This is a genomic window from Streptomyces sp. NPDC096046, from assembly GCF_040303285.1.
In the GTDB taxonomy this organism is placed as follows: Bacteria; Actinomycetota; Actinomycetes; order Streptomycetales; family Streptomycetaceae; genus Streptomyces.
The window spans coordinates 1-55630 of record NZ_JBEOSZ010000037.1 but is presented as its reverse complement, the minus strand read 5'-3'; the positions used below and the strand labels follow the sequence as shown (position 1 = coordinate 55630).

The following is a 55630-nucleotide window of genomic DNA, read 5'->3' as shown; positions in this document are numbered from 1 at the left end:
ATGGGCCGCTCCCCGCAGCTCGCGCCGACGGTGACGAACTGCGCGGCGCCCGACACCGGGAACATGGAGGTGCTCACCCAGTTCGGCGACGAGCGGCAGCGCAAGCAGTGGCTGGAGCCGCTGCTGGCCGGTGAGATCCGCTCGGCGTTCGCGATGACCGAGCCGGAGGTGGCCTCCTCGGACGCCACCAACATCACCACGCACATCGAGCGGGACGGCGACGAGTACGTCATCACCGGCCGCAAGTGGTACATCTCCGGGGCGATGCACCCCGACTGCACCCTCTTCATCGTGATGGGCAAGACCGACCCGGACGGCGAGGACATCCGCCGTCAGCAGTCGATGGTGCTGGTGCCGCGCGACACCTCGGGCGTCACCGTCGAGCGCGCCATGCGGGTGTTCGGGTACGAGGACCACTACCACGGCGGTCACGCCGAAGTGATCTTCGACCACGCGCGCGTGCCGGTCTCCAACCTGGTCGGCGAGGAGGGCGGCGGCTTCGCCATCGCTCAGGCGCGACTGGGTCCCGGACGGATCCACCACTGCATGCGGCTCATCGGCATGGCGGAGCGGGCCATCGAGCTGATGTGCGAGCGGGCCGTGGCCCGGACCGCGTTCGGGAAGGCACTGGCGCAGCAGGGTGTGGTGCACAACTGGATCGCCGACGCGCGGGTGACGGTGGAGCAGTTGCGGCTGCTGGTGCTGAAGACCGCGTGGCTGATGGACACGGTCGGGAACCGGGGCGCGCACACCGAGATCCAGTCCATCAAGATCGCCACGCCTCGGGCGGTGGTGGACATCCTCGACCGGGCCATCCAGTTGCACGGCGCGGGTGGCGTGAGCCAGGACTTCCCGCTGGCGGAGCTGTACGCCGGTGCGCGGACGCTGATGATCGCGGACGGACCTGACGAGGTGCATCAGCGGTCGCTGGCCCGGCGGGAGCTGAAGCGGTACATGTGACGCGGCGGGGCGGTGGGGGCTCTCCCCGCCGCCCCTTGCCCTACGGATCCTCGCCGCCGGGCGCGCCGCGCTCGTCTCCTTGCCCGCCCCTACGGACGCAGCGCGCGAAGCAGCAGGTCGGCCAGGTGGTCCGCGACCTCCTGGGGGCTGAGCGGGCCGTCCGGGCGGTACCAGGTCGACAGGTGGTGGACCGAGCCGAAGTGGTAGTCGACCACCAGGTCCGCCGGGGTCGCCCGGGAGAAGACGCCCGCTTCCTGGCCCTCCTCCACGAGCGCGCGGAAGCGCTCGTGGTAGCGGCGGCGCTCGGCGCGGACCTGCTTGTTCTTCTCGGGGCCGAGGTGGTGCATCGAGCGCCAGAAGATCATCGCGTCGTCGAGGTTGTCGATGGTGGTCACCACGACGTCCGCGGCGGCGGCCCGCAGCCGCTTCTCGACCGGCTCGTCGGAGCCCGCCACGGCGTCCAGCCGCTCCTGCTGGATGCGCAGCACACGCGCGTACACCTCGTGCAGCAGGTCGTCCTTGGAACCGAAGTAGTGGTACAGCGCCCCCTTGGTGACGCCGGCCGCCTCGACGATCTCCTGCACCGAGGTGCGGTCGTAGCCCTGCTCGGCGAAGAGCCGGGTGGCGGCGGCCAGGAGCCGCTGAGGCACGGGCGTGCCGTCCGAGTCCGTGGTCCTGGGCACTGCCGCCACCTGCCTTTCCGTTCTGCTGTCAATTGCCTCGCGTACGGGAACGAAGTTCCCGACGGAGGATCTTCCCACTGGCCGTCTTGGGCAAGTCCGGCAGGATCTCCACCTGGCGCGGATACTTGTAGGCGGCCAGTCTCTCCTTGCAGTAGGCGGCGAGTGCATCGGGGTCCGTGTCGGCGTCCGGACGCAGGCTGATGTAGGCCTTGACGGTCTCGCCGCGGTACCCGTCGGGCACTCCGACGACGGCGGCCTCGCGCACGGCCGGGTGGGTGTAGAGGACGTCCTCGACCTCGCGGGGCCACACCTTGAAGCCGGACGCGTTGATCATGTCCTTCTTGCGGTCGACGACGTAGAGCCAGCCCTCCTCGTCCATGAAGCCGATGTCGCCGGTGCGCAGTTCGGCGCCGGGGAAGGTCTCGGCGGTGGCGTCGGGGCGGCGCCAGTAGCCGGGCACGACCTGCGGGCCGCGGACGACGATCTCGCCCTGCTCGCCGAACGGCACCTCCCGGCCGGCGTCGTCGACGATCCGTACGACCGTGTCGGGGCCGGGCAGTCCCACGGCGAGGGTCCCGGACACCGGGTCGACCGGGGCCTCCAGGCCCGGTGGCACGGAGGCGCAGGGGGCGGTGCACTCCGTCAGTCCGTAGCCGTTGCGAAGGTACGGTCCGAAGCCGGCCCGGAATTTCTCCACCAGGGCGGGCGGCAGGGGGGCGCCGCCGGAGGAGATCACCCGGAAGGAGGAGAAGTGGTCGCGGGTGACGGAGGGGTGGGCGGCCAGCGCCATGAAGGCCGTGGACGGGCCGACCGTGTAGTGCGGGCGGTGCTCGGCGCACGCGTCCAGCACCACGCCCGGCTCGAAACGGTAGGCCAGCACGAGTGTGCCGCCGCTGTTCAGGCAGGCGCCGAGCTGGCACACCATGCCGGTGATGTGGAAGAGCGGCGCCAGCGCGAAGTAGACCGGCCGCTCGGGCAGCCCGAGTCCGGTCCGCTGCCGCTCGGCGTTGTACATGATGTTGCCGTGCGTGTTGGTGGCGCCCTTGGGGGTGCCGCTCGTGCCCGAGGTGTAGCTGATCAGCGCGATCCCGGAGGCGTCGGGGTCCCGGTCGGCGGGCGGCTCGTGCCCGGCCCGGGCCACGGTCACCAGGTCGTCGGCGTCCGGGGCCTTCGCGAGCCGCTCGAAGCCGAGCACCCGCGCGTCGCCGCGGCTCTGGAAGTCCAGCTCGCATCCGGTGAGCACGATCCGCACCGGCGAGTCCGCCGCCGTCTCGCGCAGGTACGACTCCCAGGCCCGGTCCGAGCAGATCAGCGCGGCGACCTCGCCGTCCCGCAGGACGTGGGACACCTCGCCCGACTTGTACATCGGGTTGACGGGCACGACGACCGCGCCCGCCTTCCACGCGCCCAGCACGGCGAGGACGAAGTGCGGGGAGTTCTGCAGCAGCACCGCCACCCGGTCGCCGTGCCGCAGACCGCGCGCGGCGAGATGCCCGGCGACGGAGTCGCTGAGCTCGTCGACCTCGCGGTAGGTCAGCCGGCCGTCGAAGTAGGCCAGGAAGTCGCCGTCGGGTGTCTCGGCCACGGCCCGGCGCAGGGCGTGCACGAGGGAGGCGGCCGGGTTGATCGCGCCCTTCTGGGCGTCGCTGAGCAGGTCGAGCCAGGGCTGGGCCGCGTAGCGGGACTCGGTCACCGGCTCCCCTCCCACTGCTGCTGGACGCGGTTCATGCCGGACAGCCATCGGTCGGGGTCACCGGCCCGGGCCTGGTGGTAGGCGGCGACCTCGGGGTGCGGCAGGATCAGGAAGCGGTCCTGTTCGATGCCCTCGATCAGGGCGTCCGCCACGGCCTCCGGCTCGATCGCGGTCGGCTGGAGCACCAGGTCGCCCGCGCTGCCGGTGGCGGCCAGCATGTCGGTGCGCACGCCCTGGGGGCAGATGGCGTGGACCTTCACGCCCCGGTGCCGGTACGTCAGCGACAGCCACTCGGCGAAGGCGAGCGCGCCGTGCTTGGTGACGGCGTAGGGGGCGGCCCCGATCATGGTGAGCAGCCCGGCGGCGGACACGGTGGAGACGAAGCGCCCGCTGCCGCGCTCCAGCCAGCCGGGCAGCAGTTCCTGCGCGGCCCGCACATGAGCCATGACGTTGACGTCCCAGGACAGGGCCCACGCCTGCTCGTCCAGCGGCTGCCCGGGCTCGATGCCGTCGGCGGCGACACCGGCGTTGGCGCAGTAGACGTCGACGGTCCCGCCGAGTGCGTCGCGGGCGTCGCGGGCGATCTCCGAGGCGTCGCCGGGCACGGCGATGCCGCCGATGTCGTCCGCGACCTGCTTGGCCCGCTCGGCGTCGAGGTCGTTGACGACGACCCGGGCCCCTTCGGCGGCGAACCGTCGGGCCAGCGCGGCCCCGATTCCGCCGCCGGCCCCCGTGACAACGACTCCGGCCTCTTGAAAGGCTCCCACCATCGGTCTCCTCATTCGCGGCTCTGCAATGGCGTCAGACTAACCGGTCGGTATGTGCGGCGGAAGAGGTGCGAAACGCCCCTTGGGGGCGCGGGGAACCGCGCAACAAGCCACAGGCCACAGGCCACAGGCCCGGCAGCCTCCCCACGGCCCGCGCGAGCGCATACCGTGCCCATGCCGACGTCCCCGCTCAAGGAGGTCACCGCATGCGCCCTTCCAGACGAGCCGTCATCACCACCGCCACGGCGGCAGCCGTGTCGGCCGTGTCCACCGCGGACGCCGCCCAGCGCCACAGACACCTCCGCACCGGCTTCGAACGACTCGCTCACGCAGGTTACGCGCCACTCGAAGGTCAGAAGGTCGGCATCGTCACCAACCCCACCGGCATCACGCGCGACGCCCGCCACATCGTCGACGTCATGCACGCGGACACCCGAGTGGATCTCAGGGCCGTCTTCGGCCCCGAGCACGGCTTCCGCGGCACCGCCCAGGCCGGCGGCTCCGAGGGCCGCTACGACGACCCGGCGACCGGTCTGCCCGTCTACGACACGTACCTCAAGAGCGGCCGGCCGCTCGCCGACGTCTTCACCGCGTCCGGGGTCGACGCGGTCGTCTTCGACATCCAGGACGTCGGCGCGCGCTTCTACACGTACATCTGGACCCTGTACGACTGCATGGAGGCCGCCGGGCTCGCGGGCAAGCGGTTCGTGGTGCTGGACCGGCCGAACCCGGTGACCGGCCGGGCGGCCCTCGGGCCGGTGCTGCACAAGGAGTTCGCCACGTTCGTCGGGCGGCAGCCCATCGCCCAGGCCCACGGGATGACCGTCGCCGAGTTGGCGCGGCTGTTCAACGCGGAGTTCCTCACCGAGCCCGTGCCACTGGAGACCGTGACGATGTCGGGCTGGAAGCGGTCGGACTTCCACGACGCCTCCGGGCTGCCCTGGGTGCCCCCGAGCCCGAACATGCCGACGCCCGAGACGGCCCTGGTCTACTCGGGGACGTGCCTGTTCGAGGGCACGAACCTGTCGGAGGGACGCGGCACGACCCGCCCGTTCGAGTTGCTGGGCGCGGAGGGCATCGACCGGCGCTGGGCGGCGGCGGCGAACGAACTGGCCCTGCCCGGAGTGCGCTTCAGGGAGGCGTACTTCGCGCCCACCTTCTCGAAGTACCAGGGCAGGACGATCGGCGGTGTCCAGCTCCATGTGCACGACCGGGCCGCCTTCGACCCCGTCCGCACGGGGATCGCCCTGCTCGTGACCGCCCAGCGGGTCTGGAGCGGCTTCGCCTGGCGCCCGGACCACTGGATCGACAAGCTCACCGGCTCCACGCGCGTGCGCACGATGATCGACGCGGGTGCGGACACCGACGAGGTGGTGGCCGGATGGCAGGAGGATCTGGCGGCGTTCCGCAGGACGCGGCGGAAGTACCTCCTCTACCGCTGAGCACCGATGCGCCCGTGACGTATGGCCAAGCTCCCCCGTTGGCAGGACGATGCGCCCACATCGTGGCGTCACCCGGGGACCAGGGGGCTTGTCATGGCGGATCCGGCGATGAGTGTGACTCCGTACTGGGAGCTGGCCTTCGACGCGGACGGGGACGCGGCGGGCCGCCGGCGCGACCGGCTGCTCACCGGCGTGACCGAGCGGGGCGTGCGCGATCTGATCGTCTTCGCGCACGGCTGGAACAACGACCGCTCGGGCGCGACCCGCCTGTACGACCGCTTCTTCGCGCCCGTCCCGCGGCTGGCCCCGGCCGCCCGGATCGGATACGTCGGAGTGCTGTGGCCCTCCATGCGGTTCTCCGACGAGCCGGTCCCGGACTTCCCGCGGGCCGTGACGGCCGATCCGCCCAGACGCCCGGTGCTGGACAAGGACACGCGGCACGCGCTGCTGGAGACCTTCCCGGGCCGCGCGATCCTGGTCGACCAGATCGCCCGGCTGCTGGAGCGGCAGCCGCCCGAGGAGGCCGAACTGGAGGAGTTCGGGCGGCTGGTGGCGACGCTGGTGGAGGTGGCGGCGCCCGGGCCGCAGGCGCTGTTCGCGGCGGACACGGTGGCGGAGGGCGTGCCGCAGAGCGCCCCGCGGATGTTCGCCGGGTCGTCGGCGGCGGTCTGCGAGGAGTTCGCGCGGGCACTGGCGGAACCGGAGGCGCCCGGGGCGCAGCAGGGGTTCAGGATCCCCAACCCCTGGGACGGTGCCCACGAACTGCTGCGGCAGGCGACGTACTACGCGATGAAGCGGCGCGCGGGGACCGTCGGCGAGCGGGGTCTGGGCCGGGTCGTCGGTCTGCTCGCGAAGGCGGCGCCGGGAGTGCGCGTGCACCTCGTCGGGCACAGCTTCGGAGCGCGGCTGGTGTCGTTCGCGCTGCGGGGCCTCCCCGACGGCGTGCGCACGGTGAAGTCGGTGACGCTGCTCCAAGGGGCGTTCTCGCACTACGCGTTCGCGACCCGGCTGCCGCACGACGCGCGGGCCGGAGGGGTACTCCAGGGTCAGCAGAACCGCGTCGACGGGCCCCTGGTGTGCTGCCACTCCCGGCACGACGCGGCCCTCGGCACGATGTATCCGCTGGCGTCCCGGATGGCGGGCGACAGCCGGTCGGCCGCCGAGCTGGACCTGGGGCGGGCCCTGGGCGCCAAGTGGGGCGCGATGGGCTACGGCGGGGTGCGCGCGGTGCCGGGCACGCGCGCGTACCCCCTCGCCGAGGCCCTGGAGGCGACACTGCCCGCTTCGGGGTGCGTGAACGTCGACGCGGCGGCGGTGGTCAGACGCGGTGGCCCACCGGCCGGTGCGCACAGCGACATCCTGCACCCGGAGCTGGCCCGGCTGGTGCTGGCGGCGGGCCGCGTCCGCTGACCCGCCGCCGCGTGGTGCGTCACCGGTGTGAGGTGAACTCCACGACCTGCTGGTAGGTCGGCCGGTTCTGCCAGCCGATCTTGCCGTGCTTGATGCCGCCGAGGGTACGGTGGTTGATCGAGTCGGCACACCACTGGTCGCCCGCCGCGCACACGTCGTCGCCGGGGTAGACCTGGGCGGCGGTCTTGCCGGCCGCCTCCTTGAGGGTGCCGATCAGGGTGTCCCGGCAGGCCTCGAGGTCTCCGCCGCCGCAGTACTTCCGGGCCAGGGGGCCCTTGACCTGCTCACCGAGCACCGCGCGGAGGTCCTTGTCGACGTAGCTCCACCAGCCGTACTGGAAGGAGCTTCCCGCGTGCGAGCCGGTCGGGCCGTGCGCGGCCGACGGGGACTCGTCGACGGGGAGGTTGGCGGTGAAGGCCGTGTACAGCTCGCTGCCCAGGCCCGGTTCGAACTCGGCCTCGACCAGCAGCGGCCACCAGGCGTCCAGGATGCGGATCGCGTCGGCGTCGGCGTACTTCTTGGAGCCGGCGGCGGTCTCCGTGCGTTGGGCACCGTTCGCCAGCCACGCCTGGAGCCTGGTCACGGCGGCCGCCGCGGCGGGGTCGGTGACCGGCGAGCTGTTGACCACCTTCAGCAGTCTGGGCAGGACGTCCTCCGCCCGTAGATCGGCGAGGCCCGCGTCGGCCATGGCCCGCACCAGGGCGGCCCGGGTCACCCCGCCCTGCTGGACCAGCTTCTTCACCCGGTCCTCCAGGAGGTTGCCGCGGTGCACGGAGCCGTTGCCCCAGGGCGCGGTCGTGTAGTCGCGGGCCTGCTTGTTGTTCCAGGAGATGTAGTAGTCCTGGTCGGTGGACTGGGGGTGGGCGGAGGCCGGGGTGTAGTCGGCCGTGTTGGTCTCCGGCTGCCAGCCGCGCCACTCGTACGCGGGTCGCGCCCACGCGGGGAACTCGGCGTCGACGCCGGTCGCCCGCACGGGGTTGTCGCCGCTGTTGTAGTACGCGGTGTGCTCGGAGTCGGCGTAGAACCAGTTGAAGGTGTAGTTGATGTGCCGCACGGCCTTCTGGAAGGAGTCCGGGCCCGTGACGTAGTCCGGGTCGTTCAGCATCTGGAAGCCGATGATGGAGTCCGCCTCGTGCATGAAGGACGAGCGCAGGGTGGTGTAGGCGACGCGCTTGCCGCCGACCGTCGCGCGGTACTCGACGGGGCCGTACTTCGTGCGCCAGACGCGCATGGTGTACGAGCCGGCCGGGGTGCCGTCGGCGACCGTGGGCTTCCAGGCGTTCTTCTGCTCGATCTTCTCCATCGGCGTGCAGGTGCCGCGGTACAGGTAGTGGTAGTCGTCCCGGCACAGCTCGACGGCGTAGGAGTCGATGATGTCCTGGCCGGACGTCGTGGCGCTCCACGCGTAGTCCTGGCCGCGGCCGAGCTCGACGTACATGCTCAGGCCCGCGAAGGAAGCGCCGCGAGCGCTGATGCCGGGACCCTGGATCTCCTGGAGCAGGAGCAGTTGGGGGGCGAAGTAGCCGGTCTGCGGGCCGAACACGGCGACGGGGTGGCCGCTCGCGGTGTGCTCGCCGCTGACCACGAGGGCGTTGGACATGCCCCGCCTGGCCGAGGAGAGGGCGGCCTTCGCCGCTTCGCCGGAGGCGCCGGTCGCACGGGCCGTGGTGGCGCTGCCGGTGCGGTCGTACACGAGCGGTTCCGCCGTCACCGAGCCGGCGTCGGGCAGGGCGGCGCCCTGTGCCCGGTCGGGCTTGCCGCCGTACGGGAAGCTGCCGTCGTGCTGGGTGAGGACGGCCTCCGGGTCGTTGCGCATCCGGAAGGACTCCCAGACCTTGGTGCCCTCGGTGACGCCGTACTTCTCCTGGGCGGCCAGCAGCGAGAGGGCGTTGTTCACCTCGCCACCACCGCCGGAGCCGAACAGCGCGCCGATGACGGAGGCCAGCGCGACCAGGTCGGTGATCTTGAAGTGCTCGATGGTCCCGGCGTTGGTGACTGAGTCCTTGTGCCCGGTGAGCACGTACTCACCGGGGAAGTAGCGCCCACGGTCGGAGGCGTCGATGTAGGAGTTGATGCCGTCGAGGTAGGCCTTGACGTCGGCGAGGGCCTGCTGTCCGCGCTCGCCGTTGGTGGCGACGGCGTTGTCGATCTGCGCCTGCAGATCGGCCTCGCTGTACGGGGCGTGCCTCCAGAACTGCTGTTCCAGGCCCTGGTTGGAGGGCGCACCGCCCGCGAAGGAGGTCAGCTGACCACGCCCGACGTGCCGGAAGACGTCCATCAGCCACAGCCGGTCCTGGGCCGCCGCGTAGCCGGCGCCGAACTCCGTGCCGTACCGGGTGGTGCCGGTGATGTGCGGCACACCGGTCTTCTTGTCCCGGACGATCGTCACATCGTCGCGTCCGGCGGGCCGGACGGTGGAGGCGACCTGGTCGGCGGGGACCCCGAAGGAGGCGTCGTTGAAGAAGGTGTTGATCTTGTCGTTGGTGAGGCCGGGGTAGCCCTTGGCCAGGCCCGCGTAGGGCCCGAGCTGGTCCTCGGCGTGTTCGGGCTGAGTGCCGAAGGCCTGGTTCAGGAGGATCTGGGCGAGGGTGGCGTTGCCGTTCTGGCCGGGCGGGAGGATGTCCGAACACTGATGGCCGCAGTGGTCGTTCGCCGCAGCCGTGACCTGCGCGGCAGCTGTTTCCGAGGCGGCAGCCGGGGCAAGCGGCGACAAAAGACCTGCGATCAGGGCGCATACCGATGCTGTCTTCAGGAACCCGGGGATTCCGCTGGGAGTTCTCATTCTGTCGAGAACGGTGCGTGGGGCGTGCCGTGGCATGGGGGGCTCCTCCCGACGGGATGGGCCGGATGTTACCGCCGGTATCCCCCGGCTTGAAGATGAACAGGCGTCACTTTTCGGAGACAGCACAACAGGCGCACGGAGCACGGCAGTCGACACGCGAGCCCCTCCGGGCGGCTTATGGAGGCCATTTGAAATCGGATGGAGCCGATTCGCTTGTCGATACGTCTATTCGGCGACGTCCTTACGACGACGCCGAAGTGACCGGATTTACAGGTGCAGGTGTGACGGAGGTGCAGGACGATGGCCGGTTTCCGGAGTCTGGCGAGACAGGTCCGCGATCCGCGGTGCGATCTGGCCTTGCGGCGCTATTCGCTGCGCAAGTGCCTTGAGCGGTTCGCCCCTTACGGACACAGGGCGACCTGGGACCATCTGTGCTCCCGGGCGGGGTTCGGGCCCGAGGACCGCTCCCCCGATCCGGTGCGGCTCGTGGCCGCACTGGACGAACTGGAGGAGGCGCGGGCGGTCTGGCTGGCCTACGAGGTCGGGTTCGCCGAGCGCCGCAAGAAGGAGAAGCACGACGGACTGCGCAGGCCGGGCAGTGTGGACGACTGGCACCGGCTGACCTGGGGCGGTTTCGGCGTGGCGTGGTGCGACGATCCGGCGGTCCATCCCCGTGAACCGCTGGCCGAGGTGCTGCGCCGGCTCATCGCCGCGCTGGAGCGCGAGCCCGGCTCGCAATGCCCGGTGTGCGGTGGGGAGCAACTCGTCTGGAGGTACGACCTGGACCACGAACCCTCGTCCGGACCGGTCTGCACGGACTGCGGAATCCTGGTGCCGCGCCCCGTGCTCACGCCCGAGTCCCTGGCGTACGCCCGGCGGGCGAGGCTGTTGGTGTCGGCTTGACGGATGCGGGTGCGCGGGGGGTGCGCCGGGGATGCCGCACCCCCACTGTCGGTGGCGACTGGCACCATCGACGACATGATGCAGGTGTGCCTGAACGGTTCGCGGACGGCCGCCGACGGTGTGGCCGTGCCGCTGACACCCGAGTCGATGGCCGACTCGGCTGCCGAGGCCGTCGCCGCCGGGGCGACGGACATCCACGTCCACCCCAAGACGCCTTGCGGGAGTGACACGTTGTCGCCGCGGGTGCTCGCGCCGACGCTGTCGGCGATCCGGGCGCGGGTACCGGTGCCGGTCGGCGTGACCACGGGCGCGTGGGCGGAGCCCGACCCCGCCGCCCGGCTGGAGCGGATACGCGCGTGGACGGTGCTGCCCGACCACGCCTCGGTCAACTGGCACGAGCCGGGGGCGGAGGAGACGGCCGCCCTGCTCATGGAGCGCGGGGTGGGCGTGGAGGCCGGCATCTGGTCCGGGACCGACGGGGCGGAGCGGTTCGCGGCCTCACCGCTCGGGCCGAGGGTGCTGAGGGTTCTGGCGGAGGTGACGGACACGGACCCGCTGGGCGCCGTCTCCCGCGCGCGGGCACTGCTGTCCGCGATCGGGGCCGCGCACGGACGTCCAATCCTGCTGCACGGGGAGGACGGGGGCGCCTGGCCGGTGCTGCGGCTCGCGGGCCGGCTGGGCCTGGCCACGCGGGTGGGACTGGAGGACGTCCTGTATCTGCCGGGTGGTGAACGGGCGCGGTCCAACGCGTGGCTGGTCGCGGCCGGGCTGGCGGAGTACCGGGCGGGCCGGGCGGACGCTACCCGCGACCGCTCCGGTCGACCATCAGGCGGGACCCGGTGAGGCGTTCGCCGAAGACGTCGTCCGGGTTGGACAGGACGCAGGTGTCGAGGGAGAGACAGCCGCAGCCGATGCAGTCGGCGAGATGGTCCCGCAGGCGGTTCAGCTGCTTGATGCGCTCCTCCAGTTCGGCGCGCCAGGTCTCGGACAGGTGGGCCCAGTCCTCCCGGGTGGGCGTGCGCTCCTCGGGGAGTTCCGCGAGCGCGTCGCGGATCGTCGCCAGCGGAATGCCGACGCGTTGCGCGGCCCGGATGAAGGCGACCCGGCGCAGCGTGTCCCGGGAGTAGCGGCGCTGGTTGCCGGCGGTCCGGCGGCTGCCGATCAGGCCCTTGGACTCGTAGAAGTGCAGGGCGGACACGGCGGCGCCGCTCCGCGCCGCGAGCTGGCCGACCGTGAGCTCATGGATCTTCTCTGGAATCTGAGGCACCCGTCGAACCCTACCGAGTCCGTTGACACAGCCCCCACGGCCGACCATGCTAAGCAGTCGCTTAGACATATGGGCACGCAGACCCCCTGCACACGAGAGGCCTGGAAGACATGGCAGAGCCGAGGATCTTCACGTCCGTCGACGACTTGAAGTCGGCGGTGGGCGAACAACTGGGGTACACGGACTGGCTGGAGATCGACCAGAAGCGGATCGACCTGTTCGCGGAGGCCACCGGCGACCACCAGTGGATCCACGTCGACCCGGAGAAGGCCGCCGCGGGCCCCTTCGGCACCACCATCGCGCACGGCTATCTGACCCTGTCGCTGCTGCCCCTCTTCGGACCGCAGCTGATCGCCGTCGAGGGCGTGAAGATGGGCGTCAACTACGGCATGAACAAGGTCCGTTTCCCCGCCCCGGTCCCGGTCGGCTCCCGACTGCGCGCCACCGCGGCGATCAGCGCGGTCGAGGAGGTGTCCGGCGGCGTCCAGGTGGCCGTCGCCTTCAGCGTCGAACGCGAGGGCGGCGACAAGCCGGTCTGCGTCGCCGAGTCCGTGGCGCGCTACTACCTCTGAGGCCCGGCCTCCGGTCCCTGGCCGCGGGCGCCGACCATGCGCAGCACGAGATCGGCGTACAGTGCGCCGACCTCGTCCGGCGTCCGGGGCCCGTCGACGTTGAACCACCGTGCCACGTCGATGCAGAGCGACAGCACGGCCAGCGTCGTGCCGTGCACGTCGACGACCTCGAACTCGCCGGACCGCGCGCCCTCCTCGATGATCCCGCGCACCTCGCCGTCGACCTGGCGCCGCAGCGCGAGGATCTCGGCCCGGGCATCGGCGCCGAGCGAGTCGAGTTCGTACTGCACGACCCGCGCGGTGGTACGGCCGCCCGCGTGCCAGCGCACGAAGGAGCTCACCGCGTCGGCGAGCCGCTCGGTGGGACTGCCCTCGCGCCGGGCCGCCGTCCGCAGGATCTCCAGGGCCTTCTCGTGCCCGATCCTGCTGATGCGGTGCAGCAGCTCTTCCTTGGTCTTGTAGTGGATGTAGAGCGCGGCCGGGCTCATACCCGCCCGGCCCGCGATGTCACGGGTCGTCGTGGCGTGGTAACCACGCTCGGCGAAGGCCTCCACCGCGGCGACCAGCAGCCGCCGCGCCGCGTCGGGCGTGACCTCGCCCCACGCCTGCGCCTCGCCGTCGGCCGTCTCCTCCGCCGTACTCATCACTCGCCCCTCTCCACTGGCAGGAGCAACACCATACCGCCGAAGGTGAGCGGGCGCTTAGTGCGGCTGCTCAGTGCTCTCGGCGGCTGCTCAGTGCTTTCGAGGCTCAGTGTTTTTCGAAGGGGGCGTACGAGGGGGTCGCCCCCTCCTGCCGGTCCCGGATCACCTTGGCCAGGGTGAAGGACGAGGTGACCAGGTACAGGACGGCGATGGCGAGGAAGCCCCGCACCCAGGCGTCGGCGCTCAGCTGGTAGATACCGACGGCGGTGGCCGCCATGGCGACGGCGAAGGAGGCGACGGCCTGGCCGTAGAAGGCGGCCGTGTTCTGCTGCTTGCCCGGTGTCTCACTCATGGGGGAAAGCATCGGCGGACGTGGCCCGCGCCACATCCGCCGAAGTACTCAGACGCGTACTCAGAACGCGGAGACCCCCGTGAGCGCCCGCCCGATGACCAGCTTCTGGATCTGGCTCGTGCCCTCGTAGAGGGTCATGACGCGGGCGTCCCGCAGCAGCTTGCCCGCCGGGTACTCGTCGATGTAGCCGTAGCCGCCGAAGACCTGGAGCGCGTTGTTCGCGGCGCGGACGGCGGCCTCCGAGGCGAACAGCTTGGCCTTGGACGACTCGAGGGCGAACGGCCGCCCCCGGTCGATCAGATCGGCGACCCGCCAGGTCAGCAGCCGGGCGGCGTCGACGTCCAGGGCGATGTCGCTGAGCAGTTCCTGGACGAGCTGGTGGTGGGCGATGGTCTTGCCGAACTGCTCGCGCTCCCCCGCGTACTGCACGGCGGCGTCGAGGGCGGCCTGGGCTATGCCGACGCAGCCCGCGGCGACCGACATCCGGCCCTTGGCGAGAGCCGACATCGCGATGGAGAAGCCCTTGCCCTCCTCCCCGACCAGCGCGGAGGCCGGTACCCGCACGTCCTCCAGGGCGAGTTCGGCGGTGGCCTGGCCGCGCAGCCCGAGCTTGCCGTGGACGGCGCGGCGGGTCAGGCCCGGCGTGGCGGTGGGGACGAGGAAGGCGGACACGCCCTTGTGGCCGGGGGCGTCCGTGGAGCGGGCGAAGAGCAGGACGACGTCGGCCCAGGTGCCGTTGGTGATGAACATCTTGCTGCCGTTGATGACGTAGTCGTCCCCGTCCCGTACCGCCCGGGTCGTGAGGCTGCCCGCGTCCGAGCCCGTGCCCGGCTCGGTCAGGCCGAAGCAGCCGACCGACGCGCCGGAGGTCAGCCCCGGCAGCCAGCGCCGCTTCTGCTCCTCGCTCCCCCAGGCGGCGACGGTCTTGGCGACGAGCCCGAGGGAGACCGAGACGATGCCGCGCACGGACGAGTCGCCCCGGCCCAGCTCCTCCGTGACCAGGCAGTACGCGAGGTGGTCACCGCCGGAGCCGCCGTACTCCTCGTCGATCGTCAGGCCCAGGAAGCCGACCTGGCCGAGCTTCTTGACGATCGCCCGGTCGACCTCCTCGGCGCGGTCCCAGGCGACGACGTGCGGGGTGATCTCGCGCTCCACGAAGTCCCGCGCGAGCTGCCGGACCGCGCTCTGCTCCTCGCTGAGCTCCAGATTCACCACAGGTCACCCCATTGAAAGCCGTACATTTAAATTAGCACTGCTAGTTTCTCTGCGCAGCCCTACTATGTGCGCCATGGCCCGACCGCGCAAGCCCTTGCTCAGCACCGACCGGATCGTCGAGACGGCCCGCGCGCTCGTCGACGCGGAGGGCCTGGCCGCCGTCTCCACGCGGCGGCTCGCCGCCGAACTCGGGGTCAGCGGACCGTCGCTGTACAACCACTTCCGCACCAAGGACGAGATCCTGGAGGCGGTCGCCGACTCGGTGAGCGGCCAGGTGGACCTGTCGATGTTCGAGGACGGCCGGGACTGGCGGGCCGCCCTGCACGACTGGGCCGTCTCCTACCGGGCCGCGCTGCGCGACCACCCGAACATCGTCCCGGTGCTGGCCCGCGGCCCCGGCCGCCGCCCGGCCGGACTGCGCCTCGCGGACGCCGTCTACGGCGCGATGGTCGCCGCGGGCTGGCCGCCGGCGCAGGCCACCTCCATCGGCGCGCTGATGCGGTACTTCGTGATGGGCTCCGCGCTCGGCTCCTTCGCCGGCGGATTCGTCGACGACGCGAGTGCCTACGACCCCGCCGACTATCCCCACCTCCAGCAGGCCCACCTCCTGGCCGAGCAGCAGGAGAAAATCGACGAGCGCGCCTTCGAGACGGGGCTGAGGGCCCTGCTGGACGGGCTGGCGCGGCAGTACGAGCAGGTACGGCGGACCGCTTAGGGCCCCGGACGGGACAGTTCGGCGAGGGCCGAAGAGTCCGTGTTCCATGCTGGTGGCATGACGACGAGGGACCCGCAGGCCACCGCCCTGGCACGGCTCGCCGCGCTGTTCGCGGACGAGACCCGGGCCGCGTGCCTGCTGGCGCTGCTGGACGGGCGGGCCTGGACCGCGAGCGAGCTGGCGCGGCACGCGGGTGTCGCCGCCTCGACCCTGAGCGAGCACCTGGGCAGGCTCGTCGCGGGCGGACTGCTCGCCGAGGAACGGCAGGGCCGGCACCGATACGTCCGGCTGGCCGATGCCCGCGTCGCCCACCTGGTGGAGGACCTGGCCGCCCAGGTCGCGCCGTCCGCGGCCGTACGGCCGCGGAACCTGCGGGAGTCGAGCGCCGGCTCGGCGATGGCCCGGGGCCGGACCTGCTACGACCATCTCGCCGGGCGGCTCGGCATCGCCGTCACCGACGCGCTGACGGCGCGCGGGCTGCTGGAGCAGGAGACCGGCTTCGCGCTCACCGACGCGGGGCTGGCATGGTTCGCGGCGGCCGGCATCGGCCTGGAAGGGCGGGGCCGACGCCCCCTGGCGCGGGCCTGCCTCGACTGGACCGAACGCCGCCCGCATCTCGCCGGCGTCGCGGGCGCGGCCCTGTGCCGGCACGCCCTGGACACGGGGTGGTGCGTGCGCATCGGCTCGGAGCGGGCCGTGAAGGTCACGGCGGCCGGTGAACGCGCCCTCTTCGATCTGCTGGGGGTACGAGCGGCGGCCCTGCGGTAGCCGCACCCGACTCCCACCCGACTCGGCACGGCACCCGGCCCGGCCGGGGCACGGCACCCTGTCGGACTCGGCACGGTGCCCCGTCGGACTTGACACAGTGCCCCGCCGGAAGCGGCTACGGCGCCGCGTCCACCTCGCCCGGCACACCGTCCGACCCCGCACGGCGCCCCATCCGAAGTCCGCGAGCCTTCCAGCCGCCGCACACCGTCCGCCCGCACGGCACCCCGCCGGAACCAGCACGGCACCGCGCCGAACCCGCATGACGCCCCGTCCGACCCGCACGACGCCCCGCCTGAACAGCACCCCGCCCAACCCGCACAGCACCCCATCCGGCCCCGCACGGCGGCGTCCGACCCGCACGGCGCCCCATCCGAAGTCCGCGAGCCTTCCAGCCGTCGCACACCGTCCGACCCGCACGGCACCCCGCCGGAACCAGCACGGCACCGCGCCCAACCCGCATGACGCCCCGTCCGACCCGCACGACGCCCCGCCTGAACAGCACCCCGCCCAACCCGCACAGCACCCCATCCGGCCCCGCACGGCACGGCGTCCAACCCGCACGACACCCCGCCCGAACCGGCACGACGCCCCGTCCAACCCGCACGACACCCCGCCCGACCCGGCACCCGGCTCGACCCGCACAGCACCTGGCCCGGCCCGCACAGCACTCCGCCCGAACCGGCACGACACCCCGCCCGAACCGGCACGACACCCCGCCCGACCCGCACGGCACCCCGCCCGACCCGGCACCCGGCTCGACCCGCACAGCACCTGGCCCGGCCCGCACGGCACTCCGGCCGAACCGGCACGACGCCCCGTCCAACCCGCACGACACCCGCCCGACCCGCACGGCACCCCGTCCGAAATGCGCGAGCCGTCCGGTCCGCCTCCTCCTAGCCTCTGGAGCATGATGTCGAACCTCTCCCCGCCTCGTCCCGACCGCCGGGCGGAGCTGTTGGCCGCCGCCGCGGCCGGGGTCACCGTCGTGCTGTGGGCGTCCGCCTTCGTCTCGATCCGCAGCGCCGGTGACGCCTACTCGCCGGGCGCGCTGGCGCTCGGGCGGCTGCTGGCAGGTGCCCTGACGCTGGGGGTGATCTGCCTGCTGCGGAGGGAGACGTGGCCGCCGCGCTCGGCCTGGCGCGGGATCGCGATATCGGGCGTGCTGTGGTTCGGCTTCTACATGGTCGCCCTGAACTGGGGCGAGCAGCAGGTCGACGCCGGCACGGCTGCGCTGGTCGTGAACACCGGGCCGATCCTGATCGCGCTGCTCGGGGCCCGGCTGCTCGGCGACCCGATGCCGCCGCGGCTGCCGGCGGGGATGGCGGTGTCGTTCGCCGGTGCGGTGACCGTGGGGCTGTCGATGTCCGGTGAGGGCGGTTCCTCGGTGCTCGGGGTGGTCCTGTGCCTGCTGGCGGCGGTCGCGTACGCCGGTGGCGTCGTGGCGCAGAAGCCGGCGCTGGGCTCGGCCAGTCCGCTGCAGGTGACGACGTTCGGCTGCCTGGTCGGCGCGGTGATGTGCCTGCCGTTCGCGGGGCAACTGGTCCAGGAGGCCGCGAAGGCACCGGCCTCCGCCACGCTCAACATGGTCTACCTGGGCGTCTTCCCGACCGCCCTCGCCTTCACCACGTGGGCCTACGCGCTGTCCCGGACGACCGCGAGCAAGATGGGCGCGACGACGTACGCGGCGCCCGCGCTGGTCGTCCTGATGTCCTGGCTGTTCCTCGGCGAGGTGCCGGGGCTGCTCACGCTGGTCGGCGGTGCGCTGTGCCTGGCGGGCGTGGCGGTGTCCCGGTCGCGCTCGCGGTCGGCGGCCCGGGCCGGGGTTCCGGGAGCGGTGGTGGAACCCCGGCCCGAGCAGACCCCGGACTCAGTTCGCTGACTCGGCCTCCGCGCGTGCCTCGTTCGCGGTCTCCGGCTCCGCGGCGCGCGCCCGGTCCGCGAGGATCTTGATCGACACCAGGGCGATCACCGAGAGCCCGATGATGTAGCCGGAGACGGCCATCGAGGTGCCCGTCGCCTCCAGCAGCAGCACCATCACGAAGGGCGCGAGCCCGCCGCCCGCGACGGCCGCGATCTGGTAGCCGAGGGAGGCGCCGGTGTAGCGCATCTCGGGCGTGAACAGCTCGGCGAAGAGAGCGGCCTGGGGGCCGTACATGATGCTCAGGAAGCAGCTGGCGACGAACGTGCCGACGGCGAGCCACAGCAGTGAGCGGGTGTCGATCAGCAGGAAGAGCGGCACCGCCCACAGCGCGATGCCGACCGCCCCGAGGGTGTAGACCCGGAGGCGGCCGACGCGGTCGGACAGCGCGGCGGCTGCCGGGATCAGCACGAGCTGCGTGAGGCTGACGCAGAGGGAGACGGTGAGCACGGCGCCCTTGTCCATGTCCAGCTCTCGGGTCGTGTAGTCGAGGACGCCGGTGATGAGGATGTAGAAGGTGGCGGTGTTCACGGCGAAGGAGCCGCCGGCCAGGAACACCGTGCCCAGGTGGCCGCGCAGGATCGTGCGCAGCGGCGAGTTCTTCTCGGACTTCTCCTTCTCGGAGAGCGCCCGCTCGGCCTCCCGGAACGCCGGGGTCTCCTCGACGCGCGTGTGGATGTACCAGGCGAGGGCGAGGACCAGCAGGCCGACCAGGAACGGTACGCGCCAGCCCCAGGACGTGAACGCCGCGTCGCTGGTGAACGCACCGGCCAGCAGGAAGACGGTGTTGGCGGTGACCACGCCGATCGGGACGCCCAGCTGCACGACGCTGCCGTAGACACCGCGCTTGCCCTCCGGGGCGTACTCGGTGGCCAGGAGCATCGCGCCGCCCCACTGGGCGCCGACGGCCACGCCCTGGGCGACACGCAGCAGGACGAGCAGGATCGGGGCGGCCACACCGATCGTCTCGTACGTGGGCAGCAGACCGATGCCGGTGGTGGCCACGCCCATCAGCGTGAGCGCCAGGACCAGCATCGGCTTGCGGCCGCGCTGGTCGCCGAGGTGTCCGGCGACGATGCCGCCGATGGGGCGGGCGAGGAAGCCGACGGCGAAGGTCGCGAACGAGGCGAGGACGCCTGCCGTGGCGCTGCCGGAGGGGAAGTAGAGGTCGCCGAGCACGAGGGCGGCGGCGATGCCGAAGACGAAGTAGTCGTACCACTCGACGGCCGAGGCGAGTGCCGCGGCGGTGGCCACCCGGCGGCGGTTGCCGACGGCTGGAGTGTTCGTGGCGGGCTGAGCGGAAGGGGCCGAATCCATGTGGTGCACGCTCCGGGGGGTGCGGGGACGGAACGGGGGGTGGCGCGGGTTCCGGGGAACGTACTGACCGGACGGTATGTACGTCAACGGGTCGTACACCAGGACTTTTGCCTGTACTTGGCATCGACCACGGAGCTCGACCACGGGGCTCGACCACGGGGCCGGACATACCGAGGGCCCCGGCCTCGCGAGGAGGCCGGGGCACCGCGGGCACCGGGCTAGAAGACGACCAGGGATCGGCCGCCCTTGCCCGCCAGCATGTTCTCGAAGGCCGCCGGGATGCCGTCGAGGGAGATGCGTTCGGTCACCAGCGCGCTCAGATCCAGCCGGCCGGCCCGGATGTGCTCGGCCAGCACCGGGAGGTCCTGCGCCGGGTCGGAGTTGCCGTAGACGCAGCCGGAGAGGGTGCGGCCCCAGTGGAAGATCTCCAGGGCGTTGAAGGTGATCTGCTGGTCCTTGCCGCCGATGCCGACGACCGTGGTGCGGCCGCCGCGCCGGGTGGAGTCCCAGGCCGTGCGGATGCTGACCGCGCGGCCGGCGCACTCCACGGCGACGTCCACGCCCTGTTTGCCGGTGAGGCCGCGGATCTCGCGGGCGGTGGTGTCCGAGGCGACGAGGTAGTCGGTGGCGCCGGCCGCCCGGGCCAGTTCCTCCTTCTCGGCGGACACGTCCACCGCGACGATCTTCGAGGCGCCCGCGATCCGGGCCGCCTGGAGCGCGGACAGCCCCACTCCGCCGACGCCGAACACCGCGACCGTCTCGCCCCGCCGGACACGGGCCGAGTGATGGACGGCGCCGTAGCCGGTCAGGACCGCGCAGCCGAGGAGAGCGGCGTCGGTGAGCGGGACGCCGTCCGGGACGGGCAGGACGCAGGACGTGGAGACGACCGTCTCCTCGGCGAACGCGGCGACGTTCAGGCCGGGGTGCAGGTCGGTGCCCTCGGCGGTGCGGGCGTAGACGTCGGCGGCGCCGCTCAGTGCGTTGGCGCACAGCCACACCTCGCCGAGCGAGCAGGCGTGGCAGGCGCCGCAGGACGGGGCCCAGTTGAGGACGACCCCGTCGCCGGGCGCGACATGGGTGACACCCTCGCCGACGGAGACGACCGTGCCGGCGCCCTCATGGCCGAGGACGGCGGGGACGGGCACGTGCATGGTGCCGTCGGACAGGGACAGGTCGGAGTGGCAGACCCCGGCTGCGGCGAGCCGGACGCGGACCTGGCCGGGTCCGGGGTCGGGCAGGTCGATGCCGGTGATCTCCAGCGGGGAGCCGACAGCGGGCAGGACGGCGGCGCGGACAGCCATGACGGAGGGGACTCCCTGGGGCTAGGGCCTGCCGTTCGGAGCAGGCCGCAGGAAACTGACGGTGCTGGGTGATGCCGCGTCTGCGGCGCGATCCGGAGGGCAGGAGCCTAGAACTGGAGGGATTTGGTCTGGAGGTACTCGGTCAGGCCGTGCACGCCGAGTTCGCGGCCGATACCGGACTGCTTGTAGCCGCCGAAGGGGGCGAGGGGGTTGAAGCGGCCGCCGTTGATGTCGACCTGGCCGGTCTCCATCCGGCGCGCGAAGGCCACCGCCTCGGCCTCGTCCCCGGCCCAGACGGCGCCGGCCAGGCCGTACACCGTGCCGTTGGCGATGCGCAGGGCGTCCTCCTCGTCCTCGTACCTCAGGATCGACAGGACCGGGCCGAAGATCTCCTCCTGTGCGATGGTCATGTCCTCGGTGACGTCGGCGAAGACGGTGGGGCTGACGAAGTAGCCCGTCTCGCGCGGGGCCTCGGGGCCACCGGCCACCAGCCGGGCGCCCTCCGCGACGCCCTTCTCGATGTAGCCGCGGACCCGGGCCTGCTGCGTGGCGTTGACGACCGGTCCGATGCGCTCGCCGTACTTGGCGGCGGCGGCCGCGGCCAGCTCGACCGCCTCGTCGTACCGGTCGCGGTGGACGAGCATCCGGGTCCAGGCGCTGCACGTCTGCCCGGAGTTGGACATGACGTTGGCGACCCCGACGTTGACCGCCTTGGCCAGGTCGGCGCTGGGGAGGATGACGTTGGCGGACTTGCCGCCCAGTTCGAGGGCGACCTTCTTGACCTGCCCGGCGGCGATCGCGGCGATCCTCCGGCCGACGGCGGTGGAGCCGGTGAAGGAGACGAGGTCGACCCCGGGGTGCTCGGCGAGGGCCTGGCCGGCGACCGGGCCGAGACCGGTGACCAGGTTGAAGACGCCCGCCGGGAACCCGGCCTCGTGCACCGCGTCGGCCAGCAGCCGGGCCACCAGGGGGGTGTCCTCGGCGGGCTTCACCACGACCGCGCAGCCCGCCGCGAGGGCCGGGGCGACCTTGGCGACGATCTGGTGCAGCGGATAGTTCCAGGGCGTGATCGCGGCCACGACACCGACCGGCTCGTGATGCACGACCGAGTTGCCGGTCTTCTCCTCGAAGGCGTACGTCGCCGCCAGCTCGGCGTACGAGCCCGCGACCGCGATCGGCACGCCCGCGTGAACGGCCTGCGAGAACTTCAGCGGCGAGCCGAGTTCTGCCGTGACCGTCTCGGCGATCTCGTCCGCGCGGGCCGCGAGCAGGTCCCGCAGGGCGGCCAGACGCGCCGCGCGCTCGGCGGGCGGGGTCGCGGCCCAGTCCGGCAGGGCGGCGCGGGCGGCCCGTACGGCGTGGTCGACGTCCTCGGCGGTGCCCGCGGGGACCGTGCCGATGACCTGCTCGTCGACGGGGTTCACGACCTCGATCACGTCCTGGCCGGCGGCGGGGCGCCAGGCGCCCCCGATGTACATGCCGTCGTGTGCCTTCATCGCGGTTTCCTCCGGGGCGGGGCGTCGTCGTCCGACACATAAACTAGCGGCGATAGTTTTTCGGCGCCAGACGTCCCGGGGTTCCGGCCCCCGGGCCTGCCGGATCATCACAGCACGGTGTGCTCCCCGCCCGGGTGTGCCACTCCTCACTCCCCCAGGTCGGGAAGGCGCGCCGGGTGCGGGCAGATGCGGTCGCCGTTCTGGTCGAAGACGAAGAGATGGGCGAGGTCGACCAGGAGCGGCACCTGCATGCCGTGGCGCAGGGCCAGGTCCGGGGTGGTGCGGACGATGAGGTCCCCGGGCAGGCGGGCCTCGGCGGTCAGGGCGCCGCTCGGGGCGTCCTCCGGGCGGTCCAGGGCGACGACGGGTCCGGCCCGCCCGGCTCCGGACCGCTCCCGCAGCCGGGTGAGGACCGAGCCGTCGCGACGGCGCCGCCGGGCGGGGCGGGGGCGCGGGGCCTCCAGCTCGGGGACGACGGCGGGGCTGGAGCCGGTGTTGAAGTGGACCAGGATCTCGTGTCCCTGGAACTCCACGTGCTCGACCAGGCCGGTGATCGGCACCTCGCCGGGGCGGGCCGCGCTGTGCTTGGCGATCCGGACGGCCTCCGAGCGCAAACCGACGATGACCTCGCGGCCCTGCTGGACGCGCAGCAGCTGGTGGTCCAGGGAGAGCGGCTCGGGCAGGCGCAGGAACTGCTTGCCCAGGCTGATGGTCATCGCCCCGTCGAGGGGGGCCCGCACCAGGCCGCGCAGCAGGTTGATGCGCGGAGTGCCGATGAAGGCGGCGACGAAGACGTTGCCGGGCAGCGCGTAGACCACGCGGGGGGTGTCGATCTGCTGGAGCACACCGCCGCGCAGCACCGCGACCCGGTCGCCGAGCGACATGGCCTCGGCCTGGTCGTGGGTGACGTAGATGGTGGTGACGCCCAGCTCCTGGGTGAGCCGGGCGATCTCGGCCCGCAGATGGGTGCGGAGCTTGGCGTCGAGGTTGGACAGCGGTTCGTCCATGAGGAAGGCGGAGGGGTGGCGGGCGATGGCCCGGCCCATCGCGACCCGCTGGCGTTCGCCGCCGGAGAGCTGGCCGGGGAGGCGGTCGAGGAGGTCCTCGATGCCGAGCATGCGGGCGGTGGCGTCGACGCGGGGGCGCGGGTCCGCGCCCGGGTCCTCGATCCGCAGCGGGAAGCCGATGTTGGCGCGGCTGGTCATGTTCGGGTAGAGGGCGAAGTTCTGGAAGACCATCGCCATGTCCCGGCCGGACGGGGGCAGGTCGTTGGCGTACCGGCCGTCGAGGAGCAGCCGGCCCTCGTCGATCTCCTCCAGCCCGGCGATCATTCTGAGCACGGTCGACTTGCCGCAGCCGGACGGGCCGAGCAGCACGAGGAACTCGCCGGGCGTGATGTCCAGCGAGAGCCGGTCCACCACACGGACACCCCGCGTGTAGGACTTGCTCACGTCGTACAGGGAGATGGCGCGTGTCATGAGGGGCCCCCGAGGGGTCATCAGGGCGTTGGTGCTCCGCGGCCGGAAGCCCCGTGCGGGTCGTACGGGGCTGTGCGTCACGGAAGTTAACGGAATGTGCGCGGCCTGGGGAAGACACCCGACAGAATCGGAGGCTCCGGTCCATCTGGTGAGAAGGCGGACGGCCCGGTTCAGGCCCCGGCCGGAACCGCCCCGGGTCAGCGGATGCCGGTGAGGTGGGCGGCGCTGCTACGGCTGCCCTGCCGGGCGCCCATGGCGCAGGTGCCCCGTCGGGAGTCCCCGGTGCGGGCAAGACCGCCGGACCCCGGCCCCACGCAGTCCCACCGACCTCACCCTCCGCCCCCTCCTGCTCCCTCCCGCCGGGACCGTACGGCGACTGTGGCCGACAGCAGCAGGAGCACTCCGAGCATCACGAACGGCGCTGCCACGCCCGCGACTCCGGCGATCAGCCCGGCCCCGGCGGGCGCGGCGACCTGGCCGAGCCGGTTGCCGGTCAGCCGCAGGGCGAGGGCGGTGGAGCGGGCGTCGTCGGGGGCGGCCTGGACGACCGTCGTCATGGACAGCGGCTGACCGACCCCGAGGCAGAACCCCAGCGCGACCAGCAGAAGTCCGAGCGCCCACACCGGCACCGGCAGCGCGATGCCCGCGCACAGCAGGGCCGCCAGCAGGCAGGTCAGCGTCAGCAGCGGGGTCCGGCCGAGCAGCCGCAGCAGGAGCGTCAGCACCAGGCGGCAGGCGATCGTCGCCGCCGCGCGCAGACTGAGCAGGACGCCGATCACGGACGGCGCGATGCCCCGGTGTTCGCCGACCACCGGCAGGTAGGCGGTCAGGATGTCGGTCGCGGACAGCACGGCGAGGCTGATGAAGATGCCCGCCGGCACCCCCCGGGTGCGCAGGATGCCCCGGACCGGAATCCGCCCGGCCTGGTCCGGGCGGGACGTGGACGCCGTACGGCGATGCTCGATGCGCCACAGCGACGTGAAGGCGACGGCCGCGGTCGCGCCCGCCACGACGAGGGCGAGCGTGCTGCTGCCGGCCATGTCCTCGGTGCCGATCAGCGTCCCCGCGGCGACCGGGCCGACCAGCTGGCCGAGGGCGGCGCCGATGGTGAAGTGGCCGAAGTTGCGGTCCTGCTCGTGCGGCGCGGACTGGCGGGCGACGAGGGACTGGGAGCCGATGACGAAGCACAGGTGCCCGAGTCCCATCACCCCGCTCCACACGGCCATCGTCCACAGGGAGCCGGCGACGCCGCTGAGGGCGCAGCCGCCGGATATGAGGACGACGCCGACCGGCAGCAGGGGCGCGCAGCGACCGTGGTCGGTGCGGCGGCCGAGCGGCACGGCGGCGAAGAGGGGCAGCAGTGCGTAGACACCGGCGATGACACCGATGGCCCGCTCGTCCGCGCCCAGCGCGAGGGCCCGGTAGGAGACGGCGGGCCGGGCCATCGACACCGCCCCCTGCGCGAAGCTGAAGGCGATGACGAGGCGGAGCAGCCAGCCGCGGTTCCCACCGGGCCGCACGATGACGTCCCCCATGAAGGGCTCAGATGATCCCGAAGAGCATGCCCGCGCCGAGGATGACCAGGCAGGTGAGGGCGGCCCACTTCACGACGAACCTGGTGTGGTCGCCGAACTCCACCCGCGCCATGCCGACCAGGACGTAGACGGCCGGGACGAGCGGGCTCGACATGTGCAGCGGCTGGCCGACCAGCGAGGCGCGGGCCATTTCCAGCGGGGTGACCCCGTGCGCGGCGCCCGCCTCGGCGAGGACGGGCAGGACACCGAAGTAGAAGCCGTCGTTCGACATGAAGTAGGTGAGCGGCAGGCTCAGGATGCCGGTGACGAGGGCCATGTGCGGGCCCATGCCGGCGGGGATGACGTCCACCATCCACTTGGCCATGTGGTCGACCATGCCGGTGCCCTGGAGGACGCCGGTGAAGACGGCGGCGGCGAAGACCATGCCGGAGACGTTCAGGACGTTGTCGGCGTGGGCGGCCAGGCGGGCCTTCTGGTCGGGGATGTGCGGGAAGTTCACCGAGAGGACGAGCGCGGCGCCGATCAGGAACAGCACCGGGATCGGCAGCCACTCCATGATCATGGCGGTGAGCAGGACGACCGTGAGCAGCGCGTTGAACCAGTACAGCTTGGGGCGCAGGGTGGCGCGGTGGGGGTCGAGGCCCTGGAAGTCGTCGGCCTGCTCGTCGGCGTCCGTGCCGGACCCCGCGCCGCCCGCGACGCCCTTGCGCATGTCGACCTTGCCGTCGCCGGAGCCGCCGGCGCCCACGAGGACCGTCTCGGTCTCCTTCTCCTCGACCTTCTCCTCCAGCACCTCGTCCAGCGTCAGCACGCCCAGCCGCCGGCGCTCGCGCACACCGAGCACGTAGGAGAGGCAGAAGACGAAGAGCAGGCCGACCAGGAGCGCCGGGATCATCGGGACGAAGATGTCGCTCGCGTCGAGCTTCAGCGCGGTCGCGGCGCGGGCGGTCGGGCCGCCCCAGGGGAGGGTGTTCATCACGCCGTTGGCCATGGCGGCGATACCGGTCATCACGACCAGGCTCATCTTCAGGCGCTTGTACAGCGGGTACATCGCCGAGACGGTGATCATGAAGGTCGTGGAGCCGTCGCCGTCCAGCGAGACGATCGCGGCGAGCAGGGCGGTGCCGACGACGATCCGCATCGGGTCGGCTTTGCAGAATTTGAGGATGCCGCGGACGATCGGGTCGAAGAGACCGACATCGATCATCACGCCGAAGTAGACGATCGCGAACATGAGCATCGCCGCGGTGGGGGCGAGGCTGGTCACGCCGTCGATGACGTAGTCGCCGAGCTTGGCGCCCTTGCCGACGAACACGCAGAACAGCGCGGGAATCAGCACGAGCGCCGCGATCGGCGACATCTTCTTCATCATGATCAGGACCAGGAAGGTCGCGATCATGGCGAAGCCGAGGATGGTCAGCATGAGTGGATACCTAACGTTCGCCCTTGAACTCCCACCAGGGCCGGCGGTGTCCGAGACGTTAGGTCCGTTCAAGCAGCGTTAACAAGACGTTGACGTGCGAGCAATACGCGCAAAACTGCTGGTCACAGCTTTGCTCAGGTCAGAGCGGTGAGCTTTTCGGTCATGGAGGCGCCTCCTGCGGCCGACGCGGGGGCCACCTCGACCGGCACCGCGTTGAGGACCGCGTTGCCCGACAGCGGGTCGAGCAGCCGGCCGTCGAGGAGCTGGTTGACGTTGACGCCGGGGTCCGTGGCGGCGTGGCTGAGTCGGGTGCCGGGACGGTTGTGGCCCCAGCCGTGCGGCAGGCTCACCACACCCCGGCGTACCGCGTCGGTGACCTCGGCGGGTGCGGTGACCTCTCCCCCGGCGCCCTTGACGCGTACGGCGGCCCCGTCCTCGACGCCCAGTCGCTCGGCGTCCTCGGGGTGGATGTGCAGGGTGCAGCGGTTGGAGCCGCCGGTGAGGGCGGGCACGTTGTGCATCCAGCTGTTGTTGGAGCGCAGATGGCGGCGGCCCACCAGGACGAGTCCCTCAGGGCGTTCGGCCAGCGCCGCGCGCAGGCGGGGCAGGTCGTCGGCGATCGGGCCGGGCAGCAGCTCCACCTTGCCGCTGCGGGTCTTCAGCGGCTGCGGCAGGCGGGGTTCGAGCGGGCCGAGGTCGATGCCGTGCGGGTGCGCGAGCAGCTTCTCCAGGGACAGCCCGTCCGGACGTACGCCGAAGCCGTCGCCGTAGGGGCCGAGGCGCAGCATCAGGTCGAGCCGCCGTTCGGGGCCGGTGTCGCCGGTGAGCCGGGCGGCGAGCTCGCGCGGGTCGCCGCCGTGGACCGGTGAGTGCGGCTCCTGGACCGCCTTGCCGAGGGTCTGGTCGATGACCGTCTGGTCGACGGCCGCGGGATCGGCCCCGTGCAGGCCCGTGGCGGCGAGGATCAGCCGCGCCAGGATCTCGGTCTCGGCCATGCGGCCCGGCTCCAGCGGGATCGCGGGGCGCGTGTAGCGGACCTGGTTGCGCACGGCGAGGGTGTTGAAGGCGAAGTCGTGGTGCGGGCTCTGGGAGGGCGGCGGCGGGGGCAGCACGACATCGGCGTGGCGCGAGGTCTCGTTGAGGTACGGGTCGACGCTGACCATGAAGTCGAGCGAGTCGAGCGCCTTGTCGAGCCGGTCGCCGTCGGGCGCGGACAGCACGGGGTTGGCGGCGACGGCGATCAGCGCCCGCACCGGCTCGCCCTCCTCGGTGGCGGTGTCGATCTCCTCCGCGAGGGCCGCCAGGGGCAGTTCGCCCTTCGCCTCGGGGTGCCGGCTCACCCGGGAGTGCCAGCGCCCGAGGGCGAAGCCGCGGCCGGGTCCGGCGGGGCGCGGGGTCTTGTCGGTGGCCGCCTGCGGGAAGAGTGCGCCGCCGGGCCGGTCGAGGTTGCCGGTGAGGATGTTCAGGACGTCGACGAGCCAGCTGGCGAGGGTGCCGTGCGGGACGGTGCAGCTGCCGATCCGGCCGTAGACGGCGGCGGTGGGGGCGGCTGCCAGCTCACGGGCGAGGGTGCGGATGACGCCGGCCTCGACGTCACAGGCCTCCGCGACCGCCTCGGGCGTGAACTCCCCTAGCCTGGCCGCCAGTTCCTCGATGCCCTGGACGTGCGGGGTCGGGTCGGCGAGGCCCTCGTCGTAGAGCACCTGGGCCATCGCCGCCAGCAGCAGCGCGTCGGTGCCGGGCCGGATCGCGATGTGCCGGTCGGCGAGCTTGGCGGTGCGGGTGCGCCGCGGGTCGATCACGACGAGGGTGCCGCCCCGGGCCTTGAGCGCCTTGAGTTTGCCCGGGAAGTCGGCGGCGGTGCACAGACTGCCGTTGGACTCCAGCGGGTTGGCGCCGATCAGCAGCAGATGGTCGGTGCGGTCGAGGTCGGGCACGGGGATGGCGTTCGCGTCGCCGAAGAGGAGGCCGCTGGAGACGTGCTTGGGCATCTGGTCGACCGTGGAGGCGGTGAAGACGCTGCGGGTGCCGAGCCCGGCGAGCAGGACGGGCGGGTAGAGGGCACCGGCCATGGTGTGCACGTTGGGGTTGCCGAGGACGACCCCGACGGAGTGCGGGCCGTGGCGCTCCACGACGGGCCGGATGCCCGCGGCGACCGCGTCGAAGGCCTCCTCCCAGGTGGCCTCGCGCAGTTCGCCGTCCCGGCGCACGAGCGGTGTGCGCAGCCGGTCGGGGTCGGAGTCGACGGCTCCGAAGGAAGCGCCCTTGGGGCAGATGAATCCCTTGCTGAACACGTCGTCGCGGTCGCCGCGGGCGTGGGTGACGCGGGTCCCCTCGATGGTGAGGGTCAGGCCGCAGGTGGCCTCGCACAGGGGACAGATACGCAGGGCGGTGCGGGACACGGGTCCTCCCGGGGCGGCGGCTACGGTGGCGCGTTGACCCGCCCGAGCATACCGACCGGTATGGACGGCGGGGAGCCCCCGGTGGGATCGAGGTCAGTCGAGCGTCCGGGCCAGATAGCCACGCAGCATCTCCCGGGCCTCGTCGATGATCCGTTCGTCCCCCTGCGGTGCGACGCGGAACGCCAGGTGGACGAGGGTGTCGGCGGTCTCGACGGCGATGAGGAAGAGGCGGCGCAGATCCTCGTCGGGCTCGCGCCCGAGATACCCGGAGAGAAGTTCCGTGAGCCGGTCGGCGACGCGGTGGTTGGGTTCGGCATGGCGGGCCCCGACCGGGATCTGGTTGCCGAAGTCGACGAGCGAGAAGCCGGGCGCGGTGCGCTTCATCTCCAGGTACTCGTCGAGCACGGCGTCCATGGCGGTGCGCCAGCCCCCGGCCTGACCGGCCTGCCGGAGGCGCTGGGTGACGCGTACGGAGTACCGTTCGAGGTTGCGCTGAGCCAGGGCGTCGACCATCTGCCGCTTGTTGCCGAAGAAGCGGTAGACCGAGCCGATCGGGACCGAGGCCCGCTGGGCGACGGCACGGGTGCTCAGGGCGTCGTAGCCGACCTCGTCGAGGAGGCCGGCACAGGCGTCGAGGATTCTGGTCAGCCGTTCGGCACTGCGCCGCTGCACGGGCGCACGACGGAGTGATGTCGCGTGGGGCACGGGCTTCATGATGCCGCTTCGGCGCGCTCCGGTGTACCTCGCCCCCCGAGGTCCGTCCCCTGGGTCCGGGCCTTGCGGCGGGAGGCGGCGTCCGGCGTCACGCCGCCGGTGCCGGGCCCCGAGGAGGTGACGTCGGCCGTGCTCTCCACGGGCTTGCCGTCCACCGCCCAGACGGTGGCGTCGTCGGCGTAGAGGCGGGCCGTGACGCGGTGCGTGCCGCGCGGCACGAGGCGGGCGTCCAGCCGGTACTCCGGGGCGCGGAGTCGGGCGACGGGACGGCCGTCGACGTAGAGGTGCGCCAGGCCGCGGCCGGGCACCGCCCGGGCCGCCGCGCCGGCCGGTGAGAAGCGGAAGTTCCGCACGGTCAGGCGCACGTCCCAGCCGCCGGCCGCGTCGGGCTGCACCTCGATCCCGACATCGGGTGCCTGCTCCGGCCCGACCTCCCGGAAGGGCCGGCCCTCCGGGTCCCGGTCCTCCAGAATCCGGCCGGCCGGCGAGGGCGACGCGACGCCCTCCCGGGCGTCACCGGAGCCACAGCCCGCGGATCCGGCCAGAAGGAGGACACAGACCGCGAGCGCGGCACCAGATTTCCGTGTCCACGACATATCGGGAGCGTAGAACACACGTCCGGCCCGGCGGATCGTTCTCAAGTCGGGTTCAGGTCATCCCTCATGAGGAGGGGCGCGCCCCCCTTGCGTCGGGGAAATCGCAATCCTACGGTACTCCATAGGAATCGAACGCAAGGGAGCGGCGAACATGGGCGATGGGGGCACCACCCGCACGAGCGGGTTCGAGCGTGGGGCAGCGCGGAAGACCGCCGAAGGGCTGGCCTACCTCTCCGGCTTCGGCAACGAGCACACTTCGGAGGCCGTCCCGGGGGCCCTGCCCGAGGGCCGCAACTCGCCCCAGCGGGCCCCGCTCGGGTTGTACGCGGAGCAACTGAGCGGTTCGGCCTTCACCGAGCCGCGGGCGCACAACCGCCGCTCGTGGCTGTACCGGATCCGGCCGTCGGCCGCGCACCCGGCGTTCACCCGGATCCACAACGGCTCGATCCGCACCGCCCCCTTCACCCAGACCGTGCCCGACCCCAACCGTCTGCGCTGGAACCCGCTGCCCGACCCGGCGCCCGAGACCGACTTCCTGGCGGGCCTGTGGACCCTGGGCGGCAACGGCGACGCCACCCAGCGCACCGGCATCGCCGTGCACCTCTACACGGCCAACGCCTCGATGCGCCGGGTCTTCGGCGACGCCGACGGCGAGCTGCTGATCGTCCCGGAGCGAGGCGGGCTGCTGCTGCGCACGGAGTTCGGTCTGCTCCACGCGGAGCCGGGGCAGGTGGTACTGGTCCCGCGTGGGGTCCGCTTCCGTGTGGAGCTGCTCGACGAGTCCGCCCGCGGGTATGTGTGCGAGAACTACGGCGCGCCCTTCCGCCTCCCCGACCTGGGCCCGATCGGCGCCAACGGACTCGCCAACCCCCGGGACTTCCGCGCGCCCGTCGCCGCGTACGAGGATGTCGAGGGCCCGGTGGAGGTGGTGAACAAGTTCTGCGGCAACCTGTGGACGGCCACCTACGACCACTCCCCGCTGGACGTGGTCGCCTGGCACGGCAATTACGTGCCCTACGTCTACGACCTGCGCCGCTTCAACGCGCTCGGGACCATCACCTACGACCACCCGGACCCGTCGATCTTCACGGTGCTGACCTCCCCGTCGGACACTCCGGGGCTGGCCGGGGCCGACTTCGTGGTGTTCGCGCCGCGCTGGCTGGTGGGCGAGGACACCTTCCGGCCGCCGTACTTCCACCGGAACGTGATGAGCGAGTACATGGGCCTGATCGAGGGCGCCTACGATGCCAAGGCCGAGGGCTTCGTGCCGGGCGGCGGCTCGCTGCACAACATGATGTCGGCGCACGGCCCGGACCGGGAGACGTTCGACCGGGCGAGCGCCGCCGAGCTGAAGCCGCAGAAGATCGACGACGGCCTGGCGTTCATGTTCGAGACGCGCTGGCCGCTCGCCCTCACCCCGCACGCGGCCCGCGCGGAACACCTCCAGCAGCGCTACGACGACGTCTGGCAGGGCCTGGAGCGGCACTTCCGTCCCTAGGCGGCTTCTGACCGAACGCCGCTCCTTCTTGCGCGGAGATCCGTCAGAAGCCCCCTTGCACTGATCATTTCCTACCGGTACGGATGGCCCGTGACCTCCTTCGCCCCGGATTCCATCGTCCTGAACCGCAAGCTGCCGCTCTGGTACCAGGTGTCGCAGTCGCTGCGCGCCTCGATCCTCGGCCGCTCGCCCCGGGACCCGCTGCGGCTGCCCACCGAGGAGCAGCTGGCCGGGCACTACGGCGTGAGCGTGCTGACGATGCGGCAGGCACTGAAGGAGCTGGAGGACGAGGGGCTGATCTCGCGCCACCGCCGCCGGGGCACGTTCATCGAGCCGGACGCGCGCAGGGGCTCCCCCGTACGCCTGCTCGGCTCGGTGGACGCGATCGTGGCCCAGCAGTCGGGCATGACGACCGACCTGCTGGATCACGGCACCACGCCGGTGCCCGGCGAACTCGCCGAGTTCTTCCCGGATGTGCGGGAGGTGGCGACCTACCACCGGCTGCGCAGCGACGAGAAGACCGGCGAGCCGACCAACCACGCCCGCAACTACGTGCGCCCCGAACTGGCCGCGCGGATCGACCTGGACGACCTCGTCCGGTGGCCGATGACGAAGGTGCTGCGGGACGTGGTGAGGGCGGACATCAGCCGCATCACGGACACCGTGGAGGCGCGGCTGGCCGACCCGGAAACGGCGAAACTGCTCCGAGTCCCGCTGCTGAGCCCGATCCTGCACTACACCGGCGTGACGTACGACGCCGCGGGGCGGCCTCTGGACGTGGCCGTCATCCACTACCGCGGTGACCGGTTCTCCTTCACGGTGACCCTGGACGCCACCTGACCCGCGTGTCCTCGGCAGGTCGTACGATGCCCTGCGTGACGCACGACGACGCTCCGCCGCTGGCGGACCTCATGCCGTGGTCCGTCGCACCGCCGCGGCTCGGCCGGGGCTGGCCGGCGGCGCCCGACGCGGCGTCCCTGAAGGCCCGCTGGGACGCCTTGGTGAAGGCCGAGGGGCCCGACCGCGAGACCCTGTTCGAGCCGACCCGCTCGCGCACACTGCACACGGCGGTCGGCCGGCTGCCCGGCCGGAGCGGCAGCGGCACGCAGAAGCTGGCCCGCGCCTCGGGGCCCTGCCCGGAGCCGGTGCGCGTCCTGCTCGCGCCCTACGACGAACAGTGGCTGATCCCCGACCAGCGGCTGATCGACGCGGCCCGGCCGGAACTGTGGCGGGTGGCGGACGAGCGGCAGGTCTTCGTGGTGGAGACGCCCGGGACCACCCCTCCCCTGCTCGCCACCTCACTTCTCCCGCTGCTGCGCCCCGGCCGTGTCCGTCCGCTGTACCGGCGGCCCGGGGGCCGCGAGCCGAACCTGGCCCCGGGCCTGCTGGAGCACCTCGGCACCCGCCTGGGCGGCACCCCGGCGCCGCTGGACGTACTGGCCTGGATCGCGGCCACGGCCCGTCCGGATCTCACCGTCCCGCTCACCGGGGACGCCGCCGAGTGGGAGCGGGGCCTGGAGCTGGGCCACCGGCTGGTGTGGCTGATGCGCCGCGACGGCGAACGCCCGAAGCTCCCCGGCGGCCGCCGTCCCTATGTCCGTGCCCCGCTGCCCTCACGGCCCGTGACACTGCGCTACGACCGGGACGAGGAGGCGCTGTTCCTGGACGAGGGCCGCGTCTCCCCCGTGCCGCCGGAGGCCTGGGACTTCGAGGTGGGCGGAGTCCGCGTCCTGGAACAGTGGTTCGCGACCCGCGTCGCCGCCCCCGAGCCGGGCACGCTGGCGGCGATCCGCCCCCTGGCCTGGCCGCAGCCCTGGACGTCGGAGCTCCTGGAGCTGATCACCGTCCTCGCACTGCTGGCCGAACTGCGCCCCCTGGAAGAACCGGAGATCACCGACCCGGTCACGGCCACGGAGCTGCGCACGGCGGGCGTCCTGCCGGTACCGGACGCGGCCCGCCGACCGGCGTCGGTACTGGAGGAACCCGAGGAGGGCCCCGAGGGTCAACTGGCGCTGCTCTGACGCCACTCGGGGTGCGAAGAGACGTCCGGGACGCGCTCGAGAGCCCGCCGGAACACCGCGTGGAGGCCCTGCGGGACCTCTTCGGCAACGCGTCGGTGCCCGACGGGGCGGCCTGGCCGGTGGCCCATCCTGTCGCGGGGGCGCTGTGGTGCGCCGTGCTGCTCGGGGTGTTCGTGCCGCCGGCCGTGCACCAGTACGCGACCGGGGAGCGGTGAGCGGGCTGCCGGAGCCGCGGAGGCGCCCCCGGTCACTGCCGGGCGGGGAGGAGACACCGACAGGGAGCGTGCCGCGCTCGGGAACACTCCTGGCGTCGCTGCGTGCCGCGGGGTGACGGACGACGGGTGTCGCAGCGCTGCACCGGGAGTGGCGTGACCGCCCGAGCGCGGGCCCTTACCTGCTGCCGAACAGCGAGCGGCGCAGCCGGCGCAGCGGCGCGAAGAGCGAGACGCGACGCACGCGTGCGCCCCTGCCACTGCCGTCGTGCGGCTGACGCGCGGTCAGTTCCCGCATCAGCGAGGTCGCCTCGACCGTCTCCCGCTGCGGAACGGCGGGGCCGCCCAGCACCGAGAGGTGGCGGTCGAGGCGCGAACTGGTCGCGCTGCTCCCGCAGGTGATCGCAGGGACCCTGGCCCTGCTGCGCACTGTTATCTGATCCATGTCACTCCCCACCCGTACGAGTCCACCCGGCCCGGGCAGGCTAACCCTATCTCCCCGTCCGGGCACTCGTGTATCGCGGTCACAGGATTCACCTTCCCCATAAGGGGGTTGACGATGTATCTTCGATTACTCTCCGAATCCAACAGATTTCAGGGCGAGTTGGACGATCGGCTGGGTAGTGGGTTGCGGCGATCCACCGGCGGGCTCGACGGTCACGGCCAGTGACGTCGCCGAGGTGCCGAGATCCGTCGCGACCAGGGGCGTGTCGCCGTCGAAGAGCCCCAGGGAGCGCGGTTGCGCACCCGGGCGCATGAGCCACAACTGGTGCACGCGCCCGCTCGATGGGGCGCCGTATCCGCCGAGGGTGACCACCGCGCTCCCCTCCGTGGCGGAAGCGATCACTCCGATGGTGCGGCCCCGCCCGTCCCGGCCGCTGCTCACACGGGCGTCCGGAGCCGCCAGAACGTGGGCGATCTCACGTGACCGATCTTGCTCGGCGGTCAGCCGGTCCTGCGCCCGGTTCGCCTGCACGGCGAACAGTGCGGCGACGACGAGGGCCGCGGCGGCGGTGACCGTCGCGAAGGGCACGAACAGCGGAATCCGGCGCCGTTGCCGCTGCCGGGGTGGCGGCCGGGTGCCCCACACGTGCGGCGGCAGCCGCGTCGCACGCGCGCGGGCCGGCTCGCGCGCCGCACCCTGCGGCGCCGGGTCCTGCGGAGTCGTCCGTACGGCGAGCATGACCCGGTCGCGCAGCGCGGCGGGGGCCGGGGCGACCGTGGACCAGGCGAGCCGGACGGCGTCCTCGGCCAGGGCGCGCACCTCGGCGGCACAGCGGTCGCAGTCCCGCAGGTGCTTCTCGAAGCGGACCCGCTCCGGCGGCTCCAGGGCGTCGAGCGCGTAGGGCGCGGCGAGCGAGTGCGGGTCCTCGCGGCGGAAGAGGCTCATGCCACACCTCCGAGGCACTCGCGCATGCGGGTCAGCCCGTCACGCATCCGGGTCTTGACGGTGCCCAGCGGCAGGGAGAGCTGCTCGGCCACCTCACGGTACGTGTAGCCCTCGTAGTAGGCGAGGGTGACGGACTGGCGCTGCAGAACCGTGAGCCGGTCCAGGCAGTGGCGTACCCATTCGCGTTCGAGTCCGGCCTCGACCTCCTCGGTGACCTGGTCGAAAGCGGTCTGGTTCGCGCGGAGCGCCTCGCGCTGCTCACGCTCCCCGGCCGCGCGGGCGCTGCGCACCCGGTCGACGGCGCGGCGGTGGGCGAGGGTGAGAATCCACGACATGGCGCTGCCGCGGCCCGGGTCGAACTTCGCCGCGGACCGCCACAGTTCGAGCAGCACCTCCTGAGCCACCTCCTCCGACTGGGCGGGATCGCGCACCACACGCCGTACGAGCCCGAACACGGGGCCGGACACCAGTCCGTACAGCCCTTCGAAGGCCTGCTGGTCCCCGCCCGCCACCCGCAACAGCAGTTCGTCCGCCTCCATTCGGTCCCCCTCTCCGAGGCCGCACCGGGCCTGTCCCCTCGCACGAGGCATTCGCACCACACACACCTCCGGCAGGGGTTACGGATCAGCTCGCCGAAAACGCGGGTCGTCCGGCGATGAAACAACTTTGCGCCCTCGCCGTAAGAACGTTTGAGATTCGACCAATCCGCTTCGCCGACCGCTCCGAATGGCGTGTGTCAGGCAAGTTGGCACGGAGGACGGACGGCATGACACCTATCTCCAGGACCGGTGCGGGACGCGCGAGCATCGCGACCGTGATCTGTGGCGCGCTGGCCACCGGCGGGCTCACGGCCGCCGGTGTGACCGCGCTGGAACCTGAGGCGGCCTCCGCCTCCAGCCACCGCGAGGCCCCGCTGATCTCGGGAACCCCGCAGTACGACAACACCGACGTGTACGCCTTCGTCAGCCCGGACAAGCCGGACACGACGACCATCGTCGCGAACTGGATCCCCTTCGAGGAACCGGCCGGCGGGCCCAACTTCTTCCCGTTCGCCGAGGACGCCCAGTACGACCTGCGCATCGACAGCAACGGCGACGCGCAGGAGGACCTGCTCTTCCGCTACACGTTCAAGACCCATGTGAAGAACGAGAAGACCTTCCTGTACAACACGGGCCCGGTCGAGAGCCTCGACGACCCCGACCTCAACATCACGCAGACGTACGACCTCGAACTCATCAAGCTGAAGCGTCTGAAGGCCGTGTCGAAGACCAAGGTCGCCGACGACGTGCCGGTGGCGCCGTCGAACGTCGGCAAGGCGTCGATGCCGGACTACAGCACCCTGCGCAAGCAGGCGGTGCACAAACTCGCGGGCGGCGCCCAGACGTTCGCCGGCCAGGCCGACGACCCGTTCTTCCTGGACCTGCGCGTCTTCGACCTGCTGTACGGCGGGAACCTCTCCGAGGTCGGCAACGACACCCTCAAGGGCTACAACGTCAACTCGATCGCCCTGCAGGTCCCCAACAGCTTCATCACCGAGTCCCACGAGCAGCCGATCGTCGGCATCTGGTCGACGACCCAGCGCAAGAACGCCAAGGGCTACTTCTCGCAGGTCTCGCGCCTCGGCAACCCGCTGGTCAACGAGGTCGTCAACCCGCTGAAGGACAAGGACACGTTCAACGCGTCCGCGCCGCGGGACGACGCGCAGTTCCTGGAGAACGTCACCAACCCGGAGCTGCCCAAGCTCATCGAGGCGATCTACAAGATCCCCGCGCCGGCCGAGCCGCGCAACGACCTGGTCGACGTCTTCCTCAAGGGCGTCAAGGACCTCAACCAGCCGCCGCACGTGACGCCGTCGGAGCAGCTGCGGCTCAACACCTCGATCAAGCCGGCCGCGAAGCCGAAGCGGCTGGGTGTCCTCGACGGTGACACCGCCGGCTTCCCCAACGGCCGTCGCCTCACCGACGACGTGATCGACGCCTCGCTCCAGGTCGTCGAGGGCGAGCTGCTGGGCGCGAAGAACGACCTCGGTGACGCGGTCGACAAGAACGACAAGGACTTCGAGAAGGCCTTCCCGTACGTCGCCCTGCCGACGGAGGGTTCGCGCGGTCCGCTCGCCAAGGGCGTGGACGGCGGCAACGACGTCCGCAGCCAGCTGGGCGACGCGCTCCAGCCGGCCGGCGCGCAGGGTTCGGACGACATGCGCCTGATCGCCGCGTCCGCCGGGGCCGGAGCGGGCGGCATCGTCCTGATCGGCGCGGCGCTGATGTGGTGGCGCCGCATGCGGAACCGGGCGTACTGACCCGCTCCGCTCACCCTGCCGGCGCGGCCCGTACCCCCGACCCCCCACGGCACGGGCCGCGCCCCCTGCCCCAGCACCAGCACATCCGACGAGGAGAGGTCATGCCTCCGCGTACGACCGACAGCACACCGCAGAGGCGTGACGACGACAAAACTTTGCCGACGGCCCCGGAACCCGGGAACACCGGGGAGCGGGAGGCTTCGGCTGCCGGGACGGGGACCGGCTCCGGCACGGGCGGGGACGGCGCTCCCGGCACCCGCCCCACCGAGGGCCGCCCCACCGAGGGCCCCTCCGGCCCCGGGCCCGGCACCGGTCAGCGGGTCGCCGCCCTGCGGCGGGCCGCCGACGGGGGGCGGCGGTGGCGGGCGCTGCGGCTGGCCGGATGCGCCGCGCTGCTGGCGGTCGCGGTGACCGGTGGGGCCATCGCGGTCGGGGGTGCGCAGGACCGGGGGGCCGGGGTCACCGCCGTGTCCGCAGCCGGGGCGTTGCCGCCCGGCGATCTCGCCCGGGGGGACCTCGACGCGGGCATCGCGTCCCTGCAGAGGCATCTCCGCGCCCAGCCGAGGGACTTCGGCGGTTGGGCCACTCTCGGCGTCGCCTACGTCGAGCAGGCCCGGACGAAGGGCGATCCCTCCCGGTACCCGCAGGCGGAGCGCGCCCTGAAGCGCTCGCTCGAACTGCGGCCCGGCAACGACCGGGCCCTGGCCGGCCGGGCCGCCCTCGCCGCCGCCCGCCACGACTTCCCGGGCGCCCTGACGTACGCGGGCCGGGCGCTCGCACAGAACCCCTACAACGAACGCGCCCTGTGCACCCGTATCGACGCCCTCGTCGAACTCGGCCGGTACGACGAGGCCGCCGAGGCCGCCGACACCGCCGACGACAGGCGCCCGGGCGTGCCCGTCTTCACGCGGTACGCGTACGTGCGCGAGCTGCGCGGCGACGTCCGCACGGCGCGTACCGTACTGGAGCGCGCCCTGGACTCCGCGAACGCGCCCGCCGACATCGCGTACGTGGCCACCGCCCTCGGTCAACTCGCCTGGAACCAGGGCGAGTACAAGGCCGCGCTCGGCCACTACGCCCGCGCCCTCGCCGCGGACGACGCGTATCTGCCCGCCCTGGAGGGCCGTGCCCGCGCCCAGGCGGCGAGCGGTGACCGGGCGGCCGCCGTGCGGGGGCTGGAGCAGGTCGTCGCCCGCTTCCCGCTGCCCGGCCCGCTCGTCGCCCTCGGCGAGCTCTACGAGGACCGCGGCGCCGACGGGGACCGGGCGAAGGCCGGCGACCAGTACGTCCTCGTCGACGCCTGGACGGCGCTCGCCCGCGCCGGCGGTGTCAACGCCGACCTCGACACGGCCATGGCCGCCGCCGACCACGGTGACCGGAAAGAGGCCCTGCGCGCCGCCCGCGCCGAGTGGGACCGGCGCCACAGCGTGCACACCGCCGACGCCCTCGCCTGGGCCCTGCACGTCAACGGCCGTGACGAGGAGGCCCTGCCGTACGCCCGCCGGGCGACCGCCACCGGCTACCGCAACGCCGTCTTCCTCTACCACCGCGGTGTCATCGAACGCGCCACCGGCGACGAGCGCGCGGCCCGCACGCATCTGCGGGCCGCGCTGGACCTGAACCCCGGCTTCTCGCCCCTCGGGGCGCGTGAGGCCCGTACCGCACTCAAGGACCTGGAGGGCAACCGGTGACCCTGCGCCGGCTGTTCGCGTCCGGCGCCGCCGTCCTCACGGCCGCCTGCGCGCTCACCCTGCTGCCCGCCGCCACGGCGAGCGCCCACCCGCTGGGCAACTTCACCGTCAACCGCTACGACGGCCTCGTCGCCGCCCCCGGTGAACTGCGGGTCCACCACGTGGAGGACCTCGCCGAGATCCCGGCGACGCAGGCGGGTCCCGACATCGAACGGCTGGGCATCGCCCTGTGGGCCCGCGAGCGGTGCGCCACGGCCGCCGAGGACAGCAGGGCGACCGTCGACGGCCGTGCGGTGGCCCTCACCGCCGAGCGCAGCCACGCGCGCGTGCGGCCCGGGCAGGCGGGGCTCGACACCCTCCGTGTGGAGTGCGAGCTGACCGCTCCGCTGCCGTCGGGCAAGGAGACCGTGTCCCTCGGTTTCCGTGGCGCGAGCGCCTCCACCGGCCCGGGCTGGCGGGAGATCACGGCTCGGGGCGACCGGATGACACTCGCCGCGTCGGACGTGCCGGAGAAGTCGATATCGGCCGAACTGACCAGCTACCCCGAGGAGTTGCTGTCCTCTCCGGCCGACACCGCGTCGGCTGCCCTGCGGGTGCGCCCGGGCGGCCCCGCCCTGGCCGAGGAGGAGTCGGACGCCCCCGCGGCCTCCGTGCTCCCGCGCGGAGCGGATCGCTGGACGCGCGCCTTGGACGACCTGGTCGCACGGCAGGACCTCACCGCCGGTTTCGCGGCGCTGGCCCTCCTCATCGCCGTCGTCCTGGGTGCGATGCACGCGCTCGCCCCGGGTCACGGCAAGACCATCATGGCCGCGACGGCGGCGGCCCGGGGCGGCCAGGCCCGGATGAAGGACGTCCTGCCCATGGCCGCCTCGGTGACGGTCACGCACACCCTGGGCGTGATCGCCCTGGGCCTGCTGGTCACGGCCGGCTCGGCGGCGGCGCCCTCGGTGATCGCCTGGCTCGGCGTCGCCAGCGGTCTGCTGGTGACCCTGGCGGGCGCGAGCCTGGTCCGCCGCGCCCTGCGCGGACGCGCGCACACCGGGCGCGCGCACACCGGGCGCCCGCACACCGGGCGCCCGCACGAACGTCATCACGGCCACGGAGGCCACACGCACCGCCACGACGGCCACACGCATGACCACGACGGCCACACCCACACCCACAGCCACAGCCACAGCCACAGCCACAGCCACGACCATCACCACAAGGACGACCACGAGTACGTCCACGGGCACGGGCAGGACCACCGCCGCCCCCACCCGCACCCCCACGCGATCGAGCACACCCACGGTGGGTCCACGCACAGCCACCCCGTCGCCCCCACCCTCCGCGGCACGATCCTCATGGGTTTCGCGGGCGGGCTCGTGCCCAGCCCGTCGGCCGTGGTGGTGCTGGTCGGTGCCGCGGCCCTCGGGCAGGCCTGGTTCGGTCTGCTGCTCGTCGTCGCCTACGGCGTCGGACTGGCGCTCACCCTCACGGCCGCCGGATACGCCGTCGTCAAGGCCGGCAGCGGCATGACCCGGCTGCTGGACCGGCGCCCCCGCTGGACGGCGGGCCCGATGACGGCCCTGCTACGCCGGACCGCACCACTCGGCTCGGCCTTCGCCGTGGTGGTCCTCGGGGCCGGACTCGTGTTCAAGGGGGCGGCATCCGCACTCGGCTGAGTTACGTTCGTGAGGTATCGGACGTCGTGAAGAGATCCCATTCCGTGAGGAAATGCGACCCCGTGGGGAAAACACCCGTCATGGAGATCTCGCCCGGCTGCGAATGGGGGCGCCGTGTTCGAAGAACCGGGCCATGAGCGCGTGATCGCGGGCCGCTACCGGCTCCTGGGACCGCTCGGCGAGGGCGGTATGGGCACGGTGTGGCGCGCTCTCGACGAGGTGCTGCACCGCGAGGTGGCCGTCAAGGAGGTGCGCGCCCCGGCCGGTCTGGCGGGCGACGACGTGCGGCGGATGTACGCGCGCCTGGAGAGGGAGGCGTGGGCGGCGGCCCGGGTCACCAACCGCAATGTGGTGACGGTGTACGACGTGGCGACGGACGACGACCGGCCGTGGATCGTCATGGAACTGGTCCGCGGCCTCTCCCTCGCGGAGGTCCTGGACGCCGAGGGCCCGATGACACCGCAGCGCGCCGCGCACATCGGCGCCGAGGTGCTGGCCGCGCTGCGCTCCGCGCACGAGGCCGGGGTGCTGCACCGCGACGTGAAGCCGGCCAACGTGCTGATCTCGAACGACGGCCGGATCGTGCTCACCGACTTCGGCATCGCCATGGTCGAGGGCAGCTCCGCACTGACCATGACCGGCGAGGTCATCGGCTCGCCCGAGTTCCTCGCCCCGGAGCGGGCGCTCGGCCGCACACCGGGCCCGGAGTCCGACCTGTGGTCGCTCGGGGTGCTGCTGTACGCGGCGGTCGAGGGCCACTCCCCCTTCCGTCACGACACCCCGCTGAGCACGCTGCGGGCGATCGTCGACGAGGAGCTGCCGCCGCCGTACCGGGCCGGTCCGCTCGCCCCGGTGATCGAAGGGCTGCTGCGCAAGGATCCCGGGCAGAGGCTGCCGTCCGAGCGGGCCGAGCAGGATCTGCGGGTCGTCGCCGCGGGCGGCTCGCCGGGCGCGGACACCACACGGGCGGTTCCGTTCCCGCCGGCGGTGGCGGGTCGTCCCGGGCACGCGCCCACACCCCCGGTGCCGTTCCCGGGCCGGCCGGCGGCGTCCGGGTCGGGTGCCACCACGACGGCCACCGGCCCGGACCGAGACCGCCGGGCCGGCCGGGTGCTGGTCGCGGGTGTGGCCGCCCTGGCGCTCGCGGTGGGCGGGCTGACCTACGCGCTGCTGAACAACGGGGACGGTTCCGGCGACAACGAGCAGGGGGCCGGGGAGAGTACGCCCACGGCGGCCAAGAGCCCCCCGCGCGACACGGCGACGGAGAAGTCCAGCCCGTCGCCGACGCCGAGCAGGACCAAGGAGAGCAGTCCGCCGCCGCAGTCGGTGCGGGTCGCCCTGGAGGGCCGGCGCACGGACTACTCGGGGACGTGTCCGCCGCCCGACGCCCGGGCGCCCGAGTTCACGGCGACGCTCACGGTGGGGCGGTTGCCGGCCGAGGTGAGCTACCGCTGGGTGACGCGGGACGGCCAGGTGCTCGACGGGGGCTGGAAGACGCTGTCGTTCGCGGAGGGCGGCGACCGTTCGAAGCGGGACACGGTGCGGGTGACGACCGAGGCGGAGACCGGGACGTTCGAGAACGAGATCGGCGTCGAGGTGCGCGAGCCGGTGCGGACCACGTCCGAGTCGGTGCCGTTCTCGGTGACGTGCGAGACGGAGACCCCGACGGGCGGGGCCTCCCCTTCTCCTTCCGGCACGGACCCGGAGTCGGAACCGGAGTCAGACTCGGACTCGGATTCCGGCTGAGCGGTCAGTCGTTGCTGTTGAGCACGGGCAGGTAGCCGCCCGACTGGCCGGCCGCCTTCGGGTGGTACGACTCGCCGATGTTCAGCCAGCTGACGCTGTGCAGCCAGGAATCGCCGGAGCAGATCTCGTGGCGGGTGAAGGTGGTGCGTACGTCACCGAAGGCGAAGCCGTGGTCGGCGGCGCGCTTGGCGAGGGCGGTGTTGAGGTGGTCTGAGGCGTCGTTGATGGCCTTGCGCTTGGTCTCGGACAGGCCGAGGCAGGTGGTGCCGAGCTTGTAGAAGCGGGGGTAGCCGAGGACGACGACCCGGGCGGCGGGGGCCTTGGAGCGGATCGACGAGTACACGCTGTCGAGTTTGCCGGGCAGCGTGGAGTCCACGTACGCCCGGGCGGTGTTGATGCGGGAGACGCAGGAGCTGTCGGACTGGGTCACGCAGGTCGTCATCACGTCGGCGAAGCCGGCGTCGTTGCCGCCGACGCTGATCGAGACGAGGGCGGTGGAGGCGCTGAGCGGGGCGAGCTGACGCGCCAGAACATCACCCGTTCGGGCGCCCGAACAGGCCGTGAAGTCGAAGGTCGAGGGTGAGTGGGCGGCGGCCCAGAGGTAGGGGTACGCCTTGGTGCTGCGCTTGCAGTCGCCACTGGAGCTGATGTAGCTGCCGGCTCCGACTCCCGAGGAATAGGAGTCACCGAGGGCCACGTAGCCGCCAGTTGCGGCGAGTGAGGACGCCTGCGCCGTCGCTGCCCCGGTAAGGGCGGTGCCGACGGCGAGGAGGAGCGAGCTCACGAGGACGACAAGTCGGGAACGTCTCATGGAACCTCCCTTTAGCAGGATCTCTGCCATAACCGTCGTAGCAGCTACGCGTGTTGACAGGAAGTGTCCATGCCAAGTCTTTTCGACCTCTCCCCGGACGCTCGGCGCGTTCACCACGGCTCAAGACCCGCAGCGGACCCCGACGGTGACCCCGTACGTCGCGGGCGCGGGGTCCGGTCCGCCGAACCCCCGCACACAGGTTCACCGGAGGCCCTGATCCCTCCGGTGACCGCATGTTTATGCGACGGGAATGGGCAACTTGCGTCGCACGAGCGGCCCCTCACAACGCCCAAACCAACAAAAACGTGAGAGTCCGCTCCAGGTCTTGCCATACGGGTCCAATCGTCAATACGGTCATACATCTCACCCGCATCGGTCCGTCAGTACGCGGCTCCAGGGGAGGGCTCAAGGACCGCGACGAACCGGCGCGGGGCGCGGTAGGGGGGTGCCGTGCTCGGCGACCGCAACTGTCTCCGGGCCGTGCCGCGCGGTCGGCTGCCGTTTTTCGCGGCCGGCCAGCTTTGCCAGCTCACCCGGCGTGCCGGAGCTGCATCCCGGCATGCCTCGCCGTCTCGGCGTGCCTCGGGTGAGAACCCCCCTTTCGAACCGGACTGGATCCGGACTGCCCTGGGGGGGCGGTCCACCGGACGAGAGGGACCAGACTCATGAGCTCAGTTCTGCAGCCGGCCGCGACGCAGCAGCGTCCGCCGACCGCCTCCAAGTACCGGCCCGTCTCCTCGCACCTGGCCATAGCCCCGCCGGTGAGCGTGGTCATCCCGGCCATGAACGAGGCGGAGAACCTTCCGTACGTCTTCAAGACCCTGCCCGACTGGATCCACGAAGTGGTCCTGGTCGACGGCAACTCCTCCGACAACACCGTCGAGGTGGCCCGCGAGCTGTGGCCCGAGGTCAAGGTCGTCGAGCAGCGGGGCAAGGGCAAGGGCGACGCCCTGATCACCGGCTTCCAGGCCTGCACGGGCGACATCATCGTGATGGTCGACGCGGACGGCTCGGCGGACGGCGGGGAGATCCTCTCCTACGTCTCCGCGTTGGTCTCCGGCGCGGACTTCGCCAAGGGCTCCCGCTTCGCCAACGGCGGCGGCACCGACGACATGACCCTCATCCGCAAGCTCGGCAACTGGGCGCTGTGCACGGTCGTCAACCGCAAGTTCGGCGCCCGCTACACCGACCTCTGCTACGGCTACAACGCGTTCTGGCGCCACTGCCTCGACAAGATCGACCTCGACTGCACCGGCTTCGAGGTGGAGACGCTGATGAACATCCGGGTCGTCAAGGCCGGGCTCAAGGTGCAGGAGATCCCGAGCCACGAGTACCTGCGCATCCACGGCGTCAGCAACCTGCGAGCCGTGCGGGACGGACTGCGCGTGCTCCGGGTGATCCTGCAGGAGCGCTCCAACCGCCGGGCGCTGCGCCGCCGTTCACCCCAGTCGCCGATGCTGGACACCATGCGGGGAGAGGTGTCTTGAGCGGTCTCGGCATCTCCGTCGTGATCTGCGCGTACACCGAGGACCGCTGGGAGGACGTCCTCGCGGCGGTCTCCTCGGTCCGCGCGCAGTCACGGCCGGCCCTGGAGACGCTGCTGGTCGTCGATCACCACCAGGCCCTTCTGGACCGTCTCGGCAAGGAGTACAAGGAAGCCGAGGACGTGCGGGTGCTCGCCAACGCGGGCCCCCGCGGCCTGTCCGCGGGCCGCAACACCGGCATCGCCGCGGCCCGCGGCGAGATCGTGGCCTTCCTCGACGACGACGCCGTGGCCGAGCGCGACTGGCTGCGGCACTTCGCCGAGGCGTACGCCGACCCGCGGGTGATGGCGGTCGGCGGGCGCACGGTGCCGGTCTGGGCGTCGGGGCGGCGGCCGGACTGGTTCCCGGAGGAGTTCGACTGGGTGGTGGGCTGCACGTACCGCGGCCTGCCGCGCGGCCGGGTGCGGGTGCGCAACGTGCTCGGCGGCAACGCCTCGTTCCGCCGCAGCGCCTTCGACGCGGCGGGCGGCTTCGCCACCGGCATCGGCCGGGACGGCGACAAACGCCCACTGGGCTGTGAGGAGACGGAACTGTGCATCCGCCTCAGCCGCGCCCGGCCCGACGCGGTCCTGCTGATCGACGACCGGGCGGTGATCCATCACCGGGTGCCCGAGATCCGGGAGCGATTCCGCTACTTCCGCACCCGCACCTACGCCGAGGGCCTGTCCAAGGCCCTGGTGGCCCGGAGCGTGGGGGCCGAGAAGGGCCTGGAGTCCGAGCGCCGGTACGCCACCCGGGTCCTGCCGGCCGGGGTGGCCCGGGGTCTGCGGGACGCCCTGCTGGCCCGGCCGGGTGGTGCCGGACGGGCCGGGGCGATCGTGGCGGGGGTGCTGACGGCGGCGGGCGGTTACGTCGTCGGCAGCGCACGGGCACGCCGGGGCGGGACCACCTTCGCGGTGCCGCGGGTGGAGGTGACGGCCCGTGAGTGACGCCCGAGTACCGATCCTCATGTACCACGCGGTCGCGACCGACCCGAACGCGGCGACCCGCGCCCTGTCGGTGACCCCGGAGGCGTTCGCCGAGCAGATGGCGGTGCTCGCCGACCGGGGCCGCACCCCGGTCACCACGGCCGAACTGGCGTCGTGCTGGCGCTCCGGCCGCGCGCTGCCGGAGCGGCCGGTCCTCGTCACCTTCGACGACGGCTACGAGGGGGTGCACCGGCACGCCCTGCCCGCGCTCGCCGAACACGGCTTCCCGGCCACCCTGTTCGTCACCACCGGGTGGCTCAGGGGCCCGTACGACACCGGGGGCGGCCTGGACACCATGCTGGACTGGGCCCAGGTCCGCGAACTCGCGGCGGCGGGCGTCGAGATAGGTGGGCACAGCCACAGCCATCCGCAGCTCGACCAGGTCTCCGAGGCCACCCTGCGGTTCGAGCTGATCCACTGCAAGGAGATCGTCTCGGACCGATTGGGCTCCGTGCCCACCTCGTTCGCCTACCCCTACGGCTACTCCAGCCGCCGGGTCCGGCAGGCGGTGCGCGAGACGGGTTACGCCCAGGCCCTCGCCGTCGGCAACGGCCTCGCGCGCCGGGCGCAGGGGCCGTACGCCCTGCGGCGGGTGACGGTGCGCCGCGGCACCGGCATCGAGGAGTTCGAGCGGGTGGTCGAGGGCCGTGCGATCGCCCGTACGTTCGCCCGGGACCGTGCCCTGACCAAGGGGTACGCCGTGGTCCGCGGGACCCGGCGGGCCCGCGGCCTGGTCTCCCGCACCGGGGGCTGACCTGCGCGGGACGACATGCCGCGTGCACCGGGAAACCGGGTGCACGCGGCGCTCCCGTGCCGGATCATGGCGGCATGTCTGACAACCCGCACGAGGCGCTGCCGATCCGGCTCAACGTCGACGACTCCGACTCCCCGTCCGACGTCGTCGACGCGCTGTTCCTCGGCCGCTTCGCGACGGGCGAGCAGCCGTTCTCCCACGCGGTGAACATCGACCGCGTCCGGTCCGGGGCGACGCTGATGCCGTCCGGTGCCCGCCTGCTGCGCGTCGCCCGGGACGACGACCGCAGCGCGACCCTCGCCGAGGGCGACGGCTGGACGCTGCTGGTCTCCCGCTGGAACCGGGGCGCCGACGTCACGGTGACGGCGACCAGCGAGGAACTGGCGAAGAAGGTCCTCGACCAGGCCACGGACGGCGCGGCGGACGAGCCCGAACCGCAGCCGGAGAACGTCACGATGGGCTTCTGGTACGTCTCCCCGCGCCGCGGCCCGCACCGCACCACCCGCCAGATCGCGGCGGGCACCTGGGACGAGGTCCGGCCCAACTACACGGCGCCGGTGGCGGACGCCATGGACCGCCTGATGAAGACGACCCCGGAGGACATCGCGGGCCGGCTGCTCCTGTTGCACGGCCCGCCGGGCACCGGCAAGACCTCGGCGCTGCGCACCCTGGCCCGGTCCTGGCGCGACTGGTGCCAGGTGGACTGCGTCCTGGACCCCGAGCGGCTCTTCTCCGACGTCGGCTACCTCATGGACATCGCCATCGGCGAGGAGGACGCGACGGGCAAGGGCCGCTGGCGGCTGCTGCTCCTGGAGGACTGCGACGAACTGATCCGCGGCGAGGCCAAGCACACGGCGGGCCAGGCCCTGTCGAGGCTGCTGAACCTGACGGACGGCCTGCTCGGCCAGGGCCGCAACGTCCTGGTCGGGGTCACCACCAACGAGGACCTGGAGCGCCTGCACCCGGCCGTGGTCCGCCCCGGCCGCTGCCTCGCCCGGGTCGAGATCGGTCCGCTGACCCGAGCCGAGGCGGTGAACTGGCTGGGCCGGGAAGACGGTGTCGGCCGCGAGGGCGCGACGCTGGCGGAGCTGTACGCGCTGCGCCGGGGCACCTCCCCGACTTCCCTGCCGGAACCGCGCGGGGGCGTCGACGCGGGGCTGTATCTGTAGCGAGGCCCTCCTCGAGGGCCGTTCACAACCGCTTCTCACCTTCTTGTCAACCGGGCGTGCCACAGTGTCCGGCGGAGCGATGCCGAGCTCCGCATGGACCAGGGAGGCCTCCGATGGCACACACGGCACCCACCGTGTTCAGCGAACCGGCCCACCGCGTCGCGCGGTGGGTCCTGCCCGTCGTCCTGGGTGCCGTCTACGGCAACTGGGTCGCGGTGAACCGGCGTCACGGCGGCGCGATCACCGGACCGGATGTGGCGTGGGGCGTGTGGAGCGCGCTGGCCTTCATGGCCCTCTGCGTCGCCGTGGTTCAGGCGACGCGGCGTCTCAGGCGCGACCTGCACGCCCTGCACGCCCTGCTCCGGGCCGTCTTCGCCGGCGCCGCGCTGGGCTTCCTCTACAGCCAGACCGGCGACGACCTCCGCCCGGTGGTCATCACGACGCTGCTGGTCACGGCAGCCGTCTTCCTGCTGCTGCTCTACCGCTTCCGCACGCGCGCCGCCGGGTAGCGGCTCCGCAGGACACCGGGCCGCCGTCGCCGTCCTCCAGGGCGCCTGGTGCTTTCATAGGGATATGACCCTGTTCGTCGGCACGTCCGGGTGGCAGTACCGAGACTGGCGGGACGTCCTGTACCCGTCCGGGCTGCCGATGCGGCTCTGGCTGGAGGAGTACGCGGGGCAGTTCGCCACCGTCGAGATCAACAACGCCTTCTACCGGCTTCCGGCCCGGGAGACGTTCGAGAACTGGCGGGGTCGGGTGCCCGGGGACTTCGTCGTCGCGGTCAAGGCGAGCCGCTATCTGACGCATATCAAGCGGCTCAAGGACCCCGAGGAGCCGGTGCACCGGCTGATGAGCCACGCGGCGGGCCTCGGCGACCGATTGGGTCCGGTCCTCCTCCAGCTCCCGCCCACCCTGCGCGCCGACCCGGGCCTGCTGGACGCGTGCCTGGCCCGCTTCCCCGCCCCGACCCGGGTCGCGGTCGAGCCGCGCCACGACTCCTGGTGGACACCGCAGGTCCGCCGGGTCCTGGAGTCCCGGGGCGCCGCCCTGTGCTGGGCCGACATCCTGGCCCGCCCGGCCACACCGCTGTGGCGCACCACCGACTGGGGCTACGTCCGCTTCCACCAGGGCCGTGCCCGGCCCTGGCCCCGCTACGGCCGCCGCTCCCTCGCCACCTGGCTCGATCGCATCGCCACGACCTGGTCCGACGGCGGGGACGTCTACGCCTACTTCAACAACGACCCGGGAGGCGCCGCGGTGGCGGACGCGGTGGCGTTCGCACGGGCGGGCAGGTCGGCGGGTCTGGACATCACTCGGACACCGCAGGTATTGACGCGGCCGTCCGGCTGAGAGGCCCTACTCCCCGTGGGCCGCGCGCAGGGCGTCCCGGACCGCTGCGAGCGCGACGTCCTCGCCCAGTCCGAGTCTCCTGGCCCGCTCCACGTAGGCCTGTGCGGCCGAGGCCAGTTCGCGGTCCGCCGCCGAGCCGGCCGCGGCCACGAACGTGCCGTTGCGGCCCCGCGTCTCGATCACCCCGTCCGCCTCCAGCGCCCGGTACGCCTTGGCGACCGTGTTCGCGGCCAGGCCCAGCGACTCCGCCAGTCCCCGCACGGTCGGCAGCCGGTAGCCCACCGGCAGCGCGCCCGACCGCGCCTGCTCGGAGATCCGTGCTCGCACCTGCTCGTAGGGCGGAGCGCTGTCGTCGATGTCGATCCTCAAGGTCACGGGCCGATTGTCGCGCACCCCCGGCGGAAAATGAGAGGCATCCCCGAGGGGTTCACACGTAGCGTGCGCCTCCATGACCGTGATCGTGCGTGACCTGCGCCCCGATGTCCCGGCCGACGCCGAGGGGTTCTCCACCACCCGCCGCCTCGCCCTTCCGTACATGCTCTCCACACCCGAGTCCGTGGTGCACACCCTGACGCACGCCCACCCGGATGCCCACTTCGGGCAGCTCGTCGCCGAGGAGGACGGTGAGATCATCGGCACGGCTCAGGTCAGCGTCGCCCACGACAGTCCTGAGCCCGGTCAGGGCTCGGCCAACATCTACGTCCGTCCCGGCCATCGGGGGCGCGGAGCCGGTTCGCTCCTGCTGCGCACCGCTGAGGAGCGCCTGGGGCGCCTGGGCGTCACAAAGCTGTTCACCTGGGTGCTGGACGAGCCGGGCCACCGTGCCTTCGCCGAGCGGCGCGGCTTCCGGGCCGGCCGTTCCGCCTGGTTCCTGCGCCTGGACCTGGCGGCCGGCACCCTGCCGCCCCGCCAGGAGCCCGCGCCGGGAGTCGAACTGCGCACGGCCTCCGACTTCGCGGACGACCCGCGCCCGATGTTCGAACTGGACGCGGAGACGTCGTCGGACGAACCGAGCGACATCGACGTGGAGTTCACGGACTACGAGGCCTGGGTGGAGGAGCACTGGAAGCATCCGCTGCTCAACCGCGACCTGACCACGGTCGCCGTCGTCGACGGCCGTCCCGCCGCGTTCAGCGTGGCGTACACCGACGGCGACTCCCGCTACGGCACCGCCATGACCGGCACCGCCCGCGCGTTCCGCGGCAGGGGCCTGGCGAAGCTCGCCAAGAACGACTCCCTGCACCGGGCCCGCGCCGCGGGGTACACGGAGGCGTTCACCGGGAACGACACCGGCAACGAGCCGATGATCGCCATCAACAAGTGGTTCGGCTACGACGTCTGCGCGAAGGAGGTGCGTTATGTCCGCGAACTCGGCTGACGGGCCCGCCCGGCTGGATGTCGTCCTCGTCAAGGCGGGCCGTACGAAGATCCGTTACACCGGCGAGCTGCTGGCGGACGACGGCACGCGCGTCGTGGTGCGCGCGCCCTGGGCGGGCTCCGGCGTCCGCGACTTCGAGTTCGTCCGCTTCGAGCCCGGGGACGTCTTCACGGAGTACTACTGGCGCGACCGGTGGTACGCGGTGAAGGAGGTCCGCTCCGCCACGGGCACGCTGAAGGGCTGGTACTGCGATGTCACCCGCCCCGCCCGGCGCTCGGGCCCGGAGCTGGTCGTGGAGGATCTCGACCTGGACCTGTGGCGCTCCGCGGACGGCACGGACGTGCGGCGCCTGGACGAGGACGAGTTCGCCGAGAGCGGCCTCGGCGAGTCGGACCCCCAGGCGGCGCGGGCCGCCCTGGCCGCGCTCGACGAGCTGGAGTCACTGGCCCGCGGCGGTGGTTTCACCGCGCTCCTGGCCTGACGTCCGGGCCCGCGCGATCACCGCGTACCGCTCGTCCGCCACCGCCCCGCCCCACAGCAGCGGATCGCCGGAAAGCCGCTCCACGCGCACCTGCCCGGCGAGGGGACCGAGCAGGTGCGTGATCCGCTCGGCCGGTACGCCGGCCGGCGCGACGCTTCCCCACACGCCCTCGACCAGCACGAGCCGCCCTCCCGGCCGCAGCAGCCCGCACCAGCGCCTGAGGGCGCGGCCGGGGTCGGGCAGGGCCCACAGGACGTGCCGGACGAGCACGGCGTCGAAGCGCCGCTGCCCGACCGGCGGTGACGCGGCGTCCCCGAGGAGGAACACGGCGTCGCGCCCGGCCAGTTTGTGCCGGGCGAGCGTCACCATCGCCGGGGAGAGGTCCACGCCCGTCACGTGATGGCCCTGCTCGGACGCGAGGAGTGACAGGCTGCCGGTGCCGCAGCCCAGGTCGAGGACGTCGCCCGCGCGCTCCGGCAGCCAGCCGCGCAGCCGCCCTGCCCAGGCGCGGCGCACGTCGGGGTCGCGCAGGCCGTGGTCGGGTTCCTCGTCGAAGGAGGCCGCCTCGGCGTCCCAGTCCACGTCGGAGCAGGTCACCGGCTCCCTGTCGTTCGTCATGACCCAAGAGTGACACCCGCCACTGACACCCGAATCGTGACTGCCGCCACTGACAGACCGGGAGCGATGAGCAACTCTCCCCCGAAAGGTCTACCTCCGTGAGAACGCGGAACCCGGTAGCCCCTCAAGGAGGCAGCCATGCGCCGTGTGACCGTGCAGAAGCCCCTGAAGAAGACGGACGTCCGCCGGGTCCGCGACGAAGCCGACGAGCGCCCCGCGGGACGCCCGGAGGTCCGCAAGGACATCGCTCGCACGTGGTGGCCGGACGCCTGAGCGGCCGGTGCCGGTCATGAGACGCGTCGCGGCGGCCACCCGCGGGGGTCAGGGCAGCCGCTTGCGGTAGTGCAGGCGGTCATGGGGCCCGTCCGTGTGGCGCTCCACCCGTTCGTAGCCGTACCTCGGGTAGATCTTCTGGTTCTCCCACATCAGCGCGTTGGTGTAGAGCCTGATCTCGGACAGTCCCAGCCCGCGCGCGTGTGCCTCCACGAACCGCAGCAGGCGCCGACCCACTCCCCGGCCGTGTGCCGCGGGGTGGACGGCGATGGTGTCGAGGAAGAGGTGGTCCTCGAACGCCTCGACCACGACGAGCCCGGTGACGGGATCGCCCGTCACGAACACCTTGCCCGCGGCCACGTTCGCCGCGTGGTCCTCCCGCAGGGGCTGCGGCACCCGCCCGATGCGCTCGACGTAGGGGCGGAAGGCCGCATCGATCACATCCGCGACGACCGGTACGTCGGCGGCTCCGGCCGGCCGGATCTCCTCGTCTGCCATGCCGTGACGGTACCTACCTGATGCCAGTCCGAACACTCCCTTAAGCGGGCCATAAGGATCTCCTCCACCCTCCCTCAGCAGGCGATTTCCCGGTTTTCAGGGGCTAGCTTCGGATCACCCCACGGGATCCGGCCCACCGGGGCCAGGCCCTTCCCCCGCACCGTTTCGAGGAGTTCCCGCATGCCTGCACGCCGCAAGGCCGCCACCGCCGCCGCCCTCGGCGGCCTCCCGCTCGCCCTGACCGCGCTGACCGCCGTCCCGGCCGCCGCGCACGGCTCGATGGGCGACCCGGTCAGCCGGGTCTCGCAGTGCTACGCCGAGGGCCCCGAGAGCCCGAGGTCGGCCGCGTGCGAGGCGGCGGTCGCGGCCGGCGGCACCCAGGCCCTCTACGACTGGAACGGCATCCGCATCGGCGACGCGGGTGGCCGGCACCAGCAGCTCATCCCGGACGGCAAGCTGTGCAGCGCGAACAACGAGGAGTTCAAGGGCCTCGACCTGGCCCGCGCCGACTGGCCCGCGACGGGTGTGAGCAGCGGCTCGCACACCTTCGAGTACCGCGTGACCGCGCCCCACAAGGGCACCTTCACGGTGTACATCACCAAGCCCGGCTACGACCCGGCCGAGCCGCTCGCCTGGAAGGACCTGGATCTCGCGCATCCCGTCGCGACGTCCACGAACCCGGCCGCCACCGGCGGCTTCTACACGTTCTCCGGGACCCTGCCCCAGCGCTCGGGCAAGCACCTGCTGTACGCGGTCTGGCAGCGGTCGGACAGCCCCGAGGCCTTCTACTCCTGCTCGGACGTCAGCTTCGGCGGCGGTGGCGGCGCGGCAGGCGGCGCCGCCCCGGCCCCCTCGGCCTCCGCTCCCACCGAGGAGCAGATCGAGGAGGGCAACGACAAGTCGACGATCGAGCACCACGGGCACGGCGACAACGATCCCAGCACCTCGGCCGAGCCGGCCGCGGCCCCGAAGGAGGGGAGCACGGCGGTCCGGCCGAAGGCCGCCGCATCCGCGCCCAACCGGCCCGATGCGGCCGGTGCCACCGAGAACCTCGCCGAGACCGGCGGTGACAGCGGCACCGCCTACCTCGCGATCGGCGGCGCGGCCACCCTGGCGCTCGGCTCGTCGGCCCTGTTCCTGTCGGCCCGGCGCCGGACGGACAGCGCAGGACGGCACGGCCGGTGAACCACGGTCCGGTGAACGGGGTCCGCTGACCCGGTCCACCGCCCCCTGACCAGGGGCCTGTCCGGCGGCTCAGGCCGGACAGGCCCCGACACGTCTTCCTGATACGCGTCAGTCGATGACACGTGTCATTCGAAGGCCGATGCGCAGGTGGTGGGCCTGGCCCGCCCCGGATCGAGGGCGTTGGCCACCTCGTGGAAGGCGACCCGGTCGAGCAGCCCGACGGCCACATGCTCGGACAGGTCGAGGGGGCACAGGTCCTGGAGCAGGACGTTGCGCACGTCCGGCCCGCTCAGGTACTGGCTGCGCCACGGGGTGACCACCTGGTCGTACCGGGTGGCGATGACGGTGTAGCGCACCCCGGGCACCGTGTCGCCGCCCGTGTTGAGTTTGGTGAGGAAGGCGGAGCCGGCGACCTGGTCGGCGAGGGCGGGGGTGTTCTTCGCCAACAGGTCGGCTGCGCCGGGGAAGTAGGGCAGCAGGTGGGTGAACCCGCTCAGCGTGGTGCCGTGGTTGCTGGGCGCGATACCGACCAGGGCGTTCACCTTGGCGGCTCCACCGAGGAACTTCACGTAGTAGCGGGGCATCATGCCGCCCTGCGAGTGCCCGACGATGTCGGTCTCGGCGGCGCCGGTGGCCGCGAGCACCCGGTCCACGAAGTCCTTCAGCTGTCCGGCGGACTTCTCCACGGGTCCGAGGCCGTGGAAGAAGGGGATGCCTTCCAACTGGCCGTAGTCGAGGGAGAAGACGCAGTAACCGCGGACCTTCAGGTAGGGGGCGAGGCCCAACCAGTTGTCGACGGAGTTCCCGAGGGTGCCGTGAACCAGGACGACGGGGCGGGGATGGGTGGCGGACGGCTTGCAGGAGTAGTCGTTCCAGCCGGAGCTCGAGGCGCCGGAGGCCTGGGCGGTGGTGGCGGGGGCGGTGACGGCGGCGGCGGTCAGCAGCAGTGCGGCCAGGGGTCTGAGCACTCGTTTCCAGGGCAGCATCGGGTGATCTCCTTGCGGCTCAAAGGGGGCGCGACGGCACTGGGCCCTGTGATCCGGATCACGAGGATGCTGTTCACTCGTCAAGTTACGGGCGGGTAGTCAAACTGGGAAGTTACGCGTCAGTAAAAACTTCCAGTGGTAACCGCCGCCCCGGCGGCCCCGCCTCACCAGGCGGGCCGTAGGGGCCCGTGGGGGGCGACGCGCAGCAACCGCTCGCCCAGGAGGCGCAGTTCCCCCTCCCCCAGTGCCGCACTCCACTCCCGCACCGCCTCGGCCGCCGCTTCTTCCGCGGCCCGCGTGCAGTCCCGGCCCCGCCCGGTCAGCACGACCAGCCGCGCCCGCGCGTCCCCGGGGTGCGGCCGCCGCTCGGCGTATCCCTTGCGCACCATCTCGTCGACGAGCTGGCTCGCGGCCTGCTTGGTCACCCCGAGGTGGACGGCGAGGTCGGTGACCGTCGCACCGTCCGGAGCGAGCCGGGCGAAGGCGAAGCCGTGCGCGGGCCGCAGCCCTTCGAAGCCGCGTGCGATCACGCCCTCGTGGATGCGTTGCGTGAGCCCGCCAGCGGCGGCGAGCAGGGCGGCGGACAGGGCCATGGCATCGGAGTTGTGCACCCATGCATTGAAACACCCTTGACCAAGTGGTCAAGGACCACCACCGCGCATCCCTGGTCGTCAACGCTCTGACGATGGCCGCCGGACGCGACCGGCTCGATTCCGGCTGCATCGTGCACTCGGACCGCGG

General features: G+C 72.4%; 52 protein-coding genes and 1 pseudogene (1 of these 53 cut by a window edge). 27 read left to right on the top strand and 26 right to left on the bottom strand.

Annotation, left to right across the window (positions count from 1 at the left end; translation table 11 throughout):
• Nucleotides 1–960 carry the 3' portion of an acyl-CoA dehydrogenase family protein gene (locus ABTX62_RS27110; protein WP_352118657.1) on the top strand. Its footprint begins 255 nt before the window's first position, so only the last 960 of its 1215 coding nucleotides appear in the window; its start codon lies beyond the left edge, outside the window; it ends in the stop codon at nucleotides 958–960.
• Nucleotides 961–1049: 89 nt separating this feature from the next.
• On the opposite strand, the gene ABTX62_RS27105 is transcribed toward ABTX62_RS27110, so the two are convergent.
• Genes ABTX62_RS27105 through ABTX62_RS27095 form a run of 3 tightly spaced genes read right to left on the bottom strand, consistent with a single transcriptional unit; the run spans nucleotide 1050 to nucleotide 4106 of the window.
• Nucleotides 1050–1643, bottom strand: a complete 594-nt coding sequence (locus ABTX62_RS27105) for a TetR/AcrR family transcriptional regulator (protein ID WP_352118656.1) — start codon at nucleotides 1641–1643, stop codon at nucleotides 1050–1052.
• Nucleotides 1644–1671: 28 nt separating this feature from the next.
• Nucleotides 1672–3336, bottom strand: a complete 1665-nt coding sequence (locus ABTX62_RS27100) for a class I adenylate-forming enzyme family protein (protein ID WP_352118655.1) — start codon at nucleotides 3334–3336, stop codon at nucleotides 1672–1674.
• Entirely contained in the window at nucleotides 3333–4106 is a 774-nt protein-coding gene (locus ABTX62_RS27095; protein WP_352118654.1) for an SDR family oxidoreductase, read from the bottom strand. The genes ABTX62_RS27100 and ABTX62_RS27095 overlap by 4 nt, the downstream gene beginning before the upstream one ends.
• 203 nt (nucleotides 4107–4309) lie before the next feature.
• On the opposite strand from ABTX62_RS27095, the gene ABTX62_RS27090 reads away from it, so the two are divergent.
• Entirely contained in the window at nucleotides 4310–5545 is a 1236-nt protein-coding gene (locus ABTX62_RS27090) for an exo-beta-N-acetylmuramidase NamZ family protein (RefSeq protein WP_352118653.1), read from the top strand.
• 93 nt (nucleotides 5546–5638) lie between these two features.
• A complete protein-coding gene (locus ABTX62_RS27085) occupies nucleotides 5639–6955 on the top strand; it encodes a serine-threonine protein kinase (RefSeq protein ID WP_352118652.1) in 1317 nt (438 codons plus the stop codon).
• Nucleotides 6956–6974: 19 nt separating this feature from the next.
• On the opposite strand, the gene ABTX62_RS27080 is transcribed toward ABTX62_RS27085, so the two are convergent.
• Nucleotides 6975–9773, bottom strand: a complete 2799-nt coding sequence (locus ABTX62_RS27080; RefSeq protein ID WP_352118651.1) for a penicillin acylase family protein — start codon at nucleotides 9771–9773, stop codon at nucleotides 6975–6977.
• Nucleotides 9774–10037: 264 nt separating this feature from the next.
• On the opposite strand from ABTX62_RS27080, the gene ABTX62_RS27075 reads away from it, so the two are divergent.
• Together ABTX62_RS27075 and ABTX62_RS27070 are read left to right on the top strand one after the other, a co-directional pair.
• Nucleotides 10038–10640 (top strand): hypothetical protein, encoded by a 603-nt coding sequence (locus tag ABTX62_RS27075; protein ID WP_352118650.1) that lies wholly within the window; start codon nucleotides 10038–10040, stop codon nucleotides 10638–10640.
• A 75-nt stretch (nucleotides 10641–10715) separates the two neighbouring features.
• Entirely contained in the window at nucleotides 10716–11483 is a 768-nt protein-coding gene (locus tag ABTX62_RS27070) for a 3-keto-5-aminohexanoate cleavage protein (RefSeq protein WP_352118680.1), read from the top strand.
• Here the strand turns inward: ABTX62_RS27070 and soxR are convergent.
• Nucleotides 11440–11907, bottom strand: coding sequence for a redox-sensitive transcriptional activator SoxR (gene soxR, locus ABTX62_RS27065; RefSeq protein WP_352118649.1), 468 nt, complete (start codon nucleotides 11905–11907; stop codon nucleotides 11440–11442). The two genes, ABTX62_RS27070 and soxR, sit on opposite strands and share 44 nt — an antisense overlap.
• A gap of 110 nt (nucleotides 11908–12017) precedes the next feature.
• Here soxR and ABTX62_RS27060 point away from each other — a divergent pair, with 110 nt between their 5' ends.
• Nucleotides 12018–12479 carry a MaoC family dehydratase gene (locus ABTX62_RS27060; RefSeq protein ID WP_352118648.1) on the top strand — a complete coding sequence of 154 codons (462 nt, stop codon included), beginning with the start codon at nucleotides 12018–12020 and terminating at the stop codon, nucleotides 12477–12479.
• On the opposite strand, the gene ABTX62_RS27055 is transcribed toward ABTX62_RS27060, so the two are convergent.
• The 3 genes from ABTX62_RS27055 to ABTX62_RS27045 form a co-directional block, all read right to left on the bottom strand.
• Nucleotides 12470–13123, bottom strand: a complete 654-nt coding sequence (locus tag ABTX62_RS27055; RefSeq protein WP_352118647.1) for a TetR/AcrR family transcriptional regulator — start codon at nucleotides 13121–13123, stop codon at nucleotides 12470–12472. The two genes, ABTX62_RS27060 and ABTX62_RS27055, sit on opposite strands and share 10 nt — an antisense overlap.
• Before the next feature lie 106 nt (nucleotides 13124–13229).
• Nucleotides 13230–13475 (bottom strand): YiaA/YiaB family inner membrane protein, encoded by a 246-nt coding sequence (locus ABTX62_RS27050; RefSeq protein WP_352118646.1) that lies wholly within the window; start codon nucleotides 13473–13475, stop codon nucleotides 13230–13232.
• Nucleotides 13476–13535: 60 nt separating this feature from the next.
• Nucleotides 13536–14687, bottom strand: a complete 1152-nt coding sequence (locus tag ABTX62_RS27045; RefSeq protein ID WP_352118645.1) for an acyl-CoA dehydrogenase family protein — start codon at nucleotides 14685–14687, stop codon at nucleotides 13536–13538.
• Between the two features lie 76 nt (nucleotides 14688–14763).
• Between ABTX62_RS27045 and ABTX62_RS27040 the strand changes: the two genes are divergently transcribed.
• From ABTX62_RS27040 to ABTX62_RS27030, 3 genes are all read left to right on the top strand, one after another.
• Entirely contained in the window at nucleotides 14764–15405 is a 642-nt protein-coding gene (locus ABTX62_RS27040; protein WP_352118644.1) for a TetR/AcrR family transcriptional regulator, read from the top strand.
• Nucleotides 15406–15462: 57 nt separating this feature from the next.
• On the top strand, nucleotides 15463–16173 hold the full coding sequence (locus ABTX62_RS27035; protein ID WP_352118643.1) for an ArsR/SmtB family transcription factor: 711 nt from the start codon (nucleotides 15463–15465) through the stop codon (nucleotides 16171–16173).
• A 910-nt stretch (nucleotides 16174–17083) separates the two neighbouring features.
• Nucleotides 17084–18052 carry a DMT family transporter gene (locus ABTX62_RS27030; RefSeq protein ID WP_352118679.1) on the top strand — a complete coding sequence of 323 codons (969 nt, stop codon included), beginning with the start codon at nucleotides 17084–17086 and terminating at the stop codon, nucleotides 18050–18052.
• Here the strand turns inward: ABTX62_RS27030 and ABTX62_RS27025 are convergent.
• The 9 genes from ABTX62_RS27025 to ABTX62_RS26985 form a co-directional block, all read right to left on the bottom strand.
• A complete protein-coding gene (locus tag ABTX62_RS27025) occupies nucleotides 18041–19408 on the bottom strand; it encodes an MFS transporter (protein WP_352118642.1) in 1368 nt (455 codons plus the stop codon). The genes ABTX62_RS27030 and ABTX62_RS27025 overlap by 12 nt on opposite strands.
• 218 nt (nucleotides 19409–19626) lie before the next feature.
• Nucleotides 19627–20709, bottom strand: coding sequence for a Zn-dependent alcohol dehydrogenase (locus tag ABTX62_RS27020; protein WP_352118641.1), 1083 nt, complete (start codon nucleotides 20707–20709; stop codon nucleotides 19627–19629).
• Between the two features lie 107 nt (nucleotides 20710–20816).
• Complete coding sequence (locus ABTX62_RS27015) at nucleotides 20817–22205, bottom strand: aldehyde dehydrogenase family protein (protein ID WP_352118640.1); 1389 nt, start codon at nucleotides 22203–22205, stop codon at nucleotides 20817–20819.
• A gap of 146 nt (nucleotides 22206–22351) precedes the next feature.
• On the bottom strand, nucleotides 22352–23683 hold the full coding sequence (locus ABTX62_RS27010) for an ABC transporter ATP-binding protein (protein WP_352118639.1): 1332 nt from the start codon (nucleotides 23681–23683) through the stop codon (nucleotides 22352–22354).
• A gap of 329 nt (nucleotides 23684–24012) precedes the next feature.
• Nucleotides 24013–25203: an MFS transporter gene (locus tag ABTX62_RS27005; RefSeq protein ID WP_352118678.1), complete on the bottom strand. Its 1191-nt coding sequence runs from the start codon at nucleotides 25201–25203 to the stop codon at nucleotides 24013–24015.
• 22 nt (nucleotides 25204–25225) lie between these two features.
• Nucleotides 25226–26641, bottom strand: coding sequence for a CitMHS family transporter (locus ABTX62_RS27000; protein WP_352118638.1), 1416 nt, complete (start codon nucleotides 26639–26641; stop codon nucleotides 25226–25228).
• Nucleotides 26642–26775: 134 nt separating this feature from the next.
• Entirely contained in the window at nucleotides 26776–29043 is a 2268-nt protein-coding gene (locus tag ABTX62_RS26995) for a molybdopterin oxidoreductase family protein (protein ID WP_352118637.1), read from the bottom strand.
• A gap of 93 nt (nucleotides 29044–29136) precedes the next feature.
• Nucleotides 29137–29757 (bottom strand): TetR/AcrR family transcriptional regulator, encoded by a 621-nt coding sequence (locus tag ABTX62_RS26990; protein WP_352118636.1) that lies wholly within the window; start codon nucleotides 29755–29757, stop codon nucleotides 29137–29139.
• Nucleotides 29754–30353, bottom strand: coding sequence for a hypothetical protein (locus ABTX62_RS26985; RefSeq protein WP_352118635.1), 600 nt, complete (start codon nucleotides 30351–30353; stop codon nucleotides 29754–29756). The genes ABTX62_RS26990 and ABTX62_RS26985 overlap by 4 nt, the downstream gene beginning before the upstream one ends.
• Nucleotides 30354–30504: 151 nt before the next feature.
• Here ABTX62_RS26985 and hmgA point away from each other — a divergent pair, with 151 nt between their 5' ends.
• The 4 genes and pseudogenes from hmgA to ABTX62_RS26965 form a co-directional block, all read left to right on the top strand.
• Nucleotides 30505–31851, top strand: a complete 1347-nt coding sequence (gene hmgA, locus ABTX62_RS26980) for a homogentisate 1,2-dioxygenase (protein WP_352118634.1) — start codon at nucleotides 30505–30507, stop codon at nucleotides 31849–31851.
• Between the two features lie 90 nt (nucleotides 31852–31941).
• Nucleotides 31942–32691: a GntR family transcriptional regulator gene (locus tag ABTX62_RS26975; protein WP_352118633.1), complete on the top strand. Its 750-nt coding sequence runs from the start codon at nucleotides 31942–31944 to the stop codon at nucleotides 32689–32691.
• A gap of 26 nt (nucleotides 32692–32717) precedes the next feature.
• Entirely contained in the window at nucleotides 32718–33872 is a 1155-nt protein-coding gene (locus ABTX62_RS26970; RefSeq protein WP_352118632.1) for a type ISP restriction/modification enzyme, read from the top strand.
• A gap of 65 nt (nucleotides 33873–33937) precedes the next feature.
• Nucleotides 33938–34087 (top strand): annotated as a pseudogene (locus ABTX62_RS26965) (ABC transporter permease); the annotation flags it as partial.
• 175 nt (nucleotides 34088–34262) lie between these two features.
• Here the strand turns inward: ABTX62_RS26965 and ABTX62_RS26960 are convergent.
• From ABTX62_RS26960 to ABTX62_RS26950, 3 genes are all read right to left on the bottom strand, one after another.
• A complete protein-coding gene (locus ABTX62_RS26960; protein WP_352118631.1) occupies nucleotides 34263–34529 on the bottom strand; it encodes a hypothetical protein in 267 nt (88 codons plus the stop codon).
• A gap of 126 nt (nucleotides 34530–34655) precedes the next feature.
• Nucleotides 34656–35474, bottom strand: coding sequence for an anti-sigma factor (locus ABTX62_RS26955; RefSeq protein WP_352118630.1), 819 nt, complete (start codon nucleotides 35472–35474; stop codon nucleotides 34656–34658).
• Nucleotides 35471–36013, bottom strand: coding sequence for a sigma-70 family RNA polymerase sigma factor (locus ABTX62_RS26950; protein ID WP_352118629.1), 543 nt, complete (start codon nucleotides 36011–36013; stop codon nucleotides 35471–35473). The genes ABTX62_RS26955 and ABTX62_RS26950 overlap by 4 nt, the downstream gene beginning before the upstream one ends.
• Nucleotides 36014–36240: 227 nt before the next feature.
• Here ABTX62_RS26950 and ABTX62_RS26945 point away from each other — a divergent pair, with 227 nt between their 5' ends.
• From ABTX62_RS26945 to ABTX62_RS26930, 4 genes are all read left to right on the top strand, one after another.
• Entirely contained in the window at nucleotides 36241–37773 is a 1533-nt protein-coding gene (locus tag ABTX62_RS26945; RefSeq protein WP_283973210.1) for a DUF4331 domain-containing protein, read from the top strand.
• A 101-nt stretch (nucleotides 37774–37874) separates the two neighbouring features.
• A complete protein-coding gene (locus ABTX62_RS26940) occupies nucleotides 37875–39464 on the top strand; it encodes a tetratricopeptide repeat protein (protein WP_352118628.1) in 1590 nt (529 codons plus the stop codon).
• Entirely contained in the window at nucleotides 39461–41128 is a 1668-nt protein-coding gene (locus ABTX62_RS26935) for a HoxN/HupN/NixA family nickel/cobalt transporter (protein WP_352118627.1), read from the top strand. The genes ABTX62_RS26940 and ABTX62_RS26935 overlap by 4 nt, the downstream gene beginning before the upstream one ends.
• A gap of 141 nt (nucleotides 41129–41269) precedes the next feature.
• On the top strand, nucleotides 41270–42874 hold the full coding sequence (locus ABTX62_RS26930) for a serine/threonine-protein kinase (protein ID WP_502998017.1): 1605 nt from the start codon (nucleotides 41270–41272) through the stop codon (nucleotides 42872–42874).
• Between the two features lie 4 nt (nucleotides 42875–42878).
• On the opposite strand, the gene ABTX62_RS26925 is transcribed toward ABTX62_RS26930, so the two are convergent.
• Nucleotides 42879–43685 carry an SGNH/GDSL hydrolase family protein gene (locus ABTX62_RS26925; protein ID WP_352118625.1) on the bottom strand — a complete coding sequence of 269 codons (807 nt, stop codon included), beginning with the start codon at nucleotides 43683–43685 and terminating at the stop codon, nucleotides 42879–42881.
• 665 nt (nucleotides 43686–44350) lie between these two features.
• On the opposite strand from ABTX62_RS26925, the gene ABTX62_RS26920 reads away from it, so the two are divergent.
• From ABTX62_RS26920 to ABTX62_RS26895, 6 genes are all read left to right on the top strand, one after another.
• Nucleotides 44351–45172, top strand: coding sequence for a glycosyltransferase family 2 protein (locus ABTX62_RS26920; RefSeq protein WP_352118624.1), 822 nt, complete (start codon nucleotides 44351–44353; stop codon nucleotides 45170–45172).
• Nucleotides 45169–46158, top strand: a complete 990-nt coding sequence (locus ABTX62_RS26915) for a glycosyltransferase family 2 protein (RefSeq protein ID WP_352118623.1) — start codon at nucleotides 45169–45171, stop codon at nucleotides 46156–46158. The genes ABTX62_RS26920 and ABTX62_RS26915 overlap by 4 nt, the downstream gene beginning before the upstream one ends.
• Complete coding sequence (locus tag ABTX62_RS26910) at nucleotides 46151–46951, top strand: polysaccharide deacetylase family protein (RefSeq protein ID WP_352118622.1); 801 nt, start codon at nucleotides 46151–46153, stop codon at nucleotides 46949–46951. Before ABTX62_RS26915 ends, ABTX62_RS26910 begins: the two co-directional genes overlap by 8 nt.
• A 74-nt stretch (nucleotides 46952–47025) precedes the next feature.
• The gene (locus tag ABTX62_RS26905) at nucleotides 47026–48120 is read left to right on the top strand and encodes a DUF5925 domain-containing protein (protein ID WP_352118621.1); all 1095 of its coding nucleotides are present in this window, start codon (nucleotides 47026–47028) and stop codon (nucleotides 48118–48120) included.
• Between the two features lie 113 nt (nucleotides 48121–48233).
• Nucleotides 48234–48629, top strand: coding sequence for a hypothetical protein (locus ABTX62_RS26900; RefSeq protein ID WP_352118620.1), 396 nt, complete (start codon nucleotides 48234–48236; stop codon nucleotides 48627–48629).
• A 64-nt stretch (nucleotides 48630–48693) separates the two neighbouring features.
• Nucleotides 48694–49470: a DUF72 domain-containing protein gene (locus tag ABTX62_RS26895; protein ID WP_352118619.1), complete on the top strand. Its 777-nt coding sequence runs from the start codon at nucleotides 48694–48696 to the stop codon at nucleotides 49468–49470.
• Nucleotides 49471–49476: 6 nt separating this feature from the next.
• Here the strand turns inward: ABTX62_RS26895 and ABTX62_RS26890 are convergent, their stop codons facing one another.
• Nucleotides 49477–49845, bottom strand: a complete 369-nt coding sequence (locus ABTX62_RS26890; protein ID WP_352118618.1) for a GntR family transcriptional regulator — start codon at nucleotides 49843–49845, stop codon at nucleotides 49477–49479.
• Nucleotides 49846–49918: 73 nt separating this feature from the next.
• Between ABTX62_RS26890 and ABTX62_RS26885 the strand changes: the two genes are divergently transcribed.
• Nucleotides 49919–50848: a GNAT family N-acetyltransferase gene (locus ABTX62_RS26885; protein WP_352118617.1), complete on the top strand. Its 930-nt coding sequence runs from the start codon at nucleotides 49919–49921 to the stop codon at nucleotides 50846–50848.
• On the top strand, nucleotides 50829–51329 hold the full coding sequence (locus ABTX62_RS26880; RefSeq protein ID WP_352118616.1) for a ribonuclease FAU-1 family protein: 501 nt from the start codon (nucleotides 50829–50831) through the stop codon (nucleotides 51327–51329). The genes ABTX62_RS26885 and ABTX62_RS26880 overlap by 20 nt, the downstream gene beginning before the upstream one ends.
• Here the strand turns inward: ABTX62_RS26880 and ABTX62_RS26875 are convergent.
• Entirely contained in the window at nucleotides 51288–51947 is a 660-nt protein-coding gene (locus ABTX62_RS26875; RefSeq protein ID WP_352118615.1) for a class I SAM-dependent methyltransferase, read from the bottom strand. The genes ABTX62_RS26880 and ABTX62_RS26875 overlap by 42 nt on opposite strands.
• A 138-nt stretch (nucleotides 51948–52085) precedes the next feature.
• Here ABTX62_RS26875 and ABTX62_RS26870 point away from each other — a divergent pair, with 138 nt between their 5' ends.
• A complete protein-coding gene (locus ABTX62_RS26870) occupies nucleotides 52086–52220 on the top strand; it encodes a hypothetical protein (RefSeq protein ID WP_107308287.1) in 135 nt (44 codons plus the stop codon).
• A 48-nt stretch (nucleotides 52221–52268) separates the two neighbouring features.
• On the opposite strand, the gene ABTX62_RS26865 is transcribed toward ABTX62_RS26870, so the two are convergent.
• The gene (locus tag ABTX62_RS26865) at nucleotides 52269–52718 is read right to left on the bottom strand and encodes a GNAT family N-acetyltransferase (RefSeq protein WP_352118614.1); all 450 of its coding nucleotides are present in this window, start codon (nucleotides 52716–52718) and stop codon (nucleotides 52269–52271) included.
• Nucleotides 52719–52898: 180 nt separating this feature from the next.
• Between ABTX62_RS26865 and ABTX62_RS26860 the strand changes: the two genes are divergently transcribed.
• Entirely contained in the window at nucleotides 52899–53903 is a 1005-nt protein-coding gene (locus ABTX62_RS26860; RefSeq protein WP_352118613.1) for a lytic polysaccharide monooxygenase, read from the top strand.
• A 125-nt stretch (nucleotides 53904–54028) separates the two neighbouring features.
• Here ABTX62_RS26860 and ABTX62_RS26855 read toward each other — a convergent pair whose 3' ends face one another.
• Together ABTX62_RS26855 and ABTX62_RS26850 are read right to left on the bottom strand one after the other, a co-directional pair.
• Nucleotides 54029–54889: an esterase/lipase family protein gene (locus tag ABTX62_RS26855; RefSeq protein WP_352118612.1), complete on the bottom strand. Its 861-nt coding sequence runs from the start codon at nucleotides 54887–54889 to the stop codon at nucleotides 54029–54031.
• Nucleotides 54890–55053: 164 nt separating this feature from the next.
• Entirely contained in the window at nucleotides 55054–55500 is a 447-nt protein-coding gene (locus ABTX62_RS26850; RefSeq protein ID WP_352118611.1) for a MarR family winged helix-turn-helix transcriptional regulator, read from the bottom strand.
• Between the last annotated feature and the right edge of the window lie 130 nt (nucleotides 55501–55630).

Bases quoted from the DNA above. Each gene is read 5' to 3' on its own strand.
- ABTX62_RS27000 (WP_352118638.1), bottom strand. From the start codon at position 26,641: ATGCTGACCATCCTCGGCTTCGCCATGATCGCGACCTTCCTGGTCCTG.
- ABTX62_RS26865 (WP_352118614.1), bottom strand. From the start codon at position 52,718: ATGGCAGACGAGGAGATCCGGCCGGCCGGAGCCGCCGACGTACCGGTC.
- hmgA (WP_352118634.1), top strand. From the start codon at position 30,505: ATGGGCGATGGGGGCACCACCCGCACGAGCGGGTTCGAGCGTGGGGCA.
- ABTX62_RS27060 (WP_352118648.1), top strand. From the start codon at position 12,018: ATGGCAGAGCCGAGGATCTTCACGTCCGTCGACGACTTGAAGTCGGCG.
- ABTX62_RS27075 (WP_352118650.1), top strand. From the start codon at position 10,038: ATGGCCGGTTTCCGGAGTCTGGCGAGACAGGTCCGCGATCCGCGGTGC.
- ABTX62_RS27055 (WP_352118647.1), bottom strand. From the start codon at position 13,123: ATGAGTACGGCGGAGGAGACGGCCGACGGCGAGGCGCAGGCGTGGGGC.
- ABTX62_RS26985 (WP_352118635.1), bottom strand. From the start codon at position 30,353: ATGTCGTGGACACGGAAATCTGGTGCCGCGCTCGCGGTCTGTGTCCTC.
- ABTX62_RS27015 (WP_352118640.1), bottom strand. From the start codon at position 22,205: ATGAAGGCACACGACGGCATGTACATCGGGGGCGCCTGGCGCCCCGCC.
- ABTX62_RS26885 (WP_352118617.1), top strand. From the start codon at position 49,919: ATGACCGTGATCGTGCGTGACCTGCGCCCCGATGTCCCGGCCGACGCC.
- ABTX62_RS26870 (WP_107308287.1), top strand. From the start codon at position 52,086: ATGCGCCGTGTGACCGTGCAGAAGCCCCTGAAGAAGACGGACGTCCGC.
- ABTX62_RS26990 (WP_352118636.1), bottom strand. From the start codon at position 29,757: ATGAAGCCCGTGCCCCACGCGACATCACTCCGTCGTGCGCCCGTGCAG.
- ABTX62_RS27030 (WP_352118679.1), top strand. From the start codon at position 17,084: ATGTCGAACCTCTCCCCGCCTCGTCCCGACCGCCGGGCGGAGCTGTTG.
- ABTX62_RS26970 (WP_352118632.1), top strand. From the start codon at position 32,718: ATGCCCTGCGTGACGCACGACGACGCTCCGCCGCTGGCGGACCTCATG.
- ABTX62_RS27070 (WP_352118680.1), top strand. From the start codon at position 10,716: ATGATGCAGGTGTGCCTGAACGGTTCGCGGACGGCCGCCGACGGTGTG.
- ABTX62_RS26945 (WP_283973210.1), top strand. From the start codon at position 36,241: ATGACACCTATCTCCAGGACCGGTGCGGGACGCGCGAGCATCGCGACC.
- ABTX62_RS27010 (WP_352118639.1), bottom strand. From the start codon at position 23,683: ATGACACGCGCCATCTCCCTGTACGACGTGAGCAAGTCCTACACGCGG.
- ABTX62_RS27085 (WP_352118652.1), top strand. From the start codon at position 5,639: ATGGCGGATCCGGCGATGAGTGTGACTCCGTACTGGGAGCTGGCCTTC.
- ABTX62_RS26925 (WP_352118625.1), bottom strand. From the start codon at position 43,685: ATGAGACGTTCCCGACTTGTCGTCCTCGTGAGCTCGCTCCTCCTCGCC.
- ABTX62_RS26895 (WP_352118619.1), top strand. From the start codon at position 48,694: ATGACCCTGTTCGTCGGCACGTCCGGGTGGCAGTACCGAGACTGGCGG.
- ABTX62_RS26875 (WP_352118615.1), bottom strand. From the start codon at position 51,947: ATGACGAACGACAGGGAGCCGGTGACCTGCTCCGACGTGGACTGGGAC.
- ABTX62_RS26940 (WP_352118628.1), top strand. From the start codon at position 37,875: ATGCCTCCGCGTACGACCGACAGCACACCGCAGAGGCGTGACGACGAC.
- ABTX62_RS27050 (WP_352118646.1), bottom strand. From the start codon at position 13,475: ATGAGTGAGACACCGGGCAAGCAGCAGAACACGGCCGCCTTCTACGGC.
- ABTX62_RS26950 (WP_352118629.1), bottom strand. From the start codon at position 36,013: ATGGAGGCGGACGAACTGCTGTTGCGGGTGGCGGGCGGGGACCAGCAG.
- ABTX62_RS27040 (WP_352118644.1), top strand. From the start codon at position 14,764: ATGGCCCGACCGCGCAAGCCCTTGCTCAGCACCGACCGGATCGTCGAG.
- ABTX62_RS26860 (WP_352118613.1), top strand. From the start codon at position 52,899: ATGCCTGCACGCCGCAAGGCCGCCACCGCCGCCGCCCTCGGCGGCCTC.
- ABTX62_RS26855 (WP_352118612.1), bottom strand. From the start codon at position 54,889: ATGCTGCCCTGGAAACGAGTGCTCAGACCCCTGGCCGCACTGCTGCTG.
- ABTX62_RS27020 (WP_352118641.1), bottom strand. From the start codon at position 20,709: ATGGCTGTCCGCGCCGCCGTCCTGCCCGCTGTCGGCTCCCCGCTGGAG.
- ABTX62_RS26955 (WP_352118630.1), bottom strand. From the start codon at position 35,474: ATGAGCCTCTTCCGCCGCGAGGACCCGCACTCGCTCGCCGCGCCCTAC.
- ABTX62_RS26920 (WP_352118624.1), top strand. From the start codon at position 44,351: ATGAGCTCAGTTCTGCAGCCGGCCGCGACGCAGCAGCGTCCGCCGACC.
- ABTX62_RS27080 (WP_352118651.1), bottom strand. From the start codon at position 9,773: ATGCCACGGCACGCCCCACGCACCGTTCTCGACAGAATGAGAACTCCC.
- ABTX62_RS27035 (WP_352118643.1), top strand. From the start codon at position 15,463: ATGACGACGAGGGACCCGCAGGCCACCGCCCTGGCACGGCTCGCCGCG.
- ABTX62_RS27090 (WP_352118653.1), top strand. From the start codon at position 4,310: ATGCGCCCTTCCAGACGAGCCGTCATCACCACCGCCACGGCGGCAGCC.
- ABTX62_RS27095 (WP_352118654.1), bottom strand. From the start codon at position 4,106: ATGGTGGGAGCCTTTCAAGAGGCCGGAGTCGTTGTCACGGGGGCCGGC.
- ABTX62_RS26905 (WP_352118621.1), top strand. From the start codon at position 47,026: ATGTCTGACAACCCGCACGAGGCGCTGCCGATCCGGCTCAACGTCGAC.
- ABTX62_RS27025 (WP_352118642.1), bottom strand. From the start codon at position 19,408: ATGGATTCGGCCCCTTCCGCTCAGCCCGCCACGAACACTCCAGCCGTC.
- ABTX62_RS26880 (WP_352118616.1), top strand. From the start codon at position 50,829: ATGTCCGCGAACTCGGCTGACGGGCCCGCCCGGCTGGATGTCGTCCTC.
- ABTX62_RS26900 (WP_352118620.1), top strand. From the start codon at position 48,234: ATGGCACACACGGCACCCACCGTGTTCAGCGAACCGGCCCACCGCGTC.
- ABTX62_RS26960 (WP_352118631.1), bottom strand. From the start codon at position 34,529: ATGGATCAGATAACAGTGCGCAGCAGGGCCAGGGTCCCTGCGATCACC.